We start from the raw sequence: 56,609 nt of genomic DNA, 5'->3' as shown, positions 1-56,609 counted from the left end.
ATGCGAATTCTATTGGTTGAAGACAACCGCGATATCCTGGCCAACCTGGCCGATTACCTGGGGCTCAAAGGCTATACCGTGGATTGCGCTCAGGATGGTCTGTCGGGCCTGCATCTGGCGGCCACCGAGCACTACGATTTGATCGTACTCGATATCATGCTGCCCGGCATCGATGGCTACACCCTGTGCAAGCGCCTGCGCGAGGATGCCCGCCGCGAAACACCGGTGATCATGCTCACTGCCCGCGATCAGCTGGATGACCGTCTGCAAGGCTTCAAGTCGGGTGCCGATGACTACCTGATCAAACCGTTCGCCCTGTCGGAACTGGCAGCGCGTATCGAGGCGGTCATGCGCCGAACCCAGGGCGGCGGGCGGCGGACCTTGCAGGTCGGCGACCTGAGCTACGACCTCGACACCCTGGAAGTCACTCGCGAAGGCCGGTTGCTGAAACTCAACCCGGTCGGGCTGAAGTTGCTGGCCGTGTTGATGCAGAAAAGCCCTCATGTGTTGCGTCGTGAAATTCTTGAAGAAGCGCTCTGGGGCGACGACTGCCCGGACAGCGACAGCCTGCGCAGTCATGTCCACCAACTGCGCCAGGTGATCGACAAGCCGTTCGCCAAGCCATTGCTGCAAACCGTGCACGGTGTGGGGTATCGCCTGGCCGAGGGCCGTGATGGAGTTTAAGCAGAGCCTTGCCCAACGCATCATCATTGCCTTTGCGCTGATGAGCGCACTGGTGGCGGGCGCCTTTGCCATGGGCATCGTGGCGACCGTACACCTGGTGGAAGAAAAACTGATTTCGGCCGGTCTGGGTGGCGATTTACAGCGCCTGCTGCTGATGGACAATGTCACGGACTGGAGTCATCGTCCCGAACCGGACCAATTGTTCTACTTCAGCAACGGGCCAGGCGATTTCAGGTTGCCCAAGGATTTGCGGCACCTGGAGCCGGGTTTCCACGAAGTGTTCCGTGAAAACCTGTCGTACCACGCCATGGTCGAAATCGTCGACGGCCGACGTTACGTGCTGTTGCAGGACCAGAGCGACTTCGAAGAGCGTGAACGGGTGCTGTTTGCCGTGGTACTGGTGGGATTCGTGCTAAGCCTGGCACTGGCGGTGTTTCTTGGCTGGGTGCTGGCGCGCAAGGTCATGGCGCCGGTGGTGCGGCTGGCCCGCCAGGTACGCCATCGCGATCAACTGCTGGGTTTGGCTCCTCCCTTGGCTCCGGACTATGCCGCCGACGAAGTGGGCGAACTGGCCGTGGCGTTCGATGCCACCCTCGGGCGCTTGCGTCAGGCCCTGACCCGCGAGCGGTTGTTCACCAGCGACGTCAGCCACGAATTGCGTACGCCCCTGATGATCCTGGCCAGTTCCTGCGAGTTGTTGCTGGAAAACCCGGGGCTCGATCAGCGCGGTCGCGCCCAGGTCGAGCGCATTGCCCGGGCCTGTGAAGAAATGCGTGAGCTGGTGCAAACCTTCCTGATGCTCGCCCGTGCCCAGCGCGAAGACGCCAGCATGTCGCCGCAGCAGTCCCTGGGCCAGGTAGCCGAGGGCCTGGTCGGTCTGTGGCGCGAGCCCATTGAAAGCAAAGGGTTGAAGCTGATCTTCGAACCGGGCAACCCCGAGGCCAATGGCTACAATGCGACGTTCCTGCACGCGGTGATGGGTAACTTGCTGCGCAACGCCTTGCACTATACCGAGCGGGGCTTCATTCGCCTGAGCCTGACGGGCACCGGATTTCTGGTCGAAGACAGCGGTGTGGGCATTCCCGAGGAAAAACGCGAGGCGATGTTCGAACCCTTCGTTCGGGGCACTGAAAAGCGCGGGGAAGGCTTGGGCCTGGGGCTTTCACTGGTGCAGCGGATCTGTGAAAACCAGGGTTGGAACGTCAGCCTGACAACCATGGAGCCCAGTGGCTGCCGTTTTCAGGTGGAGCTGTCCCGAACTTGATCTGTTAAGTCAGGCGTCCAGCAAACCCTGTCATTTCCGTAAAACCCTGTAATACTTCAGGGTTTCCCATAACGATATTTTCACAAATGGATGACCAGTCACTGACACTACAAAATCTAAGGTAGCTGCTATCAGAAGTTCAGGAGACCTGATGATGGACGGCCCGATCAAGCTCGATTTCTCGGAAAAGTACGACGATCAACACGCGCAACGCTATTTGCGCAAACACCAGGAAGGTCTCGGCCGTCGATTGTCCCACTGGCGTGACGAACAACTGGCGCGCAAGGCGCTGGCCCTGGTTGGCGAGCCTGGTCTGGTCCTTGATTTGCCTTGTGGTGCAGGGCGGTTCTGGCCCTTGTTGGCGGAAAAATCCAACCGTGTGATCATCGGCGCCGATAACTCGCAGTCCATGCTCAAGATCGCAACCCAGGCGCAACCTGCCGATGTGGTGAAACGGGTACAACCCTTGCACACATCCGCATTCGACATCGCCTTGCCGGACAACGCCGTCGACAGCATCTTTTGCATGCGCTTGCTCCACCACATCGGTGAAGCCGGGCATCGCATGGCTATTTTGCGTGAATTCGAGCGGGTTTCCCGTGACAGCGTGATCCTTTCGCTGTGGGTCGATGGCAACTTCAAGGCCTGGAAACGCAAGCGTTCGGAGAAAACCCGTGGGCAGGAAGGTTACCAAAACCGGTTTGTGTTACCGGCCGCTACCGTAGAGAAGGAATTTGAGCAGGCGGGTTTCCGGATCCAGGAACAACTGGACTTTTTGCCGCTCTATGCCATGTGGCGAGTTTACGTATTACGCAAGAGGTAACAGGATGGCAGTGCAGTGTGCAGCAGAAACGGAAGTCGTTCCCCAGGACCGCTTCGATCATTTCTGGAATCAGCGCGGTGAATGGGTAGAAGAACCCAATGTCCGTCGCGGCGGGGAAAGCGGTGTTCAACGCCTGATGGGCAGTGATGGTCAACTGCTCTACGTCAAGCGCCAGACCGGGCATATCCATCGTAGCTTGCAGCACCCTTTCGGGCGGCCTACGGTACTGCGCGAGCATGCTGCGCTCATCGGTGTGACCGAGCTTGGCGTACGGGTTCCGGAAATCGTTTTCTGTGGCGCACAGCGCGATCCCGTACACAAATGGCGTGCCTTGCTGGTCACCAAGTCGCTGGACGGCTTCGTGGAAATTGATCGCTGGTACGCCGGTGGCGGTCGCGAGCGTCATGGTGAAGTTATAAACGAACGAGTGCTCAAGGACCTGGCTGAAAACCTGGCCCGCATGCACAAGGGCCGCTGGCAGCATGGTTGCCTTTACGACAAGCACGTATTCGTTCGTGTGACCGGTGAGGACGAGATGGCCAGGGTCGAAGTTGCCCTGATCGATCTGGAGAAGTGCCGCAAGCGTTTAACGGCCTATCGCGCAGCAGTCCATGACATCAAGCAATTGCGTCGCCATTCGTCGTTCAGCGACGCAGACTGGAAAAAGCTCATCTACTTTTATGAGACGGCGTTTGGCAGCGCTATCAAGGGTTTATAGCGATGAAACTCGAAATTGCACGAGGTTTGTTTCTGGTAGGAGCCTTGGCAGTTGCATCGATCGCGATGGCAACCTGGGAGCAACCACGCCCCCAGGTTCTCAGCTCGATAAGCGCAGAAGAACATTGTCCGTTGCCACGGGTTGCCAAGGCATCCGTGGCCACTCGACCCGATCATGACTTGTTGCTGTTCATGTTCGGACTCTCTCAGGGATTGAGGCCGCAGAGTTGAACCGATTGAAGCCAAAATGAAAGGCCTCGCTATGCGAGGCCTTTTTTTTATTGCCCTGATTTTCAATACAACAGGAATCAATGTGGGAGCGAGCCTGCAGATACATCTGTTTCAGCGCTTATCGGGTTTGGCCACCAAGGTGTAGACGCAGGGCAACACAAACAGTGTGAACAACGTGCCGATCGACATGCCCGTCGCGATGACCGTGCCGATGTCGAACCGGCTGACCGCGCCAGCACCGCTCGCGATGATCAATGGCACCATGCCGAACACCATCGCCGCGGTGGTCATCAGGACCGGACGCAACCGGATGGCTGCCGCTTCCTCTACCGCTTCGCGCGCTGTCAGGCCCTTGTCCTTGCGTAGCTGGTTGGCGAACTCGACGATCAGGATGCCGTGCTTGCTGATCAGCCCGATCAAGGTCACCAGCCCTACCTGGGTATAGATATTCATGCTCGACCAACCCAGGAACAGCGGAATCAATGCGCCGCAGATAGACAGTGGCACGGTGACCAGGATCACCAGCGGGTCGCGGAAACTTTCGAACTGGGCCGCCAGCACCAGGAAAATGATCGCCAGTGCCAGGGCAAAGGTAACCCACAGGGCGCTGCCCTCCTGTACGTACTGCCTCGATGCGCCAGCGTAGTCGAAGGCAAAGCCGGCGGGTGCCTCTTCCCGGGCGATCTGGCGCACCAGGTCGATGGCTTCCCCCATGCTCACCAGCGGTACGCCGGACAGGATGGCCGAGTTGAGTTGCTGGAACTGGTTCAGCTGTCTCGGTCGAGCGCGGTCGCTGACGGTGATCAGGGTCGACAACGCCAACAGTTCACCCTTGGTGTTCTTCACGTAGTAATTGTTCAGCCAGTCCGGATTGTCACGGAACGGCCGCTCGACCTGGGCAATGACCTTGTAGCTGCGACCCTCAATGGTGAATCGGTTGATCTCGCCTTCGCCGAGCAGGGTCGCCAGGGTTCCCCCCAGATCCTGCATGGAAACCCCCATCTGCGCAGCCTTGGCGCGGTCGATATCCACCACCACTTCCGGTTTGTCGAAGGCCAGGTCAACGTGGACAAACGCAAACTTGCCGGACTCCTTCGCGCGTTTTTTTACCCGGTCGACCACTTGCAGCAGCAATTCGTAATCGTTGGAGGAGTTGATGACGAACTGGAACGGCAAGCCTTCGCCGGTGCCCGGCAGTGACGGCAGGTTGAAGCCGAAAATCTGCAGCCCCGGGATCTTTTCCAGTTTGGCCTGCACCTCGGGCAGGATCGCCATTTGCGTGCGACTGCGATCGTCCCATGGCTTGAGCAGGAAACCGCCGATGCCCGATTGCACGCCGCTGAAACCGTTGATCTGGAACGACGAGTAGTACTCGGGAAACGCCTTGAAAATCGAGACGAACTCGTCGGTGTAGGTGTTCAGGTAGTCGAGGTTGGTCGGCTGCGGGGCGTTGGCAATCATGAAAATGATGCCCTGGTCCTCATCCGGTGCCAGTTCCGATTTGGTGAATTTGAGAAGGACCGGAATCAGGCACAACACGATTACGGCAAACACCAGCACCACAGGCCGGGTGTTGAGGGTGCCGTGAAGCAGGCTCTGGTAGCGGCGCTTGAGGCTTTCGAAAATCATGTCCAGGCGATGGGCCAGGCCGCTGGGGTTCTCGTCGTGGCGCAGCAGAAACGCACACATCATCGGCGACAGGGTCAGGGCGACGATACCGGAAATCACCACCGCGCCGGCCAGGGTCAGGGCGAACTCCTTGAACAGCGCCCCGGTCAGACCGGTCAGGAAACCGATCGGTGCATACACCGCCGCCAGGGTGATGGTCATCGAAACCACCGGCATGGCGATCTCCCGGGCGCCTTCAACGGCAGCCTCGAGCGGTGTCTTGCCTTCCTCGATGTGACGGTGAATGTTTTCCACCACCACGATGGCGTCATCCACCACCAAACCGATGGCCAATACCATCGCCAGCAGGGTGAGCAGGTTGATCGAGTACCCCATCATCTGCATGAAGAACATCACGCCGATCATCGACAGCGGGATGGTCACCACCGGGATCACCACCGAGCGCAGGGCGCCAAGGAACAGGAACACCACGACGATCACGATCAGTACCGCTTCGAACAGGGTCTTCACCACTTCGTCGATCGAGGCCTGGATGAACAGGGTGGCGTCGTAGGCGATTTCACCTTTCAGGTTCGGCGGTAGCTGGGCCTCCAGGTCCGGCATGATCTTGCGCACTTCCTTGATCACTTCCAGAGGGTTAGCGCCGGGCGTCGCCTTGATGCCGATGTACACCGAAGGGGTGCCACCGAACGAGCTGATGGAGTCGTAGTTTTCCGCACCCATTTCCACGCGCGCCACATCCCGCAGCAGCACACGGCTGTCGCCATCGACCTTGAGTGGAATCATCCCGAAGGCTTCGGCGGACTTGAGTTCGGTATTGGCATTGATGCTGGTGACCACGTATTCGCCCTTCACCTCGCCGGCGGCCGAGAGGAAGTTGTACTGGCGCACCGCGTTGGTCACATCGCTGGCACTGAGGCCGAAACCCGCCAGCTTCATCGGGTCCAGCCACAGGCGCATGGCAAACACCTGGTTACCGAGGATCTCGGCTTCGGCCATGCCGGGCAAGGTCGCCAGCTTGGGCTGGATCACCCGTGACAGGTAATCGGTAATCTGCGGGTTGCTCAACTCCTTGCTGAAGTAGCTGATGTACATCAGCACTGACGCATCGGCAGACTCTTTACTCAGTACCGGGTCTTCAGCGTCCTGGGGCAGCTGGTTCTTGACCTCGTTGGCCTTGGCCAGCAGTTCGGTAAACAGACGGTCGCTGTTGGCGCCGACGCGCGCGTAGATCGAGATCACCGAGAAGTTCTGGCGACTGACCGAGGTCATGTAGTCGATGCCCTCGGCGCTGGCCAGGCTTTGCTGCATCGGTTGGGTGATGTAGCCCTGGATGGTCTCGGCGTTGGCCCCGGGGTAGGCGGTGGTCACCGTGATCAGGGCGTTTTCCATCTGCGGGTATTGGCGTAGCGGCAGCTTGCTCCAGGCCTGGAAGCCCAGCAGCACGATCAACAGGCTGACCACGGTAGCGAGTACCGGACGGCGGATGAACGGGTCGGTAAAAGCCATGGGAATTCCTTGATCAGTCCGCGCGTCGCGGGCTGTTCTGCCCGGTGAGGGTCTTGTCGTCGCTGATGGCAACGCGTGAGCCGTTATCCAGCTTGAGCTGGCCGGCGGTCACTACTTTCTCGCCGCTCTGCACGCCTTTGGTGATCATCACTTGCCCATCACGGCGTTCGCCGGTCTCGACAAAACGCCGTTCGGCGATCAGCACCGGTTGGCCCTTGTCGTCCTTAACCAGGCTGCCATCCTCAGCCTTCTTGGGCACGGCCACATACACGGAGTTGCCGTAGAGCGTGTAAGTAATTGCGCTTTCTGGCACCACGATGCGCGGCTGCGGGTCGGGCAGGAGTACCTGGAGGTTGGCGAACATGCCTGGCATCAACTTGCCGTCAGGGTTGGCCAGAGTGGCGCGGACCTGCACGTTACGGGTGCTGTTCTCGACTTTAGGGTTGATTGCACTGATGGTGCCGGGGTACTCCAGGGTCGGATACGCCGCGACAATGACCTGCACCGGCTGGCCGAGCGCAATCTTCGGCACCGACTGCTCGGGCACGAAAAAGTCGACATACAGGCTACTGAGGTCTTGCAGGGTGGCGATCATGGTGCCGCTGGCCACATAGTCGCCGACGTCCACCTGACGAATGCCGATGGTGCCGCTGAACGGCGCGATGATGCGTTTTTTCTCGAGCGCCGCCTTGAGCTGATTAACCGTGGCCCTGCTCTTTTTCAGGACCGCCGAGAGTCGGTCGAACTCGCCTTTGGAAATCGCCTGGCTGCCCACCAGCTGGCTGCCACGGTTGTAGTCCAGCTGGGCGAGCCCGAGGTCGGCCAGGGCGGTTTCGAGCAGGGCGCTTTCCACGGCGCTGTCGAGCCGGACGATGGGTTGACCGGCCTTGACCTTCTGCCCTGACTCGAACTGGACATCGATAACGGTGCCATCGGTCTCCAGGCTCAGGTCCACGCCCTGCAATGCCTTGAGCGTGCCGACGGTAGGCAGTCGGGCTTGCCATGGGCGCTCGGTGGCGGTGGCCACGGCAACGCTGATAGCCGGTCTGGGTGCAGAGAAGCCTTGAACCATCGTGTAGATCGAGAAGGCTTTGTACGCAGCCAGGACCAGCACAATCAGTAGAACAACACCCAACATGATCAGCATGCGGCGACGCAGCATATTCCAGTTCCTTGGAGAAAATCAGGCGAGACAGTGGGGCACATTACCGGGAGTGTAGAGGGTAATCCAACTGCCGTTTTTACAGGTTGCGAGGTATTAGAGGGGTGAAAGCCTGAAAAGATTCGTCGCCTCGGGTCGCGCCTGCGGGGTGAACGTCATCCCGATACAGGCGCGGCCCAAGGCGGCGATTTTTTCAATGATTCAGGCCATCAGGTGCAGATGGTTGTCCCAGAGCCCTGCGGGCAGCTCCAGTGGTTTTGCGACGAGGTTTGTCTGGCGGCAGTCGTAGTAGCGGCAGCGCCCCTGGCCCGAGGTCACGACAAAACCATCGGCCACGGCGCCGACCCCGGCGCAATCGGGCAGTGGCGCGTCCAGGCGTACTTCAGCACTGTCCAGGTCCCAGATGAAAAAGCGGTTGCCCCGCGGTGCGGTCAACGCCACCAGGCGCAAGTCGCTGTGTACCGCGACGCTGGCGGTGTAGTGCCCCATGGCCTGCAACTGGTGCTCGGGCACCGGGAACGCGATGAAAGGCTGGCCGGGACGCTTGATCGCCAGCAATTCCGACGACTCGTGGGCCGCGCCCATGAACTGCTGGCTGGCGACGATGGTACCGTCGCTGGCGACGGCCAGATGGCGCACGCTGTTCATCTGCTGGGCGAGGGTTTCCTTGCTCAGCAGGGCGCCGTCGCGGTGCATCAGGACCAGGCTCGGTTCCATGGCGTTGAGGTTCATCTCCACCCGGCTTTCGGCCTCGGTGCGAATCCCGCCGTTGGCCACCACCAGGGTTTCGCCATCGGGCATCCACGACACCTGGTGCGGACCGAGGCCGTGGGTGGAAATCTCACCGCTGTGCACCAGCCGCTCGCCTTCGAACTTATACACGCCGAGCAGGCCGCGACCCGGATCGGTGGTGTCGTTTTCGGTGGCGTACAGCCAGTCGCCGCTGTGGTGAATGACCGCGTGCCCGTAGAAGTGCCGGTTCGGCTGTGACACCACGGTTTGCAGGAGCGCGCCGTCGCGCAGGTCGACCAGGTAGCTCTCGGTGCCTGGACGGCGAGCGACGAACAGTGCAATCGGCAATGTCGGGTGGTTGATGATGTCGTGGCAACGCTGGCCGACCCGGGTGGCAAACACCTGGGTGCCATCGAGCCGATAACCGACGGCGTAATGCTGGCCGTCGGTATCGTCCCGTGCCGAAAGCAACAGCGGACTCTTGTCCTTTTGCTTGAACAGCTTCCAGCCGCCCAGCGTCACTGCTCCGAGCAGCAAACTACCTAATGTCAGAACCTGGCGTCGCAGCATGGAACCGGCCCTCATCAGTCACCGTCGTTGGCGTTGAAGCCCAGCTGGATGCCCAATGCCTTGGCCAGATCGGCCTCGTGCAGGCGATGGACGACGTTGAGGCTGTCATACAGCTCGTTGAGTTGTTGGCGGCCGGCCTCGTCATTGAGCATGTCGGTCAGCGAGCGCTGGTTGCCGGCAAACAGTTTCAGCGAGGCGGCATAGGCTGCGTCGATCTTGTCGGCCAACGGTTTCTGCTCGCTCGGCAACAGGCCGCGCAGGCCTTTGTTGTCCACACCCTCCCAGACCGTTTTGGCCGCCGCGAGGCTGGCTTCGAGACTGGTCAGGGATGCCTGGCTGCGCCATGCGTCGGCCTGGAACGGTTGCGGCACACCCTTGCTCTGGCGGCCCATCGGCGTGCCGAGCTTTTTCTTCAGGGTGTCGATGGCGGTGACTTGCACGCGCAGCAGATCGGCGATCGCTTCGTGGGAGTCCGCGTAACGCTGGTTCGGGAATTTGCTCATTTGCGCGAGCATGCCGTCGGTGTTGTTCCAGGATTGCAGAATCTCCTCGGCCAATTGCTTCTGGCGTTCGCCGATGGCGATCAGCAGCGGGCAGTATTTGCTCTTCTGCTCGGCGTTGGCCACGTCAGGCTTGCTGTCGAACAGAATGTATTCGTAGGCCGAGAGCCCCTGTACCACAACGCTGGACTTGGCCAGGGCGGCGGCATCGATTTGCGGCTGGGCGGTGATCAGTTGCTCGACCTGACGGCCGACCAGGTTTTTCTTGTCTGGCCAGAACTGCACCTGCCACGAACGGTTGCCTTCGGCCAATGGCCCGATCAGCAGCGGTTGCAACTCGGCCCAGGCTTTTTGCGCATGCAGGAAATCGGCACGGGCGGTTTCCAGGGTTTCCTTGCCTTCGCAGTAGGCGAGGGCGCTGACCGCCAATTGACGGTCGGCTTCAACCCAGCGTGTGTAGGTCGGCAGGATCACCGACTTGGCGATGGCCGCCGACGTGACCGCTTGCGGGTCTTGTGGCGAGCAGGCGCCCAGGGCGAGGGCGGCAAGGCTGGTGAACAACAGTTTGGGACGGAACATGTCGGGCTCCCGCGGGTGGAATGCGTGTTAAAGGGAATTCAGGAATGCCAGCAACGCAGCGCGTTGCTCGGCATTGAAAGACAAAACCTGTTGCTGCGCCGCTGTTGCCTCGCCGCCATGCCAGAGCACGGCTTCGAGCAGGTTGCGGGCGCGGCCGTCGTGCAGGAACTGGGTGTGGCCGCTGACCGTCTGTGTCAGGCCGATGCCCCACAACGGCGGGGTACGCCATTGGCGGCCGCTGGCCTGGAACTCGGTACGGTTGTCGGCCAGGCCGTCGCCCAAGTCATGCAACAGCAGATCGCTGTACGGGCGAATCACTTGATTGGCCAGTTCAGGTTCGGCGGCGTTGGCGGCGGTGGTGTATTTCGGTGTGTGACAGGACTGGCAACCGGCCTGATAGAACAAAGTCTTGCCGGCCAGCACTTCTGGCGCGTTGACGTCGCGGCGCGCCGGTACGGCGAGGTTTCGGCTGTAGAACAGCACCAGGCGCAGGATGTTGTCGCTGACTTCCGGCTCGCCATTGGGGCCGTTGCCATTGGGGGCCTGTTTGCAGGCTGTTTGCGCGTCCGTGCAGTCATCAATGGGTCTGAGGCTGGTCGTGAGCCCCATATCACCGGAAAACGCGTGGACATTCTGCTGATTGAGGTTCGGTTGTCCGGCTTTCCAGCCAAATCTCCCCAGGACGGTCTTCTGCTGGGCATCATCCCAGACCCGGTTCGGTTGTCCGCTGATGCCTTTGTTCGCCTTGGCCTGTGCCTCGGCGTTGGCCAGGATTGCCTCGTCGGGGATCGCTTCGAGCAGGCCCAGGCCAATCATCGGCGGTGCCACGCGGGCCGAGAAGCGGGTGTCGGGGTGCATCGGGCCGTAGCCCAGTTGGGTGATGTTCAGGCTCGGTTTGCGCAACTCGACTTCAGTGCCGTCCTTGAAGCGAACCGGCACGGCGGTGTAATCGACCCGCACTTTGCCTTCGGGGGCCACGCCGGGGACGGACATGTCCTGGAACTGGACGCCGTAGACGGGCTCCGGCACCACGCCGAGCTGTTCGATGACCCTGGCATACGCCGGGGCGTCGGGAATCGACAGCCGTACCAGCATCGACACGGCGTTCACATCGTCGGGAGTCGGCGGATGGCCGCGGCCGTCCTTGATGTGGCAGCCCTGGCAGGCATTGGTGTTGAACAGTGGACCGAGGCCATCGCGAGCGGTCGTCGTCGACGGGGCGATTACCCAGGGGCTGCGGAAGAAGCTGTTGCCGACACTGAAGTCCACGCGCCGAGACGGCGGCAGATTCGCCGAAGGCATGGAAAACGCGTTCTGATCGGTCTTGCGCACCGTTGCATTGCCGCCGGAGCGGGCTTCACCGGGTTCGGCCTGGGTGAATTTCGGGGCGTCATCGCAGGCACTCAGGCCCAGGGCCAGAAACAGTGCGGACAAGCGAAGAGGCAGCGAGGGCATCAGACATCCTGCAAGACGAGCAAAACAAGGGCGCAAAGTCTAACAGGGGATGGGAATTTGAATAAGAGGAATTATCGTTTGCTTGATGTGGGACAGGTAATTTGGCTTACCCACAATGGACGGTGTAGGGCAGGTATGAAAAAGGCGACCCGAAGGTCGCCTTATTCACTCAGCCAGCATTGATCAGAATTCGTGATCAGCGTTGTCCGGGTTCAGGTCGTTGATGCCCAGTTTGCCAGCGGCGGCTTCGATCGAACCGGTCTGCTTGACCAGGGACGCGATGGCGTCACGGACGATCTGGTTGCCCGCGGTGTTGCCGGCAGCGATCAACTGGTCGTAGTGCTCACCCTTGTTGGCGTGGTCGACCATGACCTGAAGCTTGGCTTCGGTGGCGGCCAGGTCGTCTTTGAGCGCGGTGTCGGCAGCCGGATCGGCCTTGGCCACCAGGGACGACAGGCTGGCGCCGGTCATTTTGGTGCCGTCGACGCGAGTGTATTCACCCAGGTACACGTTACGAATGCCCTTGGCATCGTAGAAGTGCGAGTTGTGGGTGTTGTCGCTGAAGCAATCCTGTTCGTCTTCCGGGGAGTTGGCTTCCAGGGAAACCTTCATGCGCTCGCCCGCCAGTTCACCCAGGGACAGGCTGCCCATGCCGAACAGCATTTTACGCAGGCCGGTTTCAGCCGGTTCCGCTTCCAGGGTGGCGCGGTAGTTGTCGGCCACGTTCGGCTTCCAGTTACCGACCATTTCTTCCAGGTCGCTGACCAGCAACTGAGTCACGGACTTCAGGTAGGCACGACGACGATCGTTGTGACCGCCGGTAGCGCCTTTGCCTTCCAGGTAGTCCGAAGCCGGACGGTTGCCGGCGCCAGGGCCGGTGCCGTTCAGGTCCTGGCCCCAGAGCAGGAATTCGATGGCGTGGTAGCCGGTGGCGACGTTGGCCTCGGAACCGCCCAGCTCGTTCAGGCTGGCGAGTTTTGCCGGGGTGATGTCTTTGACATCGACCTTGTCTTCGCCGATCTGCACTTCAGTGTTGGCGATGATGTTGGCAGTGGCACCCGGGTTGCCCAGAGCGTGTTCGTAGGATTTGTCGACGTAGTCGATCAGGCCTTCGTCCAGCGGCCAGGCGTTCAGTTGACCTTCCCAGTCGTCAACGATGGTGTTGCCGAAGCGGAACACTTCGCTCTGCAGGTAAGGCACGCGAGCGGCAACCCAGGCAGCCTTGGCGGCTTTCAGGGTGTCGGCGTTCGGCTTGGCGAGGAAAGCGTCTACGGCGGTTTGCAGGGTCTTCGCGGTGGATTCGGCATCGCTGTAAACGGCGAAAACGATGTCGGCGTAATGGGCGACAACGGCCTTGGCGGCAGCTTCGTCGACTTTACCGGCAGCAGCAGGCGCAGCGGCTGGAGCAGCCGGGGCAGCCGCAGTGCTGGCAGCTGGCGCGGCAGCTTTTTCTTGGTCTTTACCTTCGCCGCAACCGGCGAGGGAAATAGCGATGGCCAACAGACTGGCGGTAGCCAGAGGCATACGAATCATGGCGAACATCCTGCTTCGATAGGGGTGGAGTCGTGCTATGCACACGCAAAACTGCGACATAATGCAAATCTTTCGCATTATCTGTAAAGGGTTGTACCTGTAAATATTTCTTATTCAGCGGGTGGTTTGCTGCAAATCAAAGGATCGCCCGAGCGAGCGAGGGTCGCCGTGCGGTTTTTGACGATTCAGAGGATGGCCGCATTACTGCGTTGGGCCTGCTTGAGGTAAACGCCCAGTTCCCGTGCCGGCAAAGGCTTGCTGTAGTGATAGCCCTGACCTTCGTGGCAGCCTTCGGAAATGATATAGGCCTCTTGCTCGGCGGTTTCCACGCCTTCGGCAATCACCTGCATGCCCAGGCTCTTGCCCAACTGGATGATGGCGCGAACGATGGTCGCATCGTCGTCGTCATCGAGCAGGTCCTGGACGAAGCTCTTGTCGATCTTGATCTTGTCCAGAGGCAGGCTCTTGAGATAGCTCAAGGACGAATAGCCGGTTCCGAAGTCGTCGATGGCGATCAGCGCGCCAGAGCGGCGCAGGCTGAGCAAGTGCTGGGCCGCGGTGCTGATGTCTTCCATCAGGCCGGTTTCGGTGACTTCCAGTTCCAGGCTGCGCGGTGGCAGGCGGTACATCTGCAGCAGGTTGTTGACCACCCGTGGCAGTTCGGCGTGGTGCAATTGAACCGTAGACAGGTTTACCGCCATGCGCAGGTCGGAGAAGCCCTGGTCATGCCACTCGCGCAGTTGTTTGCAGGCCTGGTCCAGCACCCATTCGCCGATGGCAATGATGGTGCCGTTCTGTTCGGCCAGTGGGATGAACAGATCCGGCGGCACCAGACCGTGCTCGGGATGTTGCCAGCGAATCAGTGCTTCGACGCCCACCACGCGGTTGTCGCGGTAGCTGATCTGCGGCTGGTAGACGAGGTAGAACTGATTGCGGATCAACGCATCGCGCAGGTCTTTTTCCAGCTCGCGGCGACGACGCATTTCGGTGTCGACGCTGGCGATATAGAACTGATAGCGGTTGCGCGAACGGGTCTTGGCCAGCGTCATGGTCTGCTCGGCCTTTTGCAGCAGTTTCTCGGTGCTGTCACCGTCCTCGGGGAACAGGGTGATGCCGATGGTGGCGCGCAGGCGGATTTCCTGATGGTCGAGGGCAAACGCCGCTTCCAGGTCATCGAGAATGCTTTGCGCCAGCTCGGCGGCTTCGTAGGGCTGCTCGATGTCGGCCTGGACCAGGGCGAACTGGTCGCCACCGAGGCGGGCGAGGGCGCCCAGGCGACCACTATGACCGCGCAGGCGATCGGCCAGGGCCAGCAGCAATTGGTCGCCTGTCTGGTAGCTGAATTGCTCGTTGATGCCCTTGAAGTCATCGAGGCCGACACACAACACGGCGACCCGGCGTTGCAATTTGCCGGCGTCGACGAGGATCTTGTCCAGTTGCTGCTGCAATTGCTGCCGGTTCGGCAGCCCCGTCAGGAAATCGTACTGGGACATGCGCACCAGGCTGTTTTCCGCTTCGTGGCGCAGATGGGTATTGCGTTCGATGGACTCGAGCAACTGGTTGGCGGTGTTGATCCAGATGCCCAGTTCGTTGTTCTCGTGCCCCTTGAGCTGCGGAATCTTGTGTTCGCTGGGACGATCCGGATTGATTTCCGTGAGGTGCTCGATGATCCGCGACAGCGGCTTGGTCAGCAGCCAGTGGTAGACCAGGTACAACACCAACCCCATGGCGAGTGCGCGCAGGACGCCGGAGATGAATATGATCACCGAGCTGACAATGAACCCTTGGCCGTAGTTGGCGGTATCGAGGGTGATGCTCAGGTCGCCGTAATACTCGCTGTAGGGCCCGCGGCCGACCAGTTGGGTGGTGAAGGTGCGTTCCTTGCCAAGAATCAGGTCGGTGAGCCAGCGACTGTTGGAGTGCTGCAATTCGCGGGTTTTTTGCGCGAGCATGGCTTCGTTGGGATGACCGATGGAGGCCTTGCGCACGGCTTCGTCCTGAAACAGGCCTTCGATCACCTGCATGCCCATTTCCCGGTCCAGGCTGTAGACGGCCTGGGTCGAGGGATCGCGAAACATGTCGAGGATCCGTTCGGCATCGCTGGCGACGGCCTGGCGTGTTTTATAGGCATCGAACACAATTTGCGCGCAGCTCAAGACCACGCCGACGATCAATGCCGACAGGAGCACGACCCGGAGCAACTTCACCGACAAGCTGTTCTTGAGTTCCAGCTTCAAAGGGTTATTCCTTGTTCCGTGCGGGTAGCATCAAGTTGCCATGAGTATTGGCAATCCCGTGATGGCAGTCAAAGGGACAATCATCCTTGGGGGATTTTGCCTGCAGCTTGGCCGATTTGCAGTTGTACTGGCGAGTTAGCCTATTAGCACTGTGTCGGTTGTCGAGTCCTTCAACTTGAGGGGCGGGGTGGAGATTTTTTCCTTCTATTTGATGTTAGTCGTCCGCGGCGGGGGAGCAAGGGCTGGACGGCTTGTTTCATCGTCGGAAAACGCCTTGGATTCTGTAGGTTGTTTTGGAGTTTTAACGGAGTACATATCCATTTCTTCGGTAACGGCGGCTTATGGTTTCGCCCTTACGGCGAGTCCCTTTGGCAAACGCCGGAGTGCCGGCCCAGCCCAAAGGAACCAAAGGTCCCCGGATGAACACCTCCACTCAGCCTGCCGAGGGGGCGGGTGGATCAAGATCAAGAGCTGCAGGCGAGCTAACGCTCGGCCTGATGAGTGGTGAAAAAGCGGCGCGGTGTGGGCTGCTCTGCTTTTGCTCTTCTGTGGGAGCGGCGGTGCGGCGATCCGACTTGCCCGCGAAGGCGGCCTGATGGCCGACCTGGTTTTTGCAGATGTCCCCAATCCCTGTGGGAGCTGGCTCCGCGTTACGTTTTTGCGAGTTAGTGCGGTGTAGGAAAGCGCCAGAAGTTTCCCACGCAGTTTTCAGGTTGCCCGTCGGAAGCGGACTCAATAGCCTCTGACTGTCGCTGAAAACTCAGCGATCGGGTGTGAGAACCCGGCAAGTCATAGTCATCCAGTGCCAGTATCCGCATAATTGCCGCCAGCTTATCCGCTGTCTGTAAATGCGTTATGGCGGCTGTGTGCGGGCAGACTTTTGTCTGGCCGGGTGCCTATGACCGGTTTTCTCACCTCGCACATAGCTGCCACCTCTTTGCCGTGTGAGAACGGCAATGGGTGGCACCCACCGCATAGGAATATTTCAGTGGATAAGTTAATCCCCGATCCGCCCTTAAATACAGCCAAACCCTACACCCCCAACACCATGTTCATGATCGTCCCGGACATGGATACCGAATCCCTGCTGGCCCACGCTTGTGAGTCATTGGCTTCGGCCAACGTCATGGCGAGTGATTTCGCCACCTTCCTGACCGGCCCTCAGCGCAACACGGCGTTGGCCATTGCGCAGATCATCATGCTGGCGGAACTGGCGGTGAATCGTGCGTTGGATAACGTCGATCCGCAGGGATAGGTATTCAGTCAGGTTGACCGCGTCATCGTTCATCGCGAGCCTGCTCGCGAAGGGGCCCTGCCGAACGCTGAAAATCCCGGGCAATAAAAAACCCGGCTAAAAAGCCGGGTTTTTTGACTGGCGTCGAGCTTAAGCGGTGAAGGTTTTGCCTTCGAACTGCTCGGCCACGAACTTCCAGTTGACCAGGTTCCAGAACGCTTCGACGTACTTCGGACGCAGGTTGCGGTAGTCGATGTAGTAAGCGTGTTCCCAGACGTCGCAGGTCAGCAGCGGGGTGTCGCCGTTGGTCAGCGGGTTGCCGGCGCCGATGGTGCTGGCCAGGGCCAGGGAACCGTCAGCCTTCTTCACCAGCCAGCCCCAACCGGAACCGAAGGTGCCGATGGAAGTCTTGCTGAACTCTTCCTTGAACTTGTCGAACGAACCGAAGGCCGCGTTGATGGCTTCAGCCAGAGCGCCGGTTGGTTGACCGCCAGCGTTTGGCGCCAGGCAGTTCCAGTAGAAAGTGTGGTTCCAGACCTGAGCGGCGTTGTTGAAGATACCGCCCGAGGAAGTCTTGACGATTTCTTCCAGGGTCTTGCCTTCGAACTCGGTGCCTGGCACCAGGTTGTTCAGGTTCACGACGTAGGTGTTGTGGTGCTTGTCGTGGTGGAACTCCAGGGTTTCCTTGGAGATGTGCGGCTGCAGGGCATCGTGTGCGTACGGCAGTGGCGGCAATTCGAAAGCCATGATGATTCTCCTAGTCAGGTCAGTTGCGGTGAGCGCAAGGCCGATCACGGGCGGCCAGACAAGCGCCGGGGAGTTTGTACTCTTTGCGGCGCAGGGAGTCGGATCATAGCACCGGGGGGGCGGCATAACCACGCAACAACTGTGTGGAATAGAGGTTCCGCCGATCAGATGGCCGCGATCAGTTGCAGCGCTACGGCAAACATCATCACCGCCACCAACAGATCGAGAATTCGCCAGGTGCTGGGCCGGGCGAGCCACGGTGCCAGCCATGCCGCACCGAGGGCCAGGGTGAAAAACCACAATAGCGAGGCACTGGCCGCGCCTACGACATAAGCGCCGGGCTCGGTTTGTTGGGCGCCCAGGGAGCCGATCAGCAAAACGGTATCCAAATAGACGTGCGGGTTGAGCAAGGTCACCGCCAGCGCGCTGAGCATCACCGCCCGCAGCGAGCGTACGGTCTGGCCTTCGCCCTGCTCAAGGCTCTGCTTCGAGAAGGCCCGGCGCAGCGCCTGGCTGCCATACCACAACAAGAATGCTGCACCGCCCCAGCGGGCGATGGCCAACAGCGTCGGGTTCTGCGCCAGTACGGTCGCCAGGCCGAATACCCCGGCGGCCACCAACAGGGCGTCGCAGGCCACGCAGAGCGCCGCCACCGGCAGGTGATGTTCACGTCGCAGGCTTTGCGCCAGGACAAACGCATTCTGGGTGCCGATCGCCATGATCAGGCCGAAGGCCACGAGCAGCCCGTTCACATAACTTTGCCACATGATTTTTTACTCCGCGTTGGCTGCCAGATCCCGCAGCACTTGCAGGGCGCGGTCGGCGTCGGCATGGCCGACAAACAAATGGTCGTGGTAGTAGCCGGCAATCACGTTGCAACTGATTCCGGCCTTGCCCAGTGCCGTGGCGAACGCGGCGGTCAGGCCGACCGCTTCGAGGGCCGAATGTACGTTCAAGGTGATCCAGGCTGCGATGTAGTCGAAGCTGAATCCGGCTTTTACGGCGTGGGAACGTTCGAGAATCACGGTCAGGCCTTCCTGTTCACGGAAGCTGCCGACAATCTCCAGATCCCTGGGCAACTTGCCGTCTCGCAGGGTGCAGAACACGTATTCGCCGGCGTTGAGTTGCGGGCTCATGCTGCGCAGCAGCGTTGCCAATGAAGTTTCGCCAGCCATATGGGTGATCCTTGTTCAAGAGTTCTTGCTGGTCATTGTCCTTGTGAAAGCTGTATAAGAAAAACCAATCTTGCTGATCGCTCATTAGGAAAACTGATGTTCGACTATAAATTGCTTTCTGCCTTGGCCGCTGTGGTCGAACAGGCCGGTTTTGAGCGGGCGGCCCAAGTGCTGGGCTTGTCGCAATCGGCGATTTCCCAACGCATCAAGCTGCTGGAGGCGCGGGTTGGCCAGCCGGTGCTGGTGCGGGCCACACCGCCAACGCCGACGGAAATCGGCCGGCGGTTGCTCAACCACGTGCAGCAGGTGCGTTTGCTTGAACGGGATCTGCAAAGCCTGGTGCCGGCGCTGGATGAAGAGGGCCTGCCGGAACGCCTGCGGATCGCCCTGAACGCCGACAGCCTGGCCACATGGTGGGCGCAGGCGGTGGGCGAGTTTTGCGCCGAGCAACATCTGTTGATGGATCTGGTGGTCGAAGACCAGACCGTCGGCCTCAAGCGCATGCGTGCCGGTGAAGTGGCAGCCTGCGTCTGCGCCAGTGAGCGTCCGGTGGCAGGTGCGCGCAGCGTGTTGCTGGGGGCCATGCGTTACCGTGCGCTGGCCAGCCCCGCCTTCATTGCCCGGCATTTTCCGCAGGGGGTACGCGCCGATCAGTTGGCCCGAACCCCGGCGCTGGTATTTGGCCCGGACGATTTCCTGCAGCATCGCTACCTTGCGTCCCTCGGTGTCGAGGGTGGATTCGAACACCATTTGTGCCCGTCCTCCGAAGGTTTCATTCGTCTGACGGAAGCCGGGCTGGGCTGGGGGCTGGTTCCGGAACTGCAGGTGCGCGAGCAACTTGAAAGGGGGGTATTGCAGGAGCTGCTGCCAGATAAGCCGATCGATGTGCCGCTGTACTGGCATCATTGGCGTAATGGCGGCCAGTTGCTGGGGCTGCTCACCGATCAATTGGTCAGCGCATCGAAGCAATGGCTGGTGCCGTTGGACTGACGCGCAGCGTCAAGACCTCACGTAATACGCAAAACGAAATATTCGGAGCAATTCATGAAGATTCTGGTTACCGGCGCAAGCGGCTTCATCGGCGGGCGCTTTGCGCGTTTTGCCCTGGAGCAGGGCCTGGACGTGCGGGTCAACGGTCGCCGGGCCGAGAGCGTGGAGCATCTGGTACGCCGGGGAGCGGAGTTCATCCCGGGTGACTTGAGCGACCCGGAACTGGCGCGCGAGCTGTGTTCGGACGTCGAGGCCGTGGTGCATTGCGCCGGCGCTGTTGGACTGTGGGGCCGTTATCAGGACTTCCATCAGGGCAACGTCCAGGTCACCGAGAACGTGGTCGAAGCTTGCCTGAAGCAGCGAGTTCGGCGGCTGGTGCATTTGTCGTCGCCGTCGATCTACTTCGATGGTCGCGATCACCTGGGCCTGACCGAAGAACAGGTGCCCAAGCGCTTCAAACACCCTTACGCCGCCACCAAGTACCTGGCCGAGCAAAAAGTCTTCGGTGCCCAGGAGTTCGGTCTCGAAACCCTGGCCCTGCGCCCGCGTTTCGTCACGGGGGCCGGCGACATGAGCATCTTCCCGCGCTTGTTGAACATGCAGCGCAAGGGACGCCTGGCAATCATCGGCAACGGTCTGAACAAAGTTGACTTCACCAGCGTGCAAAACCTCAACGAGGCGTTGCTCGGCAGTTTGCTGGCCAGTGGTTCTGCGCTGGGCAAGGCCTACAACATCAGTAACGGCACGCCGATCCCTCTGTGGGACGTGGTCAATTACGTCATGCGCAACATGGAAGTCCCACAGGTCACCCGTTACCGTTCCTACGGCCTGGCCTACAGCGTGGCGGCGCTCAACGAGGGTGTGTGCAAGTTGTGGCCGGGGCGTCCCGAACCGACGCTGTCGCGTCTGGGCATGCAGGTCATGAACAAAAATTTCACCCTGGACATCAGCCGCGCCCGGCATTATCTGGATTACGATCCCAAGGTCAGCCTCTGGACGGCGCTCGATGAATTCTGTGGCTGGTGGAAGGCCCAGGCTGTTCGCTGACCCTCGAACCATGACCCCTGACTGAACCGGATTCGGGCTTGGGGGTCAATGGTTGCGGCTGTGGGGTTTATACTGTGCGGCATAAAGCCATTATGTGATTCACTAAGGTTGATTCAATGTCTATGCGAAACGATGCCAACGACGACTTCGATGATGTACCGAGCCTGCGTGCAGACGTTCTCGATGACGACTTTGCGCCGACCGCCCGCACGGTCGTGCACTCGCGCACGGCGCCAGTGGTGAAGGTCAAGGCGGCGAGTACCGGTGCCTTGTGGGCGTTGGTCGGGGCGTTGTTCTTTGCGTTCGCGGGCCTGGCCTGGTGGAGCTTTCAGCAGATCTCCCTGATGGAGCAGCAACTGGTGGCGACCCAGGAAAGCTTCGCGCGAATCAGTGAGGAAGCGGCGGGGCGCCTGCAGGATATTTCCGGAAAGGTTGTCGCCAGCCAGACCAGCGTCAACACTGACAGCGAGGCTTTGAAGCTGCAAATCCGCCAGTTGGAAAGCAAGCTCCAGGACCAGAGCGCCCAGCAGCAAGGTGTTGCCGGCCAGGCCTCGGACCTGGACAAGCGACTGGCACAAATGACCGCGCAAACCACCGAACTGGACAAACGCCTGGCGCAATTGACTGCCCAGGACACCGAACATCAGACGGCCAATACGCAGTTGCAGGCCCAGGTCAAAGCCTTGAGCACTGAATTGGCCGCCCTGAAAAGTGCCCCGTCGGATTCGGAAAAATTCGATGCACAGCTCAAAAGCCTGGGCGCCGATATTGCCGCACTGAAGAAACAAGGCAATCCGAGCGCGGCCATCGAGCGTCTTGAACAAGACATGATCGTGGTCAAGAGCGTGCAGGACAACCGTCCGGCGGTCGCGCAGGGTTCGACCAACACGGCCGAGTTCGATGCCTTCCGCAGCCAGGTCACCCGCAACATCAATACCCTTCAGGCGCAGATCCAGAACCTTCAGCAGCAACTGCGCGCCCGGCAGTAATCGACTGCTTCAGGAGGTTCCTGATATCCATGCATCCCCCATTGCCGTCTACGCTCTTGAAACACCACCAGGAACGAGGGATGCGCAATGGGGTTTCTGCATAGGTTCACCTTGCTGTGCGGCATGTTTTTGTTGTGCCTGGGCCAGGTGCAAGCCGCCGGGACGGAAAAGGACGACAGCAAGGCGGCCATTGCCCTGCTGGAAAAAGCCCTGGCCTACTACCACCAGAATGGCGACAAGGCCCTTGCGGCGTTCAGCCGCCAGGGTGAGTTTGTCGACAAGGACCGTTATGTCTTCGTGCTCGACACCAAGGGTGTGATGCTTGCCAGTGGCGGGCCGTCGTCGGCGCTGATTGGCCGGGACGTGTCGGAAGTGCTCGGGCCGGACTTGCAGAAAACCTTCAAGGACGCCCTGAAAGTGCCGGAAGGCAATGGCATTCAGCAGGCGGAATATCGCTGGCAGAACTGGAATGATGGCAAGGTCGAGCGCAAGCATGTCTACTACCAGCGCATTGGCCAGCGGATTCTGGCGGTCGGTTATTACCTGCCCAGGGCCTCCGCCGAACAGGCCATGGCCTTGCTGAACAAAGCGGCAACCGATCTGGCCAAGGACGAAAAGGGCACCCTGACGGCGATCAACTCCCTCAAGGGCGGCTACCTGCAGGATGACCTGTATGTATTTGTCGTCGACCTGGACACCCAGCGTTACGTGGCCCACGGCACCAACCTGCGGCTGATCAATACCGACTTCAGCAAGGTCCTGGACCCGGAAGGCAAACCGGTGGGCGAGCCGATTCTGGCTATGATGGCCAAGCAGGATTACGGCGATTACGAATACCGCTGGAAAAACCCGGTGACCGGCAAGGTCGAGAACAAACATGCCTACCTGAAGAAAGTCGGGCATTTTCTGGTGGCGGTCGGGTATTACAGCCCTTGATAGGTGGTGTCTGAAAAATCGCTATCGCGAGCAAGCTCGCTCCCACAGTTGACCGCGTACTCATGAGCGACTCGGTCTAATGTGGGAGCGGGCTTGCTCGCGAATACAAGCGACTCGGTCTGCCTACCGAACCTTATCCTCCCGCCCGCGCAACAACATGTTCGGCATGGCAATCGCCGCCGCCAGCCCCAGCAGTGAAACGGCCGCACTGACCGTCAACAAGTGCCGGAACGTCAGCAACAACTCGGCACGCAAGGCGTTCTGCGCATCACCTGGCGCGGCATTCAAACCGTCCAGCAACACATTCCCCGAATGACCTTCGGCAATCAGCGACGAGCCGGCCAGGTGCGCGAAACTCGAGTCCTGCAACAACGCCAACAGCAGCGCCGACATCAATGCCACACCCACGGCACCACCCAGCGAACGGAACAGATTGGTGGTGCTGGTGGCGACGCCGATGTCCCGTTGGTCCACCGAGTTCTGCGTGCCGACCAATGACGTCGGGAACTGCATGCCGGAGGCAATCCCGCAGAGCAGCATGAACAGGCTGCTCACGACGAATGCCTGGGGCGGGCTGAACGCCATGCCGATAATCGAGACAGGCATCAGCGCCGCGCCGGCAAGGATCATCGGTTTGTAGCGCCCGGTCACCGAGGTGCGGCGGCCGGCGAAATACGCGCCGATCGGCAAGCCCATGGCCAGGGGCAGCAGGTGCAGGGCGGCGCTGTCGGCACCGGCGCCGGTGACGCTCTGGAAGCGCAGCGGCATCAATACGATCAGTGAGATGGCCTGGAAGCTGGTGAAGAAAATCGTGCACCAGCACAGGATCGCGTTGCGGTTGGCGAACAGATGCATGGGCAGCAACGGCTCCCGTGCCCGTCGCTCGTGGACGACGAACAGCCCCAGCACCAGCACCGCACAGGCCAGCAGCGCCAATACTTCGGCACTGCGCCACGAGTGGCCCTGGCCGACCTGGGTGATGCCCAGCAACAAGGCGGTCAGCCCGATGATCATCAGCACAGTGCCCAGGTAATCGATGATCGGTTTGCGTTGCGGAATCGGCAGCCCCATCAGCGTGCGATGGGCCACCAGCCAGGCACCCAGGCCCAGCGGCAGGTTGATCAGGAACACCCAGCGCCAGGACAGGTATTCGGTCATATAGCCGCCAAGCACCGGGCCGGCCACGCTGGCCACGGCATACATGCTGCTGAAATAGCCCTGGTAACGACCGCGCTCCCGTGGTGGCACGATGTCACCGATGATCGCCTGGCTCACCGAGATCATCCCGCCGGCCCCGATGCCCTGGAGGATCCGGGCCAGCACCAGTTGCTCCATGCTCTGGGCCATGCCGCAGAACACCGATGCCAGGGTGAACAGGCCCATGCCGAACAGCATCAGTTTGCGCCGCCCGTACAGGTCGCCCAGTTTGCCGTAGATCGGCACCGCCACGGTCATGGCCACCATGTAGCCGGAAATCACCCAGGCCAGCAGGCTGACGTCCTTGAATTGCGCGGAAATGGCCGGCATCGAAACGGCGACGATGGTCTGGTCCAGCGCGCCGAGGAAGATCGCCAGCATCAGGGCGATCAGCACGCTGCGGATAGCGGGTTTGGGCGTTTCAGGCTGGTGGAGATTGGTCACGGGAAAACCTGCGGGCAGTGATTGACCCGCAAGTAGCTAGGCGAGCGGGGATGCTCGCCAGTGTAAGTCGGTAGGAAGCTATTCGATAGCCTCGTAAGGAAGCCCGACGTAGTTTTCTGCAATGGTTTTTCGACCCGCTTCAGAGCCGACAAAATACTCCAGCTCCGACTCGGCAATGCGCTGGCTAAAGGCATCGTGATCGTCGAAACGGTGCAGCATCGAGGTCATCCACCAGGAAAACCGTTCGGCCTTCCACACCCGGCGCAGGCATATTTCCGAGTACTTCTCCAGCAGATCGAGGCGATCTTCGCGGTATACCTTGACCAGGATGTTGAACAGCGTACTGACGTCACTGGCCGCCAGGTTCAGGCCCTTGGCGCCAGTGGGCGGGACGATGTGCGCGGCGTCTCCGACCAGGAACATGCGCCCGTACTGCATGGGTTCGACGACGAAGCTGCGCAGTGGCGCGATGCTTTTTTCGATGGACGGGCCCGTTACCAGTTTGTCCGCCAACTGTTGTGGCAGTCGCGACTTGAGTTCGTCCCAGAAGCGTTGATCCGACCAGCTGTCGACATGATCGCTGGTGGGCACTTGCAGGTAATAACGGGTGCGTGTCGGCGAGCGCATGCTGCACAGCGCGAAACCGCGCTCATGGCGGGCGTAGACCAGCTCTTCGTGGACTGGCGGGGTGTCGGCCAGGATCCCGAGCCAGCCGAACGGATAGATCCGTTCGAAGACTTTCAGGCGGTCGGCGGGAATCGATTGCCGCGCCACTCCATGGAAGCCGTCGCAACCGGCGATGTAGTCGCAATCGAGACGATACCGTTCGCCGTCCTTCTCAAAAGTGACAAACGCTTCGTCGGTTTTCATGCCGTGGGGAACGACGTTGTCGGCTTGATAAATCGTCTGCGCGCCAGCCTCCCGACGAGCGGCCATCAGGTCGCGGGTGACTTCGGTCTGGCCATAGATCATCACGCTCTTGCCCCCCGTCAGGGCGTGCAGATCGATGTGGACCTGGCGTCCGTCGAGGGCCAGTTCGAAGCCGCCATGGACCAGTCCCTCGGCGTCCATGCGCTGACTCACGCCGGCCTGACGCAACAGCTCTACCATGCCTTGTTCAAGCACGCCGGCGCGGATTCGGCCGAGCACGTAGTCCGGGGTCTGGCGTTCGAGAACGAGGGTGTCGATGCCGGCGTTGTGCAGCAATTGGCCGAGCAACAGGCCAGAAGGGCCGGCGCCGATGATGGCGACTTGGGTTTTCAGCGTTTTCATTGTTTTTATGACTCGCAAGCTTCACGCGACCAGGGCCGGTGAATGATTTTTATGGATCGAGTGCTTGCATTTTTCCCTTGCGGGTCTGTCAATTGAAGGTGAAAACTGAGCCGATAGCTGTACATTCTGCCAATCGGTGCGATTATCGCCCGCCATCTACTCCGAGGCCTGGATTGAAGTGATGAACAAGCCTGACCTGCCTTCGATTCCGGTGTTCAAGCTCTACGGTGAAAGCCTGGATTGGCCGACCCCGGACTTGCTGCACTGTGAAACCATTTCCAAACGCAGTCGCGAACATCATTGGGAAATCAAACCTCACCGCCACGCTGATTTGTGCCAGTTGCTCTTCGTGTTCAAAGGTCAGGCCGAGCTTGAAATCGAAGGCAAGCGAACGCAACTGGTGGAACCGGCAATCCAGATCCTGCCACCGCTGTCAGTGCACGGCTTTCGCTTTTCCGAGGATGTGGAAGGGTTTGTCGTGACCCTGGCCGCGCCGCTGATCGCCCACCTGCAGATACAGTTGGGGCAATCGGTCAATGCCCTGGCCCAGTCCGAAAGCTACCCGGCAGGCAAGGACGCCGAGTACCTCAACAGCCTGTTCAGCGCCTTGCAGAACGAATACACCAGCCATCAACCGGCGCGGGAAATGCTCATGCATTCGCTGGTCAGTGTGATCGTGGTGTGGGTCAGCCGCCAGGTGATCCAGCGCCGCACCGCCATGGCGCGACCGCAGCGGGCCCGGGAATACCTCAACGGCTTTATTCAGCTGGTGGAAGAGACCTATCGCCAGCACGTCAAGGTCGAGGACCTGGCCCATCGGCTGGGGATTTCCGTATCCCACCTCAACGGCACCTGTCGTGAGCTGGCGGGGCAACCGGCGTTGCAGATCATGCACGAACGTCAATTGCTGGAGGCCAAGCGTTTGCTGACCTACACCAGCATGACCATTTATGAAATGTCCGACGTGTTGGGGTTTTCCGATCCGACCAACTTCACGCGCCTGTTCCGGCGTCGTGTGGGGATTTCGCCCAAGGCGTTCCGCGACCGCCTGAAGGCCGATCAGGACAACGAAGCCTGACCCCTTCGTTATCGGAGGGCGTTGAGGGTGGCGTTGTGGGGGATGCAGCGTTCGAAGTTGCAACTCGCCGCTTCACGGGGCAGGTTGCGCAGTTGCTCGACGCGCCAGGCCGCAGCGCCATACAGCCCGAGCGTGACCGCGCAGGTGATGAAAATCGCGAGGTATCTTCTTGTTTTGATGTTCATGGCGTTGACCTCTGAACGAATACCTTTCGGTATTACTTTGAGCATAGGTCAGCGCCGGTGAGTTGTGTAGGAGCTGCCGAAGGCTGCGATCTTTTGACTTTGATTTTAAGAAGCAAGATCAAAAGATCGCAGCCTTCGGCAACTCCTACAGGGGGGCGGTGTTACAACCCGATATCCCACTCCGGTTCTTCCGGAAATCTAAGCACCAGAAAATCCAGCAAGCTGCGCAACGCCGTCGGCATGTGCTTGCGCGAGGCATACACCGCATACACATTCATTTGCCGGGGTTCCGCCGCCGGCAGCAGGCGAATCAATTCGCCGCTGTGGATGTGCACGCCGGCCTGGTAGGTGGGCAGCATCGCCACCCCGGCACCGGCGATCGTTGCGCGCAGCAGCGTGCTGGCCTCGTTGGCGCTGATGTTGCCCTGCACCGGTACAGAAACCTGCTCGCCGTCCTGCTCGAAATGCCACAGGCTTTTGCCGAAGTAGGAGTGGGTCAGGCAGTTGTGCAGGCTCAGGTCCTCGACCCGTTGCGGCACCGGGTGCTCACGCAGGTAAGCGGGGGACGCGCAGATCACCGAGCGGCAAACCGTCAGGCGGCGGGCGATCAGGTTCGGGTCCAGGTCGTTGCTGGTGCGGATCGCCAGATCGATGCGCTCATCCACCAGGTTCACGGTGCGGTCGAGCATCTGCATGTCGATGCTGACGCCGGGGTAGCGCCGGACATACGCAGCCATGGCATCGGCCAGTTGTGCCTGGCCGAAGGAGGTGCTGACGCTGATCCGCAGCAGGCCGCGCGGTGCGTCATCCGGTTCGCTGACGGCGGCTTGCATGTCGGAGGACAAGTCGAGCATCTGCCGACAGCGGGGCAGGATCTCGGTGCCGGCAGCGGTCAGGCTCAACTTGCGTGTGGTGCGATGCATCAGGCGCGCGCCGACCCAGTCTTCCAGTTCCGCCAGATACCGCGACACCACCGGCCGTGACAGCTCCAGATGATCGGCGGCGGCCGACTGGCTGCCGAGGTCGACCACCGTGACGAACACGCGCATTGCTTGAAGACGATCCATGATTTGCCCGCTTTCAGAAACAAACTATGTTCAAGCATCGCATTTTTTGTACTGAGTCAGGCAACTAAGCTCTGTTCCATCGCCAAGCAAGGCATTCGGACAACGGAGCAACAGATGATCGGTTTCACCACTTTAAAGCGCATTTTGCTGGCAGGCGTCGCCCTCGGTTTCGCCGCCCATGCAGCCGCCTCGACCTTGACGCTGGATGTCTACAACCCCTGTGATAAAGCGATCTTCCCGGTGACCTCGGTGCTGGTCAGTGGCGAGAAAGAAGCGATCCTGGTGGATGCGCAATTCGGCAAATCCCAGGCCGAGCAGGTGGTGGAAAAAATCCGCGCCAGCGGCAAGCAACTGACCACCATCTACATCAGCCACGGTGATCCGGATTACTACTTCGGCCTCGATACCCTGACGGCTGCGTTCCCCAAGGCGAAGGTCCTCGCCTCGCAGCCGACCGTCGACCACATCAAGCGAACCGTCGACGGCAAACTGGCGTTCTGGGGCCCGAAAATGGGTGCGGACGTGCCGGCCAAAACCATCGTGCCGGACGTGCTCAAGGGTGACAGCCTGATCCTTGAAGGGCAGAAGTTGCAGGTGCTTGGTCTTGAGGGCCCGCAGCCGGATCGCAGCTTTGTGTGGATTCCGTCGCTCAAGGCCGTGGTCGGTGGTGTCGTGGTGGCGCAAAACATCCACGTGTGGATGGCGGACACGCAAACGCCACAGTCCCATGCCGATTGGTTGGCTACGCTGCACTCCATTGAAACCCTGAAACCGCAGACCGTGGTGCCGGGTCATTACCTTGGCGAGAGCGATCGCTCCCTGGCCGCCGTGCAGTTCACCGCCGCATACATCAAGGCCTTCGACGAGGAAACCGCCAAGGCCAAGGATTCCGCCGCGCTGATCGCGGCGATGAAAAAGCGCTTCCCGACCCTGGAAGATGAAAGCTCCCTGGAGCTGAGCGCCAAGGTCGCCAAGGGCGAGATGAAGTGGTAACCCGCCTCAACTGAAATCCTAGAAGCTCAACCCACTGGAGAACGTCATGAGCAAAATCGCAATCATCGGTGCCACCGGTCGTGCCGGTAGCCAACTGCTGGAAGAAGCCCTGCGCCGCGGTCACAGCGTTACCGCCATTGCCCGCGATACATCGAAAATCGACCCGCGTGACGGTGTGGCCGGCAAGGCCGTCGATGCCCTTGATGCCGCTGCGTTGCAAGCTGCGATTGCGGGCCATGACGTGGTTATCAGCGCGGCGCATTTCGCCACGCTACCTGCCGACGCAGTCGTTGGTCCGGTGAAAAAATCCGGGGTTAAACGCCTGCTGGTGGTGGGCGGGGCGGGTTCACTGCTATTGCCCGATGGCACTCGAGTGATCGATAGCGAAGGTTTCCCAGAGGCCTACAAGGCAGAGGCCGGCGCGGGTGCCGAATTCCTCGCCAGCTTGCGTGAAGAACGGGATCTGGACTGGACCTTCCTGTCGCCATCGGCAGAATTTGTCGAGGGCGAGCGCACGGGGAAATTCCGCCTCGGTCAGGATGACTTGCTGGTGAGCAGCGAAGGGCGCAGTTGGATTAGCTTTGCCGACTACGCGATTGCAATGCTCGACGAAGTGGAAGCGCCGAAGCATTCACGGCAGCGGTTTACAGTCGGGTACTAACACCGCAATCCATGTAGGAGCTGCCGCAGGCTGCGATCTTTTGATCTTGAAAATCAAAGTCAAAAGATCGCAGCCTGCGGCAGCTCCTACAGATACCGTGGTTCAACGCGACTGCGCCTGCTCCACCAACCAGCCCATCAATTCACGCAACTTCGGCGAAGGCCCGGGTTTTTCGGGGAATACCAGGTAATACGCCAGTCCTGTCGTCACCTTCAAGTCGAATGGCATGACCAGCCGCCCGGCGTTCAGGTCATCGCCGATCAGCGACCAGTCGCCAATCGCCACCCCCGTTCCCTGGGACGCCATCGACATCGCCAGGTCCAGTGTTTCGAAATGCTGGCCCTTGCCGACATTGGTCAAATGCACATTCGCCGCTTTCAACCAGGCCTTCCAGTCCCGCTCGTCTCGGGTCGGGTGCAGCAGCAGGTGCTGTTGCAGATCGGCCGGGCTCTGCAGGGGCATGGGGCCTTCGAGCATCGGTCTGGAACACACCGGCGTGAGTTGTTCGTCGAAGAGTTTTTGCGACATCAATGAATCGTCCGGCGGTGCGCCGTACATCACCGCTGCATCGAATTGCTCGCGATGAAAATCCACCCCGTGCTTGACCGTGGTGGTCAGTTCCACCGGCACGTCCGGGCGTTCCCTTTGCCATTGCAACAGACGCGGCAGCAACCAGCGCATGACGCAGGTCGGTGCCTTGAGCTGTAGGGTTTCGCGCTTCTCGCCGATCTGTTCAACGGCCTCGTCGATCAGGCCGAAAATCTGCTGCACCCGTGGCAGCCATTCCCGTCCCTCGGCTGTCAGGGCAAGGCCTCGGGCCAGGCGGATGAACAGCTCATAACCCAGATGATCTTCCAGCCCGGCGATCTGCCGACTCACCGCGCCCTGGGTGATATGCAGCTGTTCGGCGGCCCGGGTGAAATTGCAGCACTGCGCGGTAATCAGAAAAGTGTGCAGCGCCGGCAGGGGAGGCAGTCGTTTCATTGGGATCCAAGGTATGACGTGAGGACATGGCTAGTATGACTTTTTATCCATTGTTGCGGCTACCTGTCGCCCGTTCCAATGAGGCCATTCCCGGGCCTGCGAATCCATCATAAACACAGCGCACGCCCGGCGTCTCAAACGAACAAAAAGGGCAAAGACATGGCGACGTGCGGCGAAGTATTGGTCAAGTTACTCGAAAACTACGGGGTCGAGCAGGTGTTCGGCATTCCGGGGGTGCATACCGTGGAGCTGTATCGCGGGCTGGCCCGTTCGAGCATCAACCACGTCACGCCGCGTCATGAGCAGGGCGCCGGCTTCATGGCCGACGGCTACGCCCGTACCAGCGGCAAACCGGGTGTGTGCTTCATCATCACCGGCCCTGGCATGACCAACATCACCACCGCCATGGGCCAGGCCTATGCCGATTCGATCCCGATGCTGGTGATCTCCAGCGTGCAATCGCGCAGCCAGTTGGGCGGCGGTCGCGGCAAGCTGCATGAGTTGCCGAACCAGGGCGCACTGTGTGCCGGTGTCGCGGCGTTCTCCCACACCCTGATGTCGGCTTCCGAGCTGCCGGGTGTGTTGGCCCGCGCCTTCGCGCTGTTCCAGGCGGGTCGTCCGCGTCCGGTGCACATTGAAATTCCGCTGGATGTCCTGGTTGAAGAAGCCGACGACTTGCTCAGCAGCCTGCCGGTCAATATCGACCGCGCTGGCGCTTCGCCGAGCGCCGTGTCGCGCATGACTGAATTGCTGGCCGGTGCCAAGCGTCCGCTGATCCTCGCCGGTGGCGGCGCCATCGACGCGGCCGTCGAGTTGACTGAGCTGGCAGAATTGCTGGACGCGCCAGTCGCCTTGACCATCAATGCCAAGGGCATGCTCGCCTCCGGCCACCCGCTGCTGATCGGCTCGACCCAGAGCCTGGTCGCCACCCGTGCACTGGTTGCCGAGGCCGACGTGGTACTGGCCATCGGCACCGAACTGGCCGAAACCGACTACGACGTGACCTTCGCCGGTGGCTTCGAAATTCCTGGCAAGTTGCTGCGCGTCGATATCGACCCGGACCAGACCGTGCGCAACTACCCGCCGCACGTGGCACTGGTGGCCGACTCGCGCAACGCCGCCCAGGCTTTGCTCAGCGCCCTGTCGCACAAATCCCTGGCCGAGCGCCGCAACGATTGGGGCCAGGTACGTGCCGCCCGTCTGCGTGAAGACCTGGCCGCGACCTGGGATGCACCGACCCTCGCCCAGACCCGCTTCCTCGAAACCGTTCTGCAGGAATTGCCGGACGCGGTGTTCGTCGGCGATTCGACCCAACCGGTATACACCGGCAACCTGACGTTCAACCCGGAGCGTCCGCGTCGCTGGTTCAACTCGTCCACCGGTTACGGCACCCTCGGCTACGCCCTGCCGGCGGCGATTGGCGCCTGGTTGGGTGGCAGCGTCGAAGGTGGTGCGCGGCCTCCGGTGGTGTGCCTGATCGGCGACGGTGGCCTGCAGTTCACCCTGCCGGAACTGGCCAGCGCCGTTGAAGCGCGCACCCCGGTGATCGTGCTGCTGTGGAATAACCAGGGCTACGAAGAGATCAAGAAGTACATGGTCAACCGTGCCATCGAGCCGGTGGGCGTGGACATCTACACCCCGGACTTCATCGGTGTGGCCAAGGCATTGGGTTGCGCCGCCGAAGCGGTCAGCAGCGTCGAGCAACTGCGTGGCGCATTGCGTGTGGCTACCGATCGCCAGGGCCCGACCCTGATTGAAATCGACCAGACCCAGTGGATGCAGGCGGTGTCGAAATGACTTTCCCTACGACCCTGGATGGCCTGTACATCAACGGCCAATGGTCGGCCGGCAACGAACACCTGCGGGTGATCAACCCGGCGACCGAAGCCCTGTTGACCACCGTCAATGGCGGCGATGAGCGCGCCGTTGACCACGCGGTGAGCGCCGCGACCCAGGCGTTCGCCGACTGGTCGAAAACCACGGGCGCCGAGCGCGGCGCGATCCTGCGCAAAATCGCCGTGGGGGTGCAGGCCAATCGTGAAAAGCTGATGCACTTGCAGTCGAGCAACAACGGCAAGCCGCAGTTCGAAGCCGCGATTGATGTCGATGACGTGATCGCCACTTTCGAGTATTACGCCGGTCTCGCCGAAGGGCTGGATGCCAAACAAGACTGCGCGATAGAACTGCCGACCGACGACTTCAGCGCACGTTTGCGCCGCGAGCCGTGCGGTGTGGTCGGCCTGATCGTGCCGTGGAATTTCCCGATGGTCACCACCGCGTGGAAACTCGCCCCGGCCCTGGCCGCCGGTTGCTGCGTGGTGCTCAAGCCTTCGGAAGTGACGCCGCTGCCGGAGCTGGAACTGGCAGCGATCATCGCGCAAGCCGGGTTGCCGGCAGGCGTGTTCAACCTGGTGTGCGGCACTGGTCTTGCGGTTGGCGCGCCCCTGTCGGCTGACTCGCGCATCGCGAAAATTTCCTTCACCGGCAGCAATGCGGTCGGCGTGCAGGTCATGCAGCGGGCGGCGGAAACCGTCAAGGGCGTGAGCCTGGAACTGGGCGGAAAATCCTCGCTGCTGGTACTGGCCGATGCCGATCTCGACCTGGCGGTGGAAGTGGCCTGTGGCGGTGGTTTCTTCAACGCCGGGCAGATGTGCTCCGCCACCAGCCGCGTGCTGGTCGCCGATGAACTGGCCGATGAATTCCTGAGCCGAGTGAAGACCCGTGCCGAAGCCATTCGCGTGGCCGACCCGTTCGACCCGGACGTGGAAATGGGCGCGCTGGTCAATCAGGCGCAATACCAGCGCGTGCTCGGTCACATCGATCGCGGTTTGAGTGCCGGCGCCAAGCTGGTTTGCGGTGGCAATCGCCCGGCAGACCTGCCGCGCGGATATTTTTTGCAGCCGACGGTGTTTACCGACGTGCCCCAGGGCAGTGCGCTGTGGAATGAAGAGATTTTTGGTCCGGTGATCTGCGTACGCCGTTTCGCCTCTGAAGCCGAGGCGATTGCCCTGGCCAACGACAGCCAGTTTGGCCTGGTCGCCAGTGTGGTGACACGCAATGCACAGACCGCTGACCGTGTCGCCAACGCTTTGCAGGCGGGGCTTGTGTGGATCAATGCGCCGCAGGTGATCTTCCCGCAGACCGCCTGGGGTGGCTACAAACAGAGCAGCATCGGCCGTGAATTGGGGCCGTGGGGCTTGCAGGCTTTCCAGGAAATCAAACACGTGATCCGGGCCGTCTGAAGGCACGAAAAAGGTGAGTGCATGCCTCGCGTTGAGGCATGCGCTGGCGTCATGGCTTCAATGAGTTTTTATCGATAGTCAGGTGTTTTACACGACCTCAGGATGAACTCGCTGGCTCAGCCAAGCCCCCGAAAATACGAGGGCTAACGCTGGTCCGGTCGCGCGGATGCAACAGTTTCGACCTGCCTTATACCTACAAAAACAAAGGGAGTCCGTAATGGGCGAGCATGATCTGAACAGACGTCAATTTATCAAGACCGTAGGCGTAGCCTCGGTTGCAGCGGCAGCCATGAGCATGCCGTTCATCAAGGCCAATGCCAGCGACACACGTTTTGCCGGCAAGACCCTGCGTTTGCTGACCTGGTCCGACGACACCGGCCTGGCCGCACTGCGCAACATCGCCGCGACGTTTGAAGACAAGTACGGCTGCAAGGTCATCGCCGACCGCACCGGCAGTACCTCGGAAATGGTCGCCAAGCTCAAGGCCGGCGGTGATCGTCCGCAGTACGACATCATCACCCTGGCAGGCGTCGGCGCCGAAGGTCTGGCCGCCGCCAACCTGCTGGAAAAACCCGACCTCAACCGCATTCCAAATCTTGTCGATGTACCGGAGAAATACCGCACCGGCGCCAATGGCCACGGTATCGGTTACCTGCTGTGGTGCAACAGCCTGGTCTACAGCACCCGCACCCAGAAAGAAGCCCCGACCAGCTACGCCTCCCTATGGGATGCCGACGCGGCGCCAAACATCTTCCTGCCGCCGCCGAACTGGACCGAGGCCATGGACCTGATCATCATCGCCGCCAAACTGGCCGGTGGTGACGAACACAACATCGAGCCTGGCTTCAAGAAACTCGCCGAGCTGAAAGATCGTGTGGTGACCCTGGGCGAAAACCCGAACCAGATCGCCGAACTGTTCCGCACCGGTTCCCTGGACATGGGTGGCCTGTACGCACCGGCCTTCTTCCCGAAACAGATCCGCGACCCGAACTACGGCCTGGGCGCCACGTTCGGCATGAAGGAAGGTTTCTACACCGACCTGATGCTGTCGGTGATGCCGAAGAACCGTCCGGGCGATACCGATATGGCCTACGCCTTCATCAACCACTCCCTGGACCCGCTGGTGCAGGGCAAGATGGCTGAAGACATCTACAACGGCCCGGTCAACGCCAAGGCGATCATCTCCGCCGAAGCACGCAAGAGCCCGTACATCCTCACGCCGGAGCAGATTGCCGAGAAAGCGATCATGCACGACAACGCCTTCCTGGCGACTGTGCATGACCAATGGATTCGTCGTTACACGGAAATCTTTTCTTCCTGATCCGTAGGAGCTGCCGAAGGCTGCGATCTTTAGATCCTGCTCTTCGGTAGCTCTGAAAAAGATCAAAAGATCGCAGCCTGCGGCAGCTCCTACAGGGGGGCCGTACAGGCTGATATTTCTGATCTTCCATTGACGAGACCCTTTGCTATGGAACACCAACCTCTGACTCATCCGGTGAGTGCCGCCCCCGTGCGCGCCGCTCGGGGTGTTTCGCCAACGACGCGCGCCTGGCTTTTCCTCACGCCGTCGATGCTGTTTCTCGGCGTGCTGATCGCCGCGAGCCTGCTGGTACTGCGCATGAGCGTGGGCACCAAGGGCGCGGAATGGTCCGGGTTCAGCCTGGCCAGTTACGCCCAGTTGCTGGAACCCTATTACCTCAAGTCGCTGATGCTGACCCTGCGCCTGGCGCTGATCAGCGCGGTGATCGCAGTGATCCTGGCGATCCCGGTGGCCTACACCATGTCGCGCCTGACCTCACCGTTCGTGCGGCGGATCTTCCTGGCGGCGGTGTTGCTGCCCTTGCTGGTCAACCTGTTGCTGCAAAGCTACGGCTGGCTGGTGATCCTCGGCCCTGGCGGCATGCTCAACCAGGCACTGATGGGCCTGGGCCTGATCAAGCGCCCGATCATGCTGTTGTACAACCAGAACGGCGTGTTGATGGGCCTGGTGCAAACCGCCTTCCCGCTGGCCGTGTTGCCGATTGCCAGCGCCATGCGCGGCGTCGCCCGCAGTTACGAAGAAGCTGCCGCCACCCTTGGCGCCAGTCGCTTCCAAGTGTTCCGCCAAGTGGTGTTGCCGATGAGCCTGCCGGGGATCATTACCGGCGCGACCCTGGTGTTCGCCTACAACGCCAGCAGTTTCGTGGTGCCCTTGCTGCTCGGCGGCCGGCGCGTGCCGATGCTGGCGGTGATGGTGCATGACCAGATCGCCCCGCTGATGAACTGGCCCGCCGCATCCGCTGCCGGTGTGGTGCTGATCGTCACCACCCTCGCGATCATGACCCTGTCCGAATACATCACTGGCCGCCGTCGCCGCATGCTGGAGGCTTCGCAATGAGTACCCTGATCAAGAAGCGCCAGTTGTTGCCGGGTGATACCGGCAAGTTTGCCGGCATCCTCTCGGGCTTCATCCTGCTGTTGGCGGTGTTGCCGATTCTGACCATGATCGTGATGTCGTTCAGCGGTGCGTCGAACCTCGATTTCCCGCCGAGCAGCTACAGCCTGCAATGGTACAAGGCCGCCTGGCACACCTTCGTGTCGCCGGACGCCAGTGACGTCCTGAGCCTCGGCCAGGCCATGTCCACCAGCCTGCTGGTGTCGTGCCTGACCATGATTTTCGCCACGATCATCGCGGTGCCGGCGGCCTACGCGCTGACCCGTTGCGAGTTCCGTGGCAAGGCCGTGGCGCTGCAACTGATGTCGTTGCCGCTGGTGTTCCCGATGGTGGTGTTGGGCCTGGCGTTGCTGCTGGTGTTCGACAGCCTGCCGTTCCACATGACCACCTCGCGCCTGGTGATTGCCCACGTGATCCTCGCGTTGCCGTTCGTGGTGAAGAACTGCACGGCGGCGATGCTTTCCATCGGCAGCGAAGTCGAAGAGGCCGCGCAAATGCTCGGCGCTTCACCGCTGCGGGCGATTGTCGATGTGGTGGTGCCGTTGATGAAGTCGGGGATCCTGGCGGGCATGCTGCTGGCGTTCATCGTCTCGTTCAACGAATTCACCGTGACCTACTTCCTCTACACCATCGACGTCATGACCGTGCCGATCTGGATGTACAGCCGCACCGTGTCTTCGCTCGACCCAACCGTATTTTCGTTTGCCGTGCTGATCGTGCTGATCGACTTCGTCCTGATCTGGGCGCTGGAGAAGCTGGTTGGTGAAGGTGGCGTTTCGTTCTGATTTCTTGAGGTGATTCACATGTCTGGTCTGATTCTGGAAAACGTCGAGAAACATTACGGCTCGGCCTGCGCGGTAACGGATGTGAACCTGCATTTGCCCGAGGGCAAACTGGTGTGTTTCCTCGGCCCTTCGGGTTGTGGCAAAACCACCTTGCTGCGCATGATCGCCGGCCTTGAAACCCTGACCGGCGGCGAGATCCGCCTGGATGGCGAAGACATCGGCAACACCCCGGCGCACCTGCGCAACTTCGGCATGGTGTTCCAGTCCCTGGCGCTGTTCCCGCACATGACAGTCGGGGAGAACATCGCCTATCCGCTGAAATTGCGTGGAGTCAGCAAGGCTGACCAACAGGCGCGGGTGGTGGAATTGCTGGAACTGATCCAGCTGCAGCAGATGATCAATCGCCCGGTGGCCAAGCTGTCCGGCGGCCAACGCCAGCGCGTGGCGATTGCCCGGGCGATTGCCTCACACCCGAAAATTCTCCTGCTCGACGAACCGCTGTCAGCGCTGGACGCCAAGCTGCGCGAGTCGATGCAGGTGGAAATCCGTCAACTGCAACAACGCCTGAACATCACCACCATCATGGTGACCCACGACCAGCGTGAAGCCATGACCATGGCCGATATCGTGGTCGTATTGGGTGAACACAAGGTGCAGCAGGTGGGTACGCCGATCGAGATCTACCGGCACCCGGCCAACGAGTTCGTCGCGGACTTCATCGGCTCGGGCAACATTTTCCCGGCCACGGCGCTGGGTAACGGCAAGGTCAGCCTGCCGGGCGGCGATGCGCTGCAAGTACCGATCTGCAGCAGCATCGTGGTCGGTGAAAAGGTGAAGATGCTGATTCGCCCGGAAGACTTGCAACTGTCAGCGCCACAAGCGACGGCGGGCAACCGCCTGCTGGGCAAAGTGACCTTCGTGCGCGATATCGGCGCGACTATCGAGACCACGGTGGAGTGTTCAGGGGTGTCCTTTACCGCGCTGAGCACGCCGTGCCAGGGCTTTGGCTTGAGCGTTGGGCATCCGGTGTCGGTGACCTTGCCGGTGGAGGCTTGCCGGGTACTTGGGGCTTGATCCGGATTTGATGCTGTTTGTGCTGGCCTCATCGCGAGCAAGCTCGCTCCCACAGTAGATCTGAAGTGTTCACAAGTATTGTGTTCGCAGGAGATCCAATGTGGGAGCGAGCTTGCTCGCGATGAGGCCGGCACTGCTTGCAAAGAAACAAGCTCAAACCGATAACCGCAACCGCGCCAGATCCCTTAACGGCGGAGCCCCGAACAATCGGCTGTACTCCCGGCTGAACTGCGAAGGGCTTTCATACCCGACCCGATACCCTGCCGCCGAAGCCTCCAGCCCTTCGGCCAGCATCAGCCGCCGTGCTTCCTGCAGGCGCAGCTGCTTCTGATACTGCAACGGGCTCATCGCCGTCATCGCCTTGAAACGATGATGCAGCGTCGACACGCTCAGGTTCACTTCCTTGGCCAGATCATCAATGCGCAACGGCTGTTCGAAATTGCCGTTGAGCCATTTGATCGCCTGGCTGATGCGATGGCTCTGACTGTTGGCGATGGCGATTTCGTACAGCCTATGTCCCTGTTTGCTGCGTAACAGTCGATAGAGGATCTCCCGGCGAATCAGCGGCGCCAGCATGGCGATGTCTTTCGGCGTGTCCAGCAACCGTGCCAGACGCAGCACCGCATCAAGCATCGCGGTGTCGAGTTTTTCGACATACAGCCCGCGCCCGGCCGGCCGGGTGGGCACGCCGAGGGGGCCGGCGTCGGCGATCAGTGCGGTGATTTCCGTCGGGTCGATGTCCAGGCGCAGGGCCAGGATCGGTTCCTCAGGCGAGACATCCACCACCCGTCCACTGAGCGGCATCGAGACCGAGACCACCAGGTAGTTCAATGGGTCATAGTTGAAGTACTCGTTGGCCAACTGAACTTCCTTGCGCCCCTGGGCCATGATGCACAGCGCCGGTTGCGCCAGAACCGGGGCGAACTCGTGGGACTGGCTGTGGCGGGACATGAACAGCGAGCCAATGGCCGTGGCATAACTGCCATCTTCGGCGGTGTTGCGGCGGATGATGGCCGCCAGTTCCGCGCGCTGCTTTTCCATGTCGGTGTCCAGCGGGGCTTGAAAGTGATCGAGCGACGACATGCGAGGCATCCTCGGCAAGGCATGGAGGGAGTGGTGCAGAGCATAAGTTTGTGCAAGCGGCAGCGGTAGACACATCCTGCCGGATGCTTGCCTGATTCTGCCTGGGGTTGGTTTCGTACCCAAGCACGGCCAACGCACAGGCGCGCTTGAACTAACGCCGATAACCCCGTAGGAGCTGCCGAAGGCTGCGATCTTTTGATTTTGAAAGTGAAAGTCAAAAGATCGCAGCCTTCGGCAGCTCCTACACAAAGCTCGTATGGCAAAATCGTGACAGTGTTTTACAGCTTGTTACAGGCTTGTCATGCAGTTTCGCAGGATTGTGCAACGCACCGGCAGGAATCGACTAACGAGAAAGGCGTCGCGACCCTTAACCTTTGATCCTGTCGCAGCCCGTCCCCTGGCTGCCACGCGACTCCCCGGGAGGGTTGAACATGTCCACGCAAATCCCCGTCAGTCATATGGCCTTCGTTCGAGCGCGCGCCGGGCGTTCGGCGGAACTCGGTGTGCGCCTCAGCGCCCTGATCGAACCGTCCCGTGCAGCGCCAGGCTGCCTGAGCTTTTCCTTGCAGCATTCGCAATGCGATCCGCAGTTGTGGCTGGTGTCCGGTTTCTGGAGCAATCAACAGGCTATGACCGCGTACTTCAACACGCCGGCGATGGAGATTTTTGCCGAGTTGGTGCAGGAGCTGGTGGTCAACAGCCTGGACTTCCACACCTTCAAGGATGTCTCGGCGGCGCAGGCTCTGGGACAGTCCGAAGTGGCGGTACACAAACTGGCCGGTTGAGGGTTTAATGACGGCATTCTCAATCAGCCAGGATGCGCGACATGGCACGTAAAGCCTTTGATCACTTCGAAGCTGTTTCCGCTGTAGTACCGGGCGAGGGTGGTTACCACGCCGCTATCGCCGTCAAAGCGCTGGGTGGTGCCGGCGCCCCGCGTTTTCACAAAGTGCTGGAAGGGCAGATCTTCAAGACCGCCCATGACGCCGACCTGGCAGCGGCCAAAGAGCTGACCCACCTCAAGGACGTCAAAGAAGACGCCGACCTGCTCTGGTGATCACTTCACCGCCCCCGGGCGGTACATCTTGAACAACGCCTCAGGCCCCAGCTGGAAATAATCCGCCGGCCCGCCGCCGCGCAGAATCGGTTCTGCCGCGGCGGTGTCGTATACCCCATCCTTCAACAGCCATTTGGCGATATGCACGGCGACCACTTCGCCGAGGATCAGCCAGCTCGGCACCACGTTGCCGTCCGCCCGTTGCAACTGGATGATCTGCGTGACCTTGCACTCGAAGGACACCGGGCTCTCTGCCACCCGCGGCACCTGAATGACCTTCGAGGCAGCGGTCGTCAGCCCGGCCAGTTCGAATTCGTTGACCTCAGGCCCGACCATGGCGCAGCTCTGGTTCATCTGCTCGGCCAGCGGCCGGGTGGCCAGGTTCCAGGCGAACTCGCCGGTCTGTTCGATGTTGTTCAGGCTGTCTTTGCGCCCGACGCTGGAAAAACCAATGATCGGCGGGATGTAGTTGAAGGCGTTGAAGAAGCTGTAGGGCGCCAGGTTCAAGCGGCCCTCGGCGTCCTGTGAAGAGATCCAGCCGATGGGGCGCGGGCCGACGATGGCGTTGAACGGATCGTGGGGCAGGCCGTGGCCGTTGGCGGGTTCGTAGAAGTGGATGTCGTCGGGCATGGGATTTCCAGAAGGCAGCATTTGAAGATCGACCATAGTGCTAGGGCCAGACGCTGATTTCCAGTCATGCGCAACCCTGTGGGAGCGAGCTTGCTCGCGATTGCGGACTGACATTCAGCATGGATGTCGACTGAATGTCAGTCATCGCGAGCAAGCTCGCTCCCACAGGTTTTATGTGATTACCAGACTTTGTGGCCCCCAAAAACGACCAAGCCCGGCCGAAGCCGGGCCGTGAGCTTCCCTCCACGATCAGCCGATAGCTTCAGCGCTACCGGTTTTGTCGAAACCGTCGGCAGCGACAGCGTCCGCGGTGCCGGTTTTATCGAAGCCGTCCGAGGCATAGGTGCCCGAGTGGCTGCGTTCGATGGCAGCGCTGGCATCGGAGCCGAAAGAGGCCGAGCCGGTTTTGTCGTAGCCATCGGCGGCGAACGTGTTGGCGGCCAGTACGGAAAGGGCCAGGGCAAGGATCAGTTTGGTTTTCATGGTGGTGACTCCCGTCTCGTTGGCGTTTAGTGGAAAAAAGCCAAGACGCCAGATAAATCGATTAAATTTCGCAATTAAATCCTGCTACTGATCGATTAATTGGATGTTAAGGTCGTCAGGCTTTTTCGCTTTCAAGGACTGAGTGAGCACATCGCAATGAATCGATCAGGCCGTTAAAGGTTGGGCGGCGAGCATTAACGCGTGATTAATCGGCTCTTTTACCTGGGTGACAGGTTTTTCATGAAGCCCTTACCCATTTTCACTGCCGCAACGCCAATCCGGGCTCCGGCCGAACTGACTTGATGTCGAGTCGGCTCCATTCGCGAGCAAGCCCGCTCCCACATTTAACCGGGTTGTTCCAGAAGGAACGCGGTCGAATGTGGGAGCGGGCTTGCTCGCGAAGAGGCCAGTACTGCCAGCTTCGATCTATCTGTCAGTCAGTGACGATCCGCGAATGCTTGCGGGTGTCTTTCATGGTGACGTACACCAACAACGACACGGCAATGCACGCGGTAACGTACCAGTAGTAACCCGTCTCCATGCCGATGCTCTTGAACCACAGCGCGATGTATTCAGCGGTGCCGCCGAAAATCGAGACGGTCAGTGCGTACGGCAGGCCGACGCCCAGGGCGCGGATTTCGGTTGGGAACAGTTCGGCTTTCACCACCGCGTTGATCGAGGTGTAGCCGCTGACGATGATCAGCGCCGCCATGATCAGGAAGAACGCGCCCCACCAGGTCGTAATGGTGTGCAGGGTGGTCAGGATCGGTACGGTGAACAGCGTGCCCAGAATGCCGAAGGCAATCAGGATCGGCCGGCGACCGATTTTATCCGACAGCCCGCCGATGATCGGTTGCAGGCACATGAACAGGAACAGCGTGGCGGCGGAAATGGTGGTGGAGTCGGAAATGCTCATGCCGACGGTATTCACCAGGTATTTCTGCATGTAGGTGGTGTAGGTGTAGAACGCCAGCGTACCGCCCATGGTCAGGCCAACCACGGTCATCAGTTCCTTCGGGTGGCGCATCAAGGTGCGCATCGCGCTTTCCTTGGCTTTTTCTTTCTTGGTGAAGGACTCGGTCTCTTCCATGCCGCGACGCAGGTACAGCGCAACCACGGCACACAGCGCGCCGATGGCGAACGGGATGCGCCAGCCCCAGGCGTAGAGCTCCTCGGTGGTCAGGAAGTTCTGCAGGACAATCAGCACCGCCAAAGCGATGAGCTGGCCGGAGATCAGGGTCACGTACTGGAAGCTGGAGTAGAAACCGCGACGCTCCTTGGTTGCCATCTCGCTGAGGTAAGTGGCGGAGGTGCCGTATTCGCCACCCACCGACAGGCCTTGCAGCAAGCGCGCGAACACCAGCAGGATCGGTGCGCCGATGCCGATGACTTCATAACTCGGGCTCAGGGCGATCAGCAGCGAGCCGAAGCACATCAGGTACACCGAGGCCATCAGGGCCTTTTTGCGCCCGACCTTGTCGGCATACAGACCCATCAGCCAGCCACCGATCGGACGCATCAGGAAGCCCACGGCGAAGATCGCGGCGGTGTTGAGCAGTTGTGCGGTGGTGTCGCCTTTGGGGAAGAAGGTCTTGGCGAAGTACAGGGAGAAGGCGGCGTAGACGTACCAGTCGTACCACTCGACCATGTTGCCGACAGAACCGCTGAAAATCGATTTGATGCGACTGGCGGTGGTTCTTTCTTTAGCCGGCGTGGCAGCCGACCCAAGGGGCAGGGCGTTGGAGTTATCCATTGAAGGATCCTTCATTTAATTGTTTTTGTGGAGCGCGAATAAACGCAGCCTGCCAGGGCTATAGCAGGAGCTGTGCCAACGGGGAGAGGGCCGGTTTAGAGGGGGCAGGATGTTTGGCTGAGCGGAAATCCGCCTATGAGGATGTTTGCGTGAGCGGAAATCCGCTGAAAAGATCGCAGCCTTCGGCAGCTCCTACAGGGACATCGCGTTCATCGGTAGGAGCTGCCGAAGGCTGCGATCTTTTGATTTTGAGGGCTACTCGCTTAAAAACATCTCCCGGGTCAGACCATGCCGCTGCATCTTTTCATTGAAGGTCCGGCGCGGCAGTTGCAGTTCTTCGAGCACCGCTTTCACATCGCCCTTGTGCCGGGTCAATGCCGCACGCAGGCATTGCGCTTCGAACGCTTCCTGTTGCGCCGCCAGTGACTGGCCGGGCTCGATGCCCAAGGGCTCCGGCTCACCGAGCCCCAATACCTGACGCTCGGCGACGTTCGCCAGTTCGCGCACGTTGCCCGGCCAGTCGTGGCTCAGCAAGTGACTCAACTGGGCACCGCTCAACGGTGGAAACTTGCGTCCCAGGCGTTCGGCGGCGTTTTGTGCAAAGGATTCAAACAGCAGGGGTATGTCTTCACGGCGTTCGCGCAAGGGCGGCAGACGTAGTTCCGCGACGTTCAAACGATAGGCCAGGTCTTCGCGGAAACGTCCGGCCCGCGCTTCGTCGAGCAGGTCCGGCTTGGTCGCGGCAATGATGCGCAAATCCACGCGGATGCTCTGGTTCGAGCCCAGCCGTTCAAGCTTCTGCTCCTGTAACACCCGCAGCAGTTTCACCTGCTGGGCCAGGGGCATGCTTTCGATTTCATCGAGAAACAGCGTGCCGCCGTCGGCGTACTCGAGCTTGCCGATGCGCTTGCCGGACGCACCGGTAAACGCGCCGCTCTCGTGACCGAACAGCTCGGCCTCGAACAATTGCTCGGGAATGGCCGCGCAGTTGAGCGCGACAAAGGGCTTGTCGGCCCGCGGCCCGAAGTCGTGCAGGCAACGCGCGACCAGTTCCTTGCCGCTACCGGTTTCGCCGCGAATCAGCACGTTGACCGGCAATGCTGCCAGGTCCAGAACTTGCCGTCGCAGGGTCTGCAAGCCCCGGGACACGCCAAGCAGCGTGGCATCCAGTTTGGCACGATTGTCCGCCTGCTCGTGCAGCGCGCGGTTCTCCAGCACCAGCCGGCGCTTGTCGAGGGCGCGGCGCAGGCTGCCGAGCAGGGTTTGCGGGCTGAAAGGTTTTTCGAGGAAATCGTAGGCACCGTCGCGCATGGCCTCGACGGCCATCGGTACATCGCCGTGGCCGGTCAGCAGGATCACCGGCAAATCGGCATCCCGGCGTTGCACCTCGGCCAACAGTTCCAGGCCGGTCATGCCGGGCATGCGCACGTCGCTGAGAATCACCCCGGCAAAATGCCTGGGCAACTGCGCCAGGCACTCGTCGGCGCGGCTGAACAACTGCACCTCGAAACCCGACAGGCTCAACCATTGCTCGACGGCACTGCGAATGCTGCTTTCGTCGTCGACCACGATCACTGAGTTCAGCATGGTTCATGCACCTCCAGGTCGATGGGCAAAGTCATGGTAAACACGGCGCCTTTGTCATGATTGTCGGCAGTCAGGCGCCCGCCGGATTCATGAACGATGGCAAAGGACACGGCCAGCCCGATCCCCAGGCCATCGCCCACCGGCTTGGTGGTGAAGAACGGATCGAAGACCTTGGGCAGGTTCTCTTCGGCGATACCGCCACCGTTGTCGATCACGCTCAGGCGCCACAATTGTTCGTCGGCTTCGAGGCGGATTTCCAGGCGTTTGCAGGGTTTATCCTGCATCGCATCGAGGGCATTGCGCAGCAGGTTGATCAGCACCTGTTCCAGGCGAATCGCATCGCCACGCACCCAGGCCGGGCGGGTCAGGTGCAGCACGGTGCTGACCTGTTCGTCGCGCAACCGGGTGTCGAGCAGTTGCAGCGACTGATCCACCACCGCCGCCAGGTCCAGGCGTTCGCGCAAACCGCCGGGGCTTTTGCGGGCGAAGGTTTTCAGATGGCCGGTGAGGGCCGCCATGCGGGTGAGCATTTCATCCACTGGCTTGAGCGCCTTGTAGGCGTCATCGACTCGACCGTGGTCGAGCAACAGGCGCAAGGTCGCCAGTTGCATGCGCTGGGCGGTGAGCGGTTGGTTGATCTCATGGGCCAGGGCGGCGGACATTTGCCCCAGCGCGGCGAGTTTGGCCGATTGCACCAGGCCTTCCTGAGCGGTGCGCAGGTCGCGGGTACGCTCTTCTACAAGCTGCTCGAGTTCTTCGCGACTGCGTTGACGCAGTTTGGCCAGGCGCCAGCGTTGATTGAGAAACAGCAGCAGGAACACCAGGGTCAGCCATAGCCCGGCCGCGGCGAGGGCGGCGTTGCGGCTGTCTTCGAAGGCAACTTGCGGACGCCGCAGCAGGTGCAGCGTCCAGCCTTCGGTGCTTAGCGGCAGGGATTCCCACAGGTAATCGGCCTTGCCGTCCGGGCCATCGACCCGAGCCAGGTCGCTGTTGTCATCGAAGCGCCGCAACGATTGAAACTCAAGCGGCGTCAGCGGCTGCTTGTCGTACTGGCGGGTGGTCTTGAGTTCGGCGTGGTCGCTGTCGCTCAGCGGCTTGAGCAGGCGATAGCGCCAGCCCGGCTGGTTGGCGATGAAGATGATTCCACGTGCGTCGCTGACCAGCAAGGTGTCGCTGCCCTGACGCCACTCGCGTTCCAGTTCGGGGAACTCCAGTTTCACCACCATGGCACCGAGGAACTGACCGTCGTCATCGCTGACCGCGCTGGAGAGGAAGTAGCCGGGAATGCCGCTGGTCACCCCCACGGCATAAAAGCGACCGGTGCCCTGGGTACGGGTCTGGTTGAAATAGGGACGGAAACCGTAGTTGTGGCCGACATAACTGCTGGGCAAACGCCAATTGCTCGCGGCTACGGCCAGACCGGTGCGATCGAGCAGTTCCAGGGTCGAGGATTCGGCGGCGCCGTTGATCTTTTCCAGTTTGCGGTTCAGCGCATCCTGTTGCTCGGGGCTCACCGGGCCTTTGAGGGCGTCGCGCAATTGCGGGTCCAGCGCCAGCACCGAAGGCAGGGCGCGGTAACGTTCGATCAGGGTATGCAGGGACGTGGCATACAGCGCCAGTTGCTGGTTGGCGCGCGCCGCGTCTTCCACCATTGATTGGCGCACGGTGTGGCGCATGGCCAAGGTGGCCGCGAGGGCGGCGCCGGCGATGATCAATAAGGTGTAGAGCGCCAGGCGCAGGGTTCGGGAGGTCGGGAGCATCGAACAGAGATCGGAAAAAAGACAGGCGCAAGATAGCATGCGGATCATCTTGCACCAGTGCTCATCTCATACATTCAAGTCGATACCCTGAGCTATCAGGAACTCATGTTTGTTTTGCGCATTTGTACTATTTCATTTTCGAGTTTTCTCAACGAAATCCAGGCGTTCTCAAAAATTCTTATGAATGTCCATTCGTCGGAACTGTCACTTTTTACAGGTAGTCACCTCGTGCGGATCAAGATGAATATAGTGACACAAGCGCCAGCGAGCGTGCCGGGCGCAGGAGAGTTGAGATCATGAAAAAAGATACGGAATCCCGGACGCGGAGAAAAATTGAACCAAAGTGGGAGGTACTGCCCAGTCCCATAATCACGGCTCCCACAGCGGGAACTGTTAGTCGTCGATTTAACGTTCATGCAATCGTACCATCACCCACGCACACCAAATGGAATCTGGACTTCTTTAGAGCGAGCAATAATCAAAAAATTAAAAGATACAGTGGTGGCGTAGGAGTTGGTTTTATAGCGTTTGTGGTGCCCGATGAGTTGCCGGTAGAAGAGCAGATATATTTCAAGATCCAGTATAAAGTCCTTCTATACAGCCATTGGGCTAAGAGTCGTAACTTTAAAATTGGCCAGGTCATACCCCCTACGCCGGTAATTGCCCATCCCGGAACCGTGCGGGTGCCACAACCAGAAATACAAGGAACCAACGGTGTGGCGGGTGCAACGATCTTACTTTGTGAAGAGGGTGTCGGTACCGTTCTATTCGGAACCGCGACAGTACAGTCCGATGGTTCCTGGAAGACCGTGCTTGCGGAGCCATTGTGGATGGGCGATCCGTTCAGGCTAACCGCCATACAGAAACTGAATGATGTGGTGTCCGAATGGGCGAGCCCGGTTCTTTTTGCTGTCCTGTTCACGCCATTGATTACCGATGTAACTGTTTCTGCTCACGGAAAACCCACTATTAGTGGTACGGGGGGGCTCCAAGGCGCCAGGCTTGAGATCTGGAATACGGGCGGGAGCGGCGGCGTCTTATTATCTACGACGGTTCAATCCGATGGAAGTTGGCGGGTTTCTGCCCCGACGGCGTGGAGCTCAGGAAATCACCTCATTACTGCAAGGCAGATCGGCACGGTCACTGGGGGAGATTCCGAATGGGCAGTCGATAAAGCGTTTACGGTTTGACCGTCCAGACCTGCGACCTCCTGGTCTCCGTGAACGGATAGAGTCTGGAACCTCTGTCGTTGAAAGTTGGATTTGTACGTATAAAAAAGCCGCGCTGTCGTACTGACAGCGCGGCTCTTTTTAATCAACGGTTCAGCGCTTACTGCACTTCCACCGCCAGGCTTTCACTGATCTTTTTCTGCCAGATGGCAGGACCGGTGATGTGTACCGACTCGCCCTTGCTGTCGACCGCAACGGTCACAGGCATGTCTTTGACGTCGAACTCGTAGATCGCTTCCATGCCCAGTTCGGCGAAAGCGACCACGCGGGATTTCTTGATCGCTTGCGCCACCAGGTAAGCCGCGCCACCTACAGCCATCAGATAAACGGCTTTGTGGTCCTTGATCGCTTCGATCGCGGTAGGGCCGCGCTCGGATTTGCCGATCATGCCCAGCAGGCCTGTCTGCTCAAGGATCTGACGGGTGAACTTGTCCATCCGCGTGGCGGTAGTCGGGCCCGCCGGGCCAACCACTTCTTCGCGCACCGGATCAACCGGGCCGACGTAATAGATGAAGCGACCTTTCAGATCGACCGGCAGGGTTTCGCCCTTGTTCAGCATCTCGACCATGCGCTTGTGCGCCGCGTCGCGACCGGTGAGCATCTTGCCGTTGAGCAGGACGGTTTCGCCCGGCTTCCAGCTCTGCACGTCTTCCGGGGTCAGGGTGTCGAGGTTGACGCGACGGGCCGACGGACCGGCTTCCCAGACGATTTCCGGGTAGGCGTCCAAAGGTGGCGCTTCCTGGGCAACCGGGCCGGAACCGTCGAGCACGAAGTGCGTGTGACGGGTGGCGGCGCAGTTCGGGATCATGCACACCGGCAGCGAAGCGGCGTGGGTCGGGTAGTCCATGATCTTCACGTCAAGCACGGTGGTCAGGCCACCGAGGCCCTGGGCGCCGATGCCCAGTTGGTTGACCTTCTCGAACAGCTCCAGGCGCATTTCTTCAATGCGGTTCTGCGGGCCACGGGCTTTGAGCTCGTGAATGTCGATGGATTCCATCAACACTTCCTTGGCCATCACTGCGGCTTTCTCGGCGGTGCCGCCGATGCCGATGCCGAGCATGCCCGGTGGGCACCAGCCGGCGCCCATTTCCGGGACGGTTTTCAGCACCCAGTCGACGATCGAGTCGGACGGGTTGAGCATGGCCATCTTCGACTTGTTCTCGGAACCGCCGCCCTTGGCCGCCACGTCCACTTCCACGGTGTTACCCGGAACGATGGAGTAGTGGATGACTGCCGGGGTATTGTCCTTGGTGTTCTTGCGAGCGCCTGCCGGGTCGGCGAGGATCGAAGCGCGCAGGACGTTTTCCGGCAGGTTGTAGGCGCGACGTACGCCCTCGTTGATCATGTCGTCCAGGCTCATGGTGGCGCCATCCCAACGCACGTCCATGCCCACGCGGACAAATACGGTCACGATGCCGGTGTCCTGGCAGATCGGACGATGGCCGGTGGCGCACATGCGCGAGTTGATCAGGATCTGTGCCATCGAGTCGCGGGCCGCTGGCGATTCTTCGCGCAGGTAAGCCTCGTGCATCGCCTGGATGAAATCCACGGGGTGGTAGTAGGAAATGAACTGCAGGGCGTCGGCAACGCTCTGAATCAGGTCGTCTTGCTTGATCACGGTCATGAGTCGCGCTCCTCTAAAAGACGGGAACATTCAATAAGGTGCTTGCAGCTTGGGTGCATCGGTCGGTTGCAAGCACCTTTCAAGGCACGCCGGGCAAGCTGGCGCGACGCTAAAAAGGCGCGGCAGTATACCGCGCATCAAAGGCCGGCACACGCGCCGGCAGTCAATCGTTGGTCGCATAAGCTCCTGCAAGCGAGACGACCTTGCCCATCCCGAAAATTGAATGGTCATTTATCGGTCACGCAACTAAAGTGACATGCGGTCTGTAGAGTAGGACGCTCTGTCAGTCTCCTTTCATCTGGTGAGTCAACGATTGACCCATAACGCCATCCAGCGCCTGTTGCTCAAACGTTTCGCCCTCGCGGCCGGCACCTATGCCTTGGCATTGCTGTTGCTGTGGCTGGCATTCTTTACCGGTCACTACGATGCACCGCTTTCCAGTGTCGCCATCGGCAGCGCACTGGTGGTGATCAACCAGGCCATCCTGTTCGCGGTGTTCTACAGCGGCTGCAATCTGCGCTTCGCCGACCCCAGCCTGACCGAGGTGCAAGTGTTGCTGGGGCTGGGCTGGCAAACCTGGCTGATTGCCCATCTGGACGAAGCCCGGGGTGCGTTCCTGGTGTTTTACGTGCTGATCCTGCTGTTCGGCCTGTTCCATCTGTCACGCCGGTCTTTAGTACGATGCGCGCTGCTGGTGTTTTTCAGTTTCAGTGCAATCACGCTGTGGGAGGGTTACCACTTACAGCTGCCCGACCCGGCCATGGCGTTGTTGCAGGTCTGTGTGCTGTTCATCGTGCTGGTGTGGCTGGTGCTGTATGCCCGCTATGTCCAGGCTTCGCGACAGCGAATGCGCCAGCGGCGTTTTGCCTTGCAGGCGCACCAGGACACGTTGCGCGGGATGATGCGCCAGCTCGAAGACCTGGTGGCCACTGATGAACTCACGGGTCTGTTCAATCGCCGGCATTTCCTGCGCCTGGCTTCCCGCGAATTGAACGCCATGGACCCGGGTGTCATGCATGGCCTGGCGCTGATCGACCTCGACCATTTCAAACGCATCAACGATCTGCACGGCCATGCCGCCGGCGATCAGGTGCTGCAAGCCTTTGCCGGGGTTGCCAGCGCGTGCCTGCGCGACGGCGATGTTCTGGCCCGCTACGGTGGTGAAGAGTTCGTGGTGCTGCTGCCCGATTGCGATGCCGACAGTCTGACTTCGTGCTGCGAACGGCTGCGCATCGCGTTCACCGATGTCGAGCTGATTGGTCTGAATGTACGCAGCCTCAGCCTGTCCGCCGGCATGACCCTGCTGGAATTGGGCGACGACCTCGATGACGCTCTGCAACGGGCCGATCAGGCGCTTTATCGTGCCAAGCGTGATGGCCGCAACCGGTGCGCGGCAGCGTGGGAGAACGTCGATGCCTGAGCTGCGGGTTGGCGAGCGCCAATGGTCGGTGGCGGCGGGCAGCAATCTGCTCGACGCGCTGAACCAGAACGACGTGCCAGTGCCTTACAGTTGCCGCGCCGGCAGTTGCCATGCGTGCCTGGTGCAGTGTGTGCGGGGGCTGCCGAGCGACAGCCGCCCCGATGCCCTGAGTGCCCGGCAGCGTGAACAGGGCTGGCGACTGGCGTGCCAGTGCCAGGTGGTCGAGGACTTGCAGGTGCACGCCTTCGATCCGCAAACCGATGGTCATCCGGCCGAAGTCGCGGCGATCGATTGGCTGAGTACCACGGTGCTGCGCTTGCGGGTAATCCCCCAGCGACCATTGCGCTACAGCGCCGGTCAACACCTGGTGTTGTGGGCGGGCAGTGTGGCGCGGCCGTATTCTCTGGCCAGCCTGCCGCAGGAAGATCGTTTTCTGGAGTTTCATCTCGATTGCCGCAAACCCGGGGAATTCAGCGATGCCGCCAGGCAATTGCGCATCGGCGATCCGATCCGTCTCGGTGAACTGCGCGGCGGTGCCTTGCATTACGACCCTGACTGGCACACCAGGCCGTTGTGGTTGATGGCGGCCGGCACCGGGTTGGGGCCATTGTTTGGTGTCTTGCGCGAAGCGCTGCGTCAGAATCACCAGGGCACTATCCGCGTCATCCACCTGGCCCATGATGCCGATGAACACTACCTGGCCAAACCCCTGCAAGCCATGGCCGCCAGCCGTCCGAACCTGAGTGTCGAACTGTGGACCCCGGCCGAGTTGCCTGCGGCTTTGGCGCAACTGCGCCTTGTTTCCCGGCAAACCCTGGCCTTACTCTGCGGAGCCCCCGACAGTGTCGACGCCTTTGCCCGGCGCCTGTACCTGGCGGGATTGCCGCGCAATCAACTGCTGGCCGATGTGTTCCTGCCCCGTGGTTGAGCGCTGACTTTTCAGACGCGAGACCTGCCATGACCGATGCCATCCAAGTTGAACGCGAACGCGGCCTGTTGACCCTGCGCCTGAATCGCCCGGACAAGAAAAACGCCCTGACCCGCGCCATGTACAGTCACTTGGCCGAGGCGTTGCAACAGGCTGACAGCGACCCCGGGATCAACGCCGTGCTGATCACCGGCTCTGCCGAATGCTTCACCGCCGGCAACGATATCGCCGATTTCATCCAGCAACCGCCGAATGGACTCGACAGCCCGGTATTCCGGTTCATGCACAATCTGCTCGAATGCCGCAAACCGGTGATCGCCGCCGTGGCCGGAGCGGCGGTGGGCATTGGCACGACGATGTTGCTGCATTGTGATCTGGTCTACGTGAGTCGCGACGCCCGCCTGCGCATGCCGTTCGTCAACCTTGGCCTATGCCCGGAGTTCGGCTCCAGCCTGATCCTGCCGCGTCTGCTTGGGCAGGCCAAGGCGGCGGAGTTATTGCTGCTGGGTGAAAGTTTCAGTGGTGAACAGGCGGCTGCGTGGGGCATTGCCTGCGAGGCGCTGGGCAGTGGCGAAGAGACCCTGGCCAAGGCTCGGGAGATGGCCCTGCGCTTCGAGTCGCTGCCGCCGGAAGCGGTGCGCATCAGCAAGCAATTGATGAAGGCGCCGGACCGGGAGCTGTTGCGCAAGGTGATTGAGGAGGAGGGGGCGCTGTTTACCCAGCGGCTGCGGTCGCCGGAAGCGTTGGCGGCGTTGACGGGGTTCATCAAGCGGCATTGATTTTTCGCTGACTGTACCGGCCTCTTCGCGGGCAAGCCCGCTCCCACATTGACCGGGGTTGTTCACAAATCATGTGACCAACACAAAACCCTGTGGGAGCGAGCTTGCTCGCGATGAGGCCGGCCTGGACAACACAACGATCGGATCAGAAAGCAAAAAGCCCCGCCATTCACATGGCGGGGCTTTTGTTTTTCGAGCAACCGGTCACTCAGACCATCGGGTCGCCAACGTGCAGGATCTTCATGCCGTTGGTGCCGCCGGTGGTGTGGTAGCTGTCGCCTTTGGTCAGGATGACCCAGTCGCCTTTCTGTACTACGCCGCGCTTGACCAGCTCGTCGATAGCCTTCTGGCTGACTTCGTTCGGCGCCAGCGAAGCCGGGTCGAACGGGATGGTGTACACGCCACGGAACATTGCCGCGCGAGCCTGGGCTTCGCGGTGTGGGGTGAACGCGTAGATCGGCACCGAGGAGCGGATGCGCGACATGATCAGCGGGGTGTAGCCACTTTCGGTCAGGGCGATGATAGCCTTCACGCCCGGGAAGTGGTTGGCGGTGTACATGGTCGCCAGGGCAATGCTCTCGTCGCAGCGCTCGAACTCTTTGCCGATGCGGTGGCTGGAGGTCTTGCTGGTCGGGTGCTTTTCGGCGCCGACGCAGATACGCGCCATGGCCTGAACGGCTTCCAGCGGGTACAGGCCAGCAGCACTTTCAGCCGAGAGCATCACGGCGTCGGTGTAGTCGAGCACGGCGTTGGCTACGTCGGACACTTCGGCGCGGGTCGGCATCGGGTTCTGGATCATCGACTCCATCATCTGGGTCGCGACGATCACTGCCTTGTTGTGGCGGCGTGCGTGCAGAATGATCTTCTTCTGGATGCCCACCAGCTCGGCGTCGCCGATTTCCACGCCCAGGTCACCACGGGCAACCATCACCGCGTCGGAGGCCTTGATCAGGCCGTCGAGGGTTTCGTCGTCGGCCACGGCTTCGGCGCGTTCGATCTTCGCCACCAGCCAGGCAGTGCCGCCGGCTTCGTCGCGCAGTTGACGGGCGTATTCCATATCGGCGGCGTCACGGGGGAAGGAGACCGCGAGGTAGTCGACTTCCATTTCCGCGGCGAGCTTGATGTCGGCCTTGTCTTTTTCGGTCAGGGCCGGAGCGGTCAGGCCGCCACCGCGACGGTTGATGCCTTTGTGATCGGACAGCGGGCCGCCGATGGTCACGGTGCAGTGCAGTTCGGTGGCCGTGGCGGTATCGACGCGCATTACCACGCGACCGTCGTCGAGCAGCAGCTCATCGCCCACGCCGCAGTCCTTGACCAGGTCCGGGTAGTCGATGCCGACCACTTGCTGGTTGCCTTCGGTCAGAGGATGGCTGGTGGAGAAGGTGAATTGATCACCGATCTTCAGCTCGATCTTCTTGTTGGCGAATTTGGCGATACGGATTTTCGGGCCTTGCAGGTCACCCAGCAGGGCGACGAAGCGGCCGTGCTTGGCAGCGAGGTCACGCACCAGCTTCGCGCGAGCCTTGTGCTCGTCGGGAGTGCCGTGGGAGAAGTTCAGGCGGGCGACGTCCAGGCCAGCCAGAATCAGCTGTTCGAGAACTTCCGGCGAGTTACTGGCCGGGCCTAGGGTGGCGACGATTTTGGTACGACGGACGGACATGCAAAGACTCCTGAGTTCAAGCGCTGAGTGAGGCTACTATGCTCCGAAGTTGTAGTCATTGTTCGTTTGCACTACTTATTTCTTTCTTTATTGAACCCTGCAACTTTGCGTCCCGGCAGCCTGAAGATTTCCGGCCATGGGTCGATACAGCGTTCAAGACAGGAGATTTCCCCATGCGTTTCGTTCTCATTGCCGCCCTTGCCATCAGCGCCCTCAGCGTCACGGGATGCACCCGTTGGTCGATGAACCATCATTTGAACAATGCCTACAGCGCCTACGACCGGGGCAATTGCGAGCAAGTGATGCTCGAGTTGTCCAAGGTCGAACGCGACAGCCGCGCGCGGCCTTATGTGTGGCCGGAAGTATCGTTGATGCGCGGCCTGTGCCTGGAGCGGCAGAAGATGTACATCGATGCGGTTCAAACCTATCAGTTCATCATGGCGTCCTATCCTCAGAGCGAATATGCCTACCGCGCCCGTGCCCGCATCGAAACCCTGCAGAGCCTGGGTCACTACCCGATGCGCAGTGCAGCGGCTGTTAAACCTACGCAGTTCTGATGGCGATAACCCTCCAGTCGCTGGCTCACCGGCGGTGCTGAGCTATAGTCCAATGAACCGGTTTTAGAGCCTTGTCCTCTGAACCGGGGCAACACCTGTGACCGGCACAAGCAGGACTCTGCGCTACAAGGACTGGCGCACCGGAAGCGGGGAGAGCGGGCAAAGACTCATGCATACCCGTTCCGAAGCAGTAGTGCGGCTCTGCTTAAGAGCCTTGCATAGCGAAATTGCACATGTTCACTGACCGCCGAATCGAGCGGCATCAACTGCCGTACTTCCTCAAAGTGTTCAACGGCATCACCGGCAAACCCATCGGCTACCTGGGCAATGTCTCCGAAGACGGGCTGATGCTGATCAGCCAGTTGCCGATGATGATCGGCGCGGACTTCAACCTGCGCCTGAAAATTCCCGCCAGCGAAGGTGGCCAGCGAATCATCGACCTGCAGGCCTGTTGCCTGTGGTGCCACGAAGACGCGACCCCCCAACATTACGACGCCGGGTTCAGCCTGCAACGGGCGCCACCGGAATATGGGCAATTGGTGGAGGCGTTGAAGCAGTACTTCAGTTTTCTGCCGTTGCCGGCTTCGGCCTGAGATCAATGGGAACTCGGCTGTGAGTGATTGCTCAGGCTCAGAGTCCGGTTCTTTTCCAGCCCAGGTACCGAGTCACCAGCTCTGCCCCCAACTCACCGGGCCGCGCATCCATCACCAACACTCCATGAGCGTTCAAGCGCTCATGGAGTTCGGCGCGTGCATTGAGGTAGTCCACGGTCCCGCAATAGGCCAGCGCTTCGGACAAGGTCTGCACCGATGACTGACGCAGGGTATCGAGCACGTCTTCGCGCAGGCTCGCGACCAGCACCTGATGCTGCCGGCTCAGGCGGTGGACGGCCGGAAGCAGTTCATCGTCGTCCTCTTCGCGCAGATTGGTCACCAGCACCACCAGTGCCCGGCGTTTTTGCCGTGCCAGCAGTTGCGTGGCCGCGGCTTGATAGTCGGCGCTGCGTTGGCTGCTGCTCAAGTCATAGACGGTGTTGAGCAGGGTGTTGAGATGACTGGTGCCTTTTACCGGCGCGAGGTAGCGCGGCTGTTCGCTGGCAAAGGTACTCAGGCCCACCGCGTCGCCCTGACGTAGCGCCACGTAGCTAAGCAACAGACAGGCGTTGAGGGCGTGATCGAAGTGCGACAGCTCATCATCCTGGCTGCGCATGTGCCGGCCGCAGTCGAGCATGAAAATGATCTGCTGATCGCGTTCGTCCTGATACTCCCGGGCAATCGGCGTGCGCTGGCGGGCGGTGGCTTTCCAGTCGATCTGGCGCAGGCTGTCACCCTCGCGAAACTCGCGCAATTGATGGAATTCCAGGCCCAGGCCCCGCCGTTGTTTCTGGCGGACGCCAAGCTGGCTGAGCCAGTTGTCCACCGCCAGCAATTGCCCCCCATACAAGCGGGCGAAATCGGGATAGACGCGGGTGGCGTCGGGCAGTTCGAGCAAGCGTCTGTCCGACCAGAGCCCCAAGGGACTTGGCAGGCCGACTTCGCAGCGTTCGAAGCTGAAGTGACCGCGCTTGAGCGGGCGCAGGCGATAACCGGCCAGGCTGTGCTGGCCGGGTTGCAGCTCGACCGTCAGCGGCAGGTGTTCGAAGCTCAGGCCAGGTGGCACATGATCGAAGACTTGTACCTTCAGCGGTTGCGTAAAGTCGTGTTCGACCGTCAGTTGCACCTCGCCCCATCGACCCAGGGCCAGGCTGCCGGGTATCTGGCGTTTCAGCCGGGGCGAAGGCAAGCGCTTGAGGCGAATGGCATCGAGGATGGCCAGGGCCAGCAGCGCCAGGAGCAACCCCCAGTTGATCGCCATGAGATTCGCCGGAACCGCGAACTGCAATGCCCGCAAAGCGCCCGAC

General features: G+C 60.6%; 51 protein-coding genes (1 of these 51 cut by a window edge). 27 read left to right on the top strand and 24 right to left on the bottom strand.

Features of this window, described 5'->3' with window-relative positions:
• The 5 genes from colR (at position 1) to ASD95_RS29945 (ending at position 3,719) form a co-directional block, all read left to right on the top strand.
• Positions 1–684 (top strand): two-component system response regulator ColR, encoded by a 684-nt coding sequence (colR, locus tag ASD95_RS17290; protein ID WP_007985839.1) that lies wholly within the window; start codon positions 1–3, stop codon positions 682–684.
• A complete protein-coding gene (locus tag ASD95_RS17285; protein WP_056726126.1) occupies positions 674–1,948 on the top strand; it encodes a sensor histidine kinase in 1,275 nt (424 codons plus the stop codon). Before colR ends, ASD95_RS17285 begins: the two co-directional genes overlap by 11 nt.
• Before the next feature lie 154 nt (positions 1,949–2,102).
• Complete coding sequence (locus tag ASD95_RS17280; RefSeq protein WP_056726125.1) at positions 2,103–2,771, top strand: class I SAM-dependent methyltransferase; 669 nt, start codon at positions 2,103–2,105, stop codon at positions 2,769–2,771.
• Positions 2,772–2,775: 4 nt separating this feature from the next.
• Positions 2,776–3,489 (top strand): lipopolysaccharide kinase InaA family protein, encoded by a 714-nt coding sequence (locus ASD95_RS17275; protein WP_056726124.1) that lies wholly within the window; start codon positions 2,776–2,778, stop codon positions 3,487–3,489.
• Positions 3,490–3,491: 2 nt separating this feature from the next.
• Positions 3,492–3,719, top strand: coding sequence for a hypothetical protein (locus tag ASD95_RS29945; protein WP_015096670.1), 228 nt, complete (start codon positions 3,492–3,494; stop codon positions 3,717–3,719).
• A gap of 111 nt (positions 3,720–3,830) precedes the next feature.
• Here the strand turns inward: ASD95_RS29945 and ASD95_RS17270 are convergent, their stop codons facing one another.
• From ASD95_RS17270 to ASD95_RS17240, 7 genes are all read right to left on the bottom strand, one after another.
• Positions 3,831–6,857, bottom strand: coding sequence for a multidrug efflux RND transporter permease subunit (locus ASD95_RS17270; RefSeq protein WP_056726123.1), 3,027 nt, complete (start codon positions 6,855–6,857; stop codon positions 3,831–3,833).
• A gap of 13 nt (positions 6,858–6,870) precedes the next feature.
• Complete coding sequence (locus ASD95_RS17265) at positions 6,871–8,019, bottom strand: efflux RND transporter periplasmic adaptor subunit (RefSeq protein ID WP_056726122.1); 1,149 nt, start codon at positions 8,017–8,019, stop codon at positions 6,871–6,873.
• A 201-nt stretch (positions 8,020–8,220) separates the two neighbouring features.
• Entirely contained in the window at positions 8,221–9,321 is a 1,101-nt protein-coding gene (locus ASD95_RS17260) for a DUF1513 domain-containing protein (protein WP_056726329.1), read from the bottom strand.
• Between the two features lie 14 nt (positions 9,322–9,335).
• Positions 9,336–10,400, bottom strand: a complete 1,065-nt coding sequence (locus tag ASD95_RS17255; RefSeq protein ID WP_056726121.1) for an imelysin family protein — start codon at positions 10,398–10,400, stop codon at positions 9,336–9,338.
• Positions 10,401–10,427: 27 nt separating this feature from the next.
• Positions 10,428–11,855: a di-heme oxidoreductase family protein gene (locus tag ASD95_RS17250; RefSeq protein ID WP_056726120.1), complete on the bottom strand. Its 1,428-nt coding sequence runs from the start codon at positions 11,853–11,855 to the stop codon at positions 10,428–10,430.
• Between the two features lie 183 nt (positions 11,856–12,038).
• Entirely contained in the window at positions 12,039–13,388 is a 1,350-nt protein-coding gene (locus ASD95_RS17245; protein ID WP_056726119.1) for an imelysin family protein, read from the bottom strand.
• A gap of 185 nt (positions 13,389–13,573) precedes the next feature.
• Positions 13,574–15,625, bottom strand: a complete 2,052-nt coding sequence (locus tag ASD95_RS17240; protein ID WP_056726118.1) for a putative bifunctional diguanylate cyclase/phosphodiesterase — start codon at positions 15,623–15,625, stop codon at positions 13,574–13,576.
• Positions 15,626–16,613: 988 nt separating this feature from the next.
• On the opposite strand from ASD95_RS17240, the gene ASD95_RS17235 reads away from it, so the two are divergent.
• Complete coding sequence (locus ASD95_RS17235) at positions 16,614–16,880, top strand: DUF6124 family protein (protein WP_056726117.1); 267 nt, start codon at positions 16,614–16,616, stop codon at positions 16,878–16,880.
• Between the two features lie 129 nt (positions 16,881–17,009).
• Here the strand turns inward: ASD95_RS17235 and ASD95_RS17230 are convergent, their stop codons facing one another.
• From ASD95_RS17230 to ASD95_RS17220, 3 genes are all read right to left on the bottom strand, one after another.
• Positions 17,010–17,606, bottom strand: coding sequence for a superoxide dismutase (locus ASD95_RS17230; protein ID WP_008022038.1), 597 nt, complete (start codon positions 17,604–17,606; stop codon positions 17,010–17,012).
• Positions 17,607–17,770: 164 nt separating this feature from the next.
• Positions 17,771–18,373 carry a LysE/ArgO family amino acid transporter gene (locus tag ASD95_RS17225; RefSeq protein WP_056726116.1) on the bottom strand — a complete coding sequence of 201 codons (603 nt, stop codon included), beginning with the start codon at positions 18,371–18,373 and terminating at the stop codon, positions 17,771–17,773.
• Between the two features lie 6 nt (positions 18,374–18,379).
• On the bottom strand, positions 18,380–18,781 hold the full coding sequence (locus ASD95_RS17220) for an ACT domain-containing protein (protein ID WP_056726115.1): 402 nt from the start codon (positions 18,779–18,781) through the stop codon (positions 18,380–18,382).
• Positions 18,782–18,877: 96 nt separating this feature from the next.
• Between ASD95_RS17220 and ASD95_RS17215 the strand changes: the two genes are divergently transcribed.
• The 4 genes from ASD95_RS17215 (at position 18,878) to ASD95_RS17200 (ending at position 22,743) form a co-directional block, all read left to right on the top strand.
• Positions 18,878–19,771 carry a LysR family transcriptional regulator ArgP gene (locus ASD95_RS17215; protein ID WP_056726114.1) on the top strand — a complete coding sequence of 298 codons (894 nt, stop codon included), beginning with the start codon at positions 18,878–18,880 and terminating at the stop codon, positions 19,769–19,771.
• A 54-nt stretch (positions 19,772–19,825) separates the two neighbouring features.
• Complete coding sequence (locus tag ASD95_RS17210) at positions 19,826–20,818, top strand: NAD-dependent epimerase/dehydratase family protein (RefSeq protein WP_056726113.1); 993 nt, start codon at positions 19,826–19,828, stop codon at positions 20,816–20,818.
• Positions 20,819–20,934: 116 nt separating this feature from the next.
• Positions 20,935–21,807, top strand: coding sequence for a hypothetical protein (locus tag ASD95_RS17205; RefSeq protein WP_056726112.1), 873 nt, complete (start codon positions 20,935–20,937; stop codon positions 21,805–21,807).
• A gap of 87 nt (positions 21,808–21,894) precedes the next feature.
• Positions 21,895–22,743 (top strand): cache domain-containing protein, encoded by an 849-nt coding sequence (locus tag ASD95_RS17200; RefSeq protein ID WP_056726111.1) that lies wholly within the window; start codon positions 21,895–21,897, stop codon positions 22,741–22,743.
• Positions 22,744–22,866: 123 nt separating this feature from the next.
• Here ASD95_RS17200 and ASD95_RS17195 read toward each other — a convergent pair whose 3' ends face one another.
• Complete coding sequence (locus tag ASD95_RS17195; RefSeq protein WP_056726110.1) at positions 22,867–24,384, bottom strand: MDR family MFS transporter; 1,518 nt, start codon at positions 24,382–24,384, stop codon at positions 22,867–22,869.
• Positions 24,385–24,462: 78 nt separating this feature from the next.
• Positions 24,463–25,647 (bottom strand): 4-hydroxybenzoate 3-monooxygenase, encoded by a 1,185-nt coding sequence (gene pobA / locus ASD95_RS17190; protein WP_411741796.1) that lies wholly within the window; start codon positions 25,645–25,647, stop codon positions 24,463–24,465.
• Between the two features lie 190 nt (positions 25,648–25,837).
• Here pobA and ASD95_RS17185 point away from each other — a divergent pair, with 190 nt between their 5' ends.
• Complete coding sequence (locus tag ASD95_RS17185) at positions 25,838–26,734, top strand: helix-turn-helix domain-containing protein (RefSeq protein WP_056726108.1); 897 nt, start codon at positions 25,838–25,840, stop codon at positions 26,732–26,734.
• Between the two features lie 8 nt (positions 26,735–26,742).
• Here the strand turns inward: ASD95_RS17185 and ASD95_RS29465 are convergent, their stop codons facing one another.
• Together ASD95_RS29465 and ASD95_RS17175 are read right to left on the bottom strand one after the other, a co-directional pair.
• Complete coding sequence (locus ASD95_RS29465; protein WP_020799474.1) at positions 26,743–26,919, bottom strand: hypothetical protein; 177 nt, start codon at positions 26,917–26,919, stop codon at positions 26,743–26,745.
• Positions 26,920–27,080: 161 nt separating this feature from the next.
• Entirely contained in the window at positions 27,081–27,986 is a 906-nt protein-coding gene (locus ASD95_RS17175) for a LysR family transcriptional regulator (RefSeq protein WP_201783890.1), read from the bottom strand.
• A 114-nt stretch (positions 27,987–28,100) separates the two neighbouring features.
• Between ASD95_RS17175 and ASD95_RS17170 the strand changes: the two genes are divergently transcribed.
• Together ASD95_RS17170 and ASD95_RS17165 are read left to right on the top strand one after the other, a co-directional pair.
• Positions 28,101–28,979, top strand: coding sequence for an MBL fold metallo-hydrolase (locus tag ASD95_RS17170; protein WP_056726105.1), 879 nt, complete (start codon positions 28,101–28,103; stop codon positions 28,977–28,979).
• Positions 28,980–29,025: 46 nt separating this feature from the next.
• Positions 29,026–29,640, top strand: a complete 615-nt coding sequence (locus ASD95_RS17165) for an NAD(P)-dependent oxidoreductase (RefSeq protein WP_056726104.1) — start codon at positions 29,026–29,028, stop codon at positions 29,638–29,640.
• Between the two features lie 102 nt (positions 29,641–29,742).
• Here the strand turns inward: ASD95_RS17165 and ASD95_RS17160 are convergent, their stop codons facing one another.
• Positions 29,743–30,624 (bottom strand): LysR substrate-binding domain-containing protein, encoded by an 882-nt coding sequence (locus ASD95_RS17160; protein ID WP_056726103.1) that lies wholly within the window; start codon positions 30,622–30,624, stop codon positions 29,743–29,745.
• Between the two features lie 159 nt (positions 30,625–30,783).
• Here ASD95_RS17160 and ASD95_RS17155 point away from each other — a divergent pair, with 159 nt between their 5' ends.
• The 6 genes from ASD95_RS17155 to ASD95_RS17130 all read left to right on the top strand — a co-directional run bounded on the left by ASD95_RS17155 (position 30,784) and on the right by ASD95_RS17130 (position 38,159).
• On the top strand, positions 30,784–32,421 hold the full coding sequence (locus tag ASD95_RS17155) for a 5-guanidino-2-oxopentanoate decarboxylase (protein WP_056726102.1): 1,638 nt from the start codon (positions 30,784–30,786) through the stop codon (positions 32,419–32,421).
• A complete protein-coding gene (locus ASD95_RS17150) occupies positions 32,418–33,866 on the top strand; it encodes an aldehyde dehydrogenase family protein (protein WP_056726101.1) in 1,449 nt (482 codons plus the stop codon). The genes ASD95_RS17155 and ASD95_RS17150 overlap by 4 nt, the downstream gene beginning before the upstream one ends.
• A gap of 217 nt (positions 33,867–34,083) precedes the next feature.
• Positions 34,084–35,187 (top strand): extracellular solute-binding protein, encoded by a 1,104-nt coding sequence (locus tag ASD95_RS17145; RefSeq protein ID WP_007978499.1) that lies wholly within the window; start codon positions 34,084–34,086, stop codon positions 35,185–35,187.
• Positions 35,188–35,334: 147 nt separating this feature from the next.
• Positions 35,335–36,243, top strand: coding sequence for an ABC transporter permease (locus ASD95_RS17140; RefSeq protein WP_056726100.1), 909 nt, complete (start codon positions 35,335–35,337; stop codon positions 36,241–36,243).
• The gene (locus ASD95_RS17135) at positions 36,240–37,085 is read left to right on the top strand and encodes an ABC transporter permease (protein WP_056726099.1); all 846 of its coding nucleotides are present in this window, start codon (positions 36,240–36,242) and stop codon (positions 37,083–37,085) included. The genes ASD95_RS17140 and ASD95_RS17135 overlap by 4 nt, the downstream gene beginning before the upstream one ends.
• Positions 37,086–37,103: 18 nt before the next feature.
• Positions 37,104–38,159 carry an ABC transporter ATP-binding protein gene (locus ASD95_RS17130; protein ID WP_008052508.1) on the top strand — a complete coding sequence of 352 codons (1,056 nt, stop codon included), beginning with the start codon at positions 37,104–37,106 and terminating at the stop codon, positions 38,157–38,159.
• Between the two features lie 153 nt (positions 38,160–38,312).
• Here ASD95_RS17130 and ASD95_RS17125 read toward each other — a convergent pair whose 3' ends face one another.
• Positions 38,313–39,242 carry an AraC family transcriptional regulator gene (locus ASD95_RS17125; RefSeq protein WP_056726098.1) on the bottom strand — a complete coding sequence of 310 codons (930 nt, stop codon included), beginning with the start codon at positions 39,240–39,242 and terminating at the stop codon, positions 38,313–38,315.
• 431 nt (positions 39,243–39,673) lie between these two features.
• Between ASD95_RS17125 and ASD95_RS17120 the strand changes: the two genes are divergently transcribed.
• A complete protein-coding gene (locus tag ASD95_RS17120; protein ID WP_056726097.1) occupies positions 39,674–40,027 on the top strand; it encodes a putative quinol monooxygenase in 354 nt (117 codons plus the stop codon).
• A 41-nt stretch (positions 40,028–40,068) separates the two neighbouring features.
• Positions 40,069–40,299 carry a hypothetical protein gene (locus tag ASD95_RS17115; protein ID WP_056726096.1) on the top strand — a complete coding sequence of 77 codons (231 nt, stop codon included), beginning with the start codon at positions 40,069–40,071 and terminating at the stop codon, positions 40,297–40,299.
• Here the strand turns inward: ASD95_RS17115 and ASD95_RS17110 are convergent, their stop codons facing one another.
• The 5 genes from ASD95_RS17110 to ASD95_RS17090 all read right to left on the bottom strand — a co-directional run bounded on the left by ASD95_RS17110 (position 40,300) and on the right by ASD95_RS17090 (position 46,512).
• Positions 40,300–40,929 carry a flavin reductase family protein gene (locus ASD95_RS17110; protein ID WP_056726095.1) on the bottom strand — a complete coding sequence of 210 codons (630 nt, stop codon included), beginning with the start codon at positions 40,927–40,929 and terminating at the stop codon, positions 40,300–40,302.
• A gap of 249 nt (positions 40,930–41,178) precedes the next feature.
• Positions 41,179–41,412, bottom strand: coding sequence for a hypothetical protein (locus ASD95_RS17105; RefSeq protein WP_056726094.1), 234 nt, complete (start codon positions 41,410–41,412; stop codon positions 41,179–41,181).
• 433 nt (positions 41,413–41,845) lie between these two features.
• On the bottom strand, positions 41,846–43,165 hold the full coding sequence (locus ASD95_RS17100) for an MFS transporter (RefSeq protein WP_056726093.1): 1,320 nt from the start codon (positions 43,163–43,165) through the stop codon (positions 41,846–41,848).
• Positions 43,166–43,420: 255 nt separating this feature from the next.
• Positions 43,421–44,752: a sigma-54-dependent transcriptional regulator gene (locus ASD95_RS17095; RefSeq protein ID WP_056726092.1), complete on the bottom strand. Its 1,332-nt coding sequence runs from the start codon at positions 44,750–44,752 to the stop codon at positions 43,421–43,423.
• Positions 44,746–46,512, bottom strand: coding sequence for a sensor histidine kinase (locus ASD95_RS17090; RefSeq protein ID WP_056726091.1), 1,767 nt, complete (start codon positions 46,510–46,512; stop codon positions 44,746–44,748). The genes ASD95_RS17095 and ASD95_RS17090 overlap by 7 nt, the downstream gene beginning before the upstream one ends.
• Positions 46,513–46,808: 296 nt before the next feature.
• Here ASD95_RS17090 and ASD95_RS17085 point away from each other — a divergent pair, with 296 nt between their 5' ends.
• Complete coding sequence (locus tag ASD95_RS17085) at positions 46,809–47,702, top strand: hypothetical protein (RefSeq protein ID WP_056726090.1); 894 nt, start codon at positions 46,809–46,811, stop codon at positions 47,700–47,702.
• Positions 47,703–47,841: 139 nt separating this feature from the next.
• On the opposite strand, the gene ASD95_RS17080 is transcribed toward ASD95_RS17085, so the two are convergent.
• Positions 47,842–49,365, bottom strand: coding sequence for a fumarate hydratase (locus ASD95_RS17080; RefSeq protein ID WP_056726089.1), 1,524 nt, complete (start codon positions 49,363–49,365; stop codon positions 47,842–47,844).
• A 313-nt stretch (positions 49,366–49,678) separates the two neighbouring features.
• Between ASD95_RS17080 and ASD95_RS17075 the strand changes: the two genes are divergently transcribed.
• From ASD95_RS17075 to ASD95_RS17065, 3 genes are read left to right on the top strand one after another with little or no spacing between them, the layout of a single operon-like run.
• Complete coding sequence (locus ASD95_RS17075) at positions 49,679–50,785, top strand: GGDEF domain-containing protein (RefSeq protein WP_056726088.1); 1,107 nt, start codon at positions 49,679–49,681, stop codon at positions 50,783–50,785.
• Entirely contained in the window at positions 50,778–51,713 is a 936-nt protein-coding gene (locus ASD95_RS17070) for an iron-sulfur-binding ferredoxin reductase (protein WP_056726087.1), read from the top strand. The genes ASD95_RS17075 and ASD95_RS17070 overlap by 8 nt, the downstream gene beginning before the upstream one ends.
• 29 nt (positions 51,714–51,742) lie before the next feature.
• A complete protein-coding gene (locus ASD95_RS17065) occupies positions 51,743–52,492 on the top strand; it encodes an enoyl-CoA hydratase-related protein (RefSeq protein WP_056726086.1) in 750 nt (249 codons plus the stop codon).
• 208 nt (positions 52,493–52,700) lie between these two features.
• Here ASD95_RS17065 and pyk read toward each other — a convergent pair whose 3' ends face one another.
• A complete protein-coding gene (pyk, locus tag ASD95_RS17060; protein WP_056726085.1) occupies positions 52,701–54,152 on the bottom strand; it encodes a pyruvate kinase in 1,452 nt (483 codons plus the stop codon).
• A gap of 173 nt (positions 54,153–54,325) precedes the next feature.
• Between pyk and ASD95_RS17055 the strand changes: the two genes are divergently transcribed.
• Together ASD95_RS17055 and ASD95_RS17050 are read left to right on the top strand one after the other, a co-directional pair.
• Positions 54,326–54,709: a tetratricopeptide repeat protein gene (locus ASD95_RS17055; RefSeq protein ID WP_056726084.1), complete on the top strand. Its 384-nt coding sequence runs from the start codon at positions 54,326–54,328 to the stop codon at positions 54,707–54,709.
• A 233-nt stretch (positions 54,710–54,942) separates the two neighbouring features.
• Entirely contained in the window at positions 54,943–55,302 is a 360-nt protein-coding gene (locus ASD95_RS17050; protein ID WP_056726083.1) for a PilZ domain-containing protein, read from the top strand.
• Positions 55,303–55,339: 37 nt separating this feature from the next.
• Here ASD95_RS17050 and ASD95_RS17045 read toward each other — a convergent pair whose 3' ends face one another.
• On the bottom strand, positions 55,340–56,609 hold the 3' portion of the coding sequence (locus ASD95_RS17045) for a DUF58 domain-containing protein (protein WP_056726082.1). 59 nt of this gene lie beyond the right edge of the window; the window shows 1,270 of its 1,329 coding nt (coding positions 60–1,329); the start codon falls outside the window, past its right edge; it ends in the stop codon at positions 55,340–55,342.

This window comes from Pseudomonas sp. Root71 (assembly GCF_001429045.1).
Taxonomy (GTDB): domain Bacteria; phylum Pseudomonadota; class Gammaproteobacteria; order Pseudomonadales; family Pseudomonadaceae; genus Aquipseudomonas; species Aquipseudomonas monachiensis.
Note: the sequence above shows the minus strand (reverse complement) of the source record. Positions and strands in the feature narration are given on the sequence as shown.

Coding starts and splice junctions, on each gene's coding strand:
- colR (WP_007985839.1), top strand. CDS start 1: ATGCGAATTCTATTGGTTGAAGACAACCGCGATATCCTGGCCAACCTG.
- ASD95_RS17285 (WP_056726126.1), top strand. CDS start 674: ATGGAGTTTAAGCAGAGCCTTGCCCAACGCATCATCATTGCCTTTGCG.
- ASD95_RS17280 (WP_056726125.1), top strand. CDS start 2,103: ATGGACGGCCCGATCAAGCTCGATTTCTCGGAAAAGTACGACGATCAA.
- ASD95_RS17275 (WP_056726124.1), top strand. CDS start 2,776: ATGGCAGTGCAGTGTGCAGCAGAAACGGAAGTCGTTCCCCAGGACCGC.
- ASD95_RS29945 (WP_015096670.1), top strand. CDS start 3,492: ATGAAACTCGAAATTGCACGAGGTTTGTTTCTGGTAGGAGCCTTGGCA.
- ASD95_RS17270 (WP_056726123.1), bottom strand. CDS start 6,857: ATGGCTTTTACCGACCCGTTCATCCGCCGTCCGGTACTCGCTACCGTG.
- ASD95_RS17265 (WP_056726122.1), bottom strand. CDS start 8,019: ATGCTGCGTCGCCGCATGCTGATCATGTTGGGTGTTGTTCTACTGATT.
- ASD95_RS17260 (WP_056726329.1), bottom strand. CDS start 9,321: ATGCTGCGACGCCAGGTTCTGACATTAGGTAGTTTGCTGCTCGGAGCA.
- ASD95_RS17255 (WP_056726121.1), bottom strand. CDS start 10,400: ATGTTCCGTCCCAAACTGTTGTTCACCAGCCTTGCCGCCCTCGCCCTG.
- ASD95_RS17250 (WP_056726120.1), bottom strand. CDS start 11,855: ATGCCCTCGCTGCCTCTTCGCTTGTCCGCACTGTTTCTGGCCCTGGGC.
- ASD95_RS17245 (WP_056726119.1), bottom strand. CDS start 13,388: ATGATTCGTATGCCTCTGGCTACCGCCAGTCTGTTGGCCATCGCTATT.
- ASD95_RS17230 (WP_008022038.1), bottom strand. CDS start 17,606: ATGGCTTTCGAATTGCCGCCACTGCCGTACGCACACGATGCCCTGCAG.
- ASD95_RS17225 (WP_056726116.1), bottom strand. CDS start 18,373: ATGTGGCAAAGTTATGTGAACGGGCTGCTCGTGGCCTTCGGCCTGATC.
- ASD95_RS17220 (WP_056726115.1), bottom strand. CDS start 18,781: ATGGCTGGCGAAACTTCATTGGCAACGCTGCTGCGCAGCATGAGCCCG.
- ASD95_RS17215 (WP_056726114.1), top strand. CDS start 18,878: ATGTTCGACTATAAATTGCTTTCTGCCTTGGCCGCTGTGGTCGAACAG.
- ASD95_RS17210 (WP_056726113.1), top strand. CDS start 19,826: ATGAAGATTCTGGTTACCGGCGCAAGCGGCTTCATCGGCGGGCGCTTT.
- ASD95_RS17205 (WP_056726112.1), top strand. CDS start 20,935: ATGTCTATGCGAAACGATGCCAACGACGACTTCGATGATGTACCGAGC.
- ASD95_RS17200 (WP_056726111.1), top strand. CDS start 21,895: ATGGGGTTTCTGCATAGGTTCACCTTGCTGTGCGGCATGTTTTTGTTG.
- ASD95_RS17185 (WP_056726108.1), top strand. CDS start 25,838: ATGAACAAGCCTGACCTGCCTTCGATTCCGGTGTTCAAGCTCTACGGT.
- ASD95_RS29465 (WP_020799474.1), bottom strand. CDS start 26,919: ATGAACATCAAAACAAGAAGATACCTCGCGATTTTCATCACCTGCGCG.
- ASD95_RS17175 (WP_201783890.1), bottom strand. CDS start 27,986: ATGGATCGTCTTCAAGCAATGCGCGTGTTCGTCACGGTGGTCGACCTC.
- ASD95_RS17170 (WP_056726105.1), top strand. CDS start 28,101: ATGATCGGTTTCACCACTTTAAAGCGCATTTTGCTGGCAGGCGTCGCC.
- ASD95_RS17165 (WP_056726104.1), top strand. CDS start 29,026: ATGAGCAAAATCGCAATCATCGGTGCCACCGGTCGTGCCGGTAGCCAA.
- ASD95_RS17160 (WP_056726103.1), bottom strand. CDS start 30,624: ATGAAACGACTGCCTCCCCTGCCGGCGCTGCACACTTTTCTGATTACC.
- ASD95_RS17155 (WP_056726102.1), top strand. CDS start 30,784: ATGGCGACGTGCGGCGAAGTATTGGTCAAGTTACTCGAAAACTACGGG.
- ASD95_RS17150 (WP_056726101.1), top strand. CDS start 32,418: ATGACTTTCCCTACGACCCTGGATGGCCTGTACATCAACGGCCAATGG.
- ASD95_RS17145 (WP_007978499.1), top strand. CDS start 34,084: ATGGGCGAGCATGATCTGAACAGACGTCAATTTATCAAGACCGTAGGC.
- ASD95_RS17140 (WP_056726100.1), top strand. CDS start 35,335: ATGGAACACCAACCTCTGACTCATCCGGTGAGTGCCGCCCCCGTGCGC.
- ASD95_RS17135 (WP_056726099.1), top strand. CDS start 36,240: ATGAGTACCCTGATCAAGAAGCGCCAGTTGTTGCCGGGTGATACCGGC.
- ASD95_RS17130 (WP_008052508.1), top strand. CDS start 37,104: ATGTCTGGTCTGATTCTGGAAAACGTCGAGAAACATTACGGCTCGGCC.
- ASD95_RS17125 (WP_056726098.1), bottom strand. CDS start 39,242: ATGTCGTCGCTCGATCACTTTCAAGCCCCGCTGGACACCGACATGGAA.
- ASD95_RS17120 (WP_056726097.1), top strand. CDS start 39,674: ATGTCCACGCAAATCCCCGTCAGTCATATGGCCTTCGTTCGAGCGCGC.
- ASD95_RS17115 (WP_056726096.1), top strand. CDS start 40,069: ATGGCACGTAAAGCCTTTGATCACTTCGAAGCTGTTTCCGCTGTAGTA.
- ASD95_RS17110 (WP_056726095.1), bottom strand. CDS start 40,929: ATGCCCGACGACATCCACTTCTACGAACCCGCCAACGGCCACGGCCTG.
- ASD95_RS17105 (WP_056726094.1), bottom strand. CDS start 41,412: ATGAAAACCAAACTGATCCTTGCCCTGGCCCTTTCCGTACTGGCCGCC.
- ASD95_RS17100 (WP_056726093.1), bottom strand. CDS start 43,165: ATGGATAACTCCAACGCCCTGCCCCTTGGGTCGGCTGCCACGCCGGCT.
- ASD95_RS17095 (WP_056726092.1), bottom strand. CDS start 44,752: ATGCTGAACTCAGTGATCGTGGTCGACGACGAAAGCAGCATTCGCAGT.
- ASD95_RS17090 (WP_056726091.1), bottom strand. CDS start 46,512: ATGCTCCCGACCTCCCGAACCCTGCGCCTGGCGCTCTACACCTTATTG.
- ASD95_RS17085 (WP_056726090.1), top strand. CDS start 46,809: ATGAAAAAAGATACGGAATCCCGGACGCGGAGAAAAATTGAACCAAAG.
- ASD95_RS17080 (WP_056726089.1), bottom strand. CDS start 49,365: ATGACCGTGATCAAGCAAGACGACCTGATTCAGAGCGTTGCCGACGCC.
- ASD95_RS17070 (WP_056726087.1), top strand. CDS start 50,778: ATGCCTGAGCTGCGGGTTGGCGAGCGCCAATGGTCGGTGGCGGCGGGC.
- ASD95_RS17065 (WP_056726086.1), top strand. CDS start 51,743: ATGACCGATGCCATCCAAGTTGAACGCGAACGCGGCCTGTTGACCCTG.
- pyk (WP_056726085.1), bottom strand. CDS start 54,152: ATGTCCGTCCGTCGTACCAAAATCGTCGCCACCCTAGGCCCGGCCAGT.
- ASD95_RS17055 (WP_056726084.1), top strand. CDS start 54,326: ATGCGTTTCGTTCTCATTGCCGCCCTTGCCATCAGCGCCCTCAGCGTC.
- ASD95_RS17050 (WP_056726083.1), top strand. CDS start 54,943: ATGTTCACTGACCGCCGAATCGAGCGGCATCAACTGCCGTACTTCCTC.